The 57,671-nt window shown below is 46.9% G+C and carries 59 protein-coding genes, 2 pseudogenes and 1 riboswitch (1 of these 62 running past the window's edge); of the genes and pseudogenes, 14 read left to right on the forward strand and 47 right to left on the reverse strand.

Annotated features, from left to right (window positions below; all coding sequences use genetic code 11):
• The coding region (locus G9U52_RS41490) for a transposase (RefSeq protein ID WP_311764964.1) at positions 1-372 on the forward strand (372 nt) is incomplete at its 5' end.
• Between the two features lie 410 nt (positions 373-782).
• On the opposite strand, the gene G9U52_RS32590 is transcribed toward G9U52_RS41490, so the two are convergent.
• The 3 genes from G9U52_RS32590 to G9U52_RS32600 form a co-directional block, all read right to left on the reverse strand.
• The gene (locus G9U52_RS32590) at positions 783-1,256 is read right to left on the reverse strand and encodes a cupin domain-containing protein (RefSeq protein WP_166155583.1); all 474 of its coding nucleotides are present in this window, start codon (positions 1,254-1,256) and stop codon (positions 783-785) included.
• 210 nt (positions 1,257-1,466) lie between these two features.
• Complete coding sequence (locus G9U52_RS32595) at positions 1,467-2,474, reverse strand: oxidoreductase (RefSeq protein ID WP_166155586.1); 1,008 nt, start codon at positions 2,472-2,474, stop codon at positions 1,467-1,469.
• A gap of 67 nt (positions 2,475-2,541) precedes the next feature.
• Positions 2,542-3,525 (reverse strand): SDR family NAD(P)-dependent oxidoreductase, encoded by a 984-nt coding sequence (locus G9U52_RS32600; protein ID WP_166155588.1) that lies wholly within the window; start codon positions 3,523-3,525, stop codon positions 2,542-2,544.
• A gap of 86 nt (positions 3,526-3,611) precedes the next feature.
• Between G9U52_RS32600 and G9U52_RS32605 the strand changes: the two genes are divergently transcribed.
• Positions 3,612-3,968: a TetR/AcrR family transcriptional regulator gene (locus G9U52_RS32605; RefSeq protein WP_166155590.1), complete on the forward strand. Its 357-nt coding sequence runs from the start codon at positions 3,612-3,614 to the stop codon at positions 3,966-3,968.
• A 371-nt stretch (positions 3,969-4,339) separates the two neighbouring features.
• On the opposite strand, the gene G9U52_RS32610 is transcribed toward G9U52_RS32605, so the two are convergent.
• Together G9U52_RS32610 and G9U52_RS32615 are read right to left on the reverse strand one after the other, a co-directional pair.
• Positions 4,340-4,765, reverse strand: coding sequence for an ester cyclase (locus tag G9U52_RS32610; protein ID WP_166155592.1), 426 nt, complete (start codon positions 4,763-4,765; stop codon positions 4,340-4,342).
• Between the two features lie 399 nt (positions 4,766-5,164).
• Entirely contained in the window at positions 5,165-5,842 is a 678-nt protein-coding gene (locus G9U52_RS32615; RefSeq protein WP_243767692.1) for a TetR/AcrR family transcriptional regulator, read from the reverse strand.
• Between the two features lie 97 nt (positions 5,843-5,939).
• Between G9U52_RS32615 and G9U52_RS32620 the strand changes: the two genes are divergently transcribed.
• The 3 genes and pseudogenes from G9U52_RS32620 to G9U52_RS32630 all read left to right on the forward strand — a co-directional run bounded on the left by G9U52_RS32620 (position 5,940) and on the right by G9U52_RS32630 (position 8,732).
• Positions 5,940-6,821 carry a ketopantoate reductase family protein gene (locus G9U52_RS32620; protein WP_166155594.1) on the forward strand — a complete coding sequence of 294 codons (882 nt, stop codon included), beginning with the start codon at positions 5,940-5,942 and terminating at the stop codon, positions 6,819-6,821.
• A 118-nt stretch (positions 6,822-6,939) separates the two neighbouring features.
• Positions 6,940-7,518 (forward strand): annotated as a pseudogene (locus G9U52_RS32625) (NADP-dependent oxidoreductase); the annotation flags it as partial.
• A 284-nt stretch (positions 7,519-7,802) separates the two neighbouring features.
• Positions 7,803-8,732, forward strand: a complete 930-nt coding sequence (locus G9U52_RS32630) for an SDR family NAD(P)-dependent oxidoreductase (protein ID WP_166155596.1) — start codon at positions 7,803-7,805, stop codon at positions 8,730-8,732.
• 756 nt (positions 8,733-9,488) lie between these two features.
• Here the strand turns inward: G9U52_RS32630 and G9U52_RS32635 are convergent.
• On the reverse strand, positions 9,489-10,811 hold the full coding sequence (locus G9U52_RS32635; protein ID WP_166155598.1) for an IS4 family transposase: 1,323 nt from the start codon (positions 10,809-10,811) through the stop codon (positions 9,489-9,491).
• A gap of 246 nt (positions 10,812-11,057) precedes the next feature.
• Positions 11,058-11,900, reverse strand: coding sequence for an NAD-dependent epimerase/dehydratase family protein (locus G9U52_RS32640; RefSeq protein ID WP_166155600.1), 843 nt, complete (start codon positions 11,898-11,900; stop codon positions 11,058-11,060).
• A gap of 118 nt (positions 11,901-12,018) precedes the next feature.
• Here G9U52_RS32640 and G9U52_RS32645 point away from each other — a divergent pair, with 118 nt between their 5' ends.
• Positions 12,019-12,855: a helix-turn-helix transcriptional regulator gene (locus G9U52_RS32645; RefSeq protein WP_166155602.1), complete on the forward strand. Its 837-nt coding sequence runs from the start codon at positions 12,019-12,021 to the stop codon at positions 12,853-12,855.
• A gap of 220 nt (positions 12,856-13,075) precedes the next feature.
• Here the strand turns inward: G9U52_RS32645 and G9U52_RS32650 are convergent, their stop codons facing one another.
• A complete protein-coding gene (locus G9U52_RS32650) occupies positions 13,076-13,834 on the reverse strand; it encodes an SDR family oxidoreductase (RefSeq protein WP_166155605.1) in 759 nt (252 codons plus the stop codon).
• Between the two features lie 173 nt (positions 13,835-14,007).
• On the opposite strand from G9U52_RS32650, the gene G9U52_RS32655 reads away from it, so the two are divergent.
• Positions 14,008-14,931 carry an AraC family transcriptional regulator gene (locus tag G9U52_RS32655; RefSeq protein WP_166155608.1) on the forward strand — a complete coding sequence of 308 codons (924 nt, stop codon included), beginning with the start codon at positions 14,008-14,010 and terminating at the stop codon, positions 14,929-14,931.
• A gap of 212 nt (positions 14,932-15,143) precedes the next feature.
• Here the strand turns inward: G9U52_RS32655 and G9U52_RS32660 are convergent, their stop codons facing one another.
• The 15 genes and pseudogenes from G9U52_RS32660 to G9U52_RS32735 form a co-directional block, all read right to left on the reverse strand.
• Positions 15,144-15,695, reverse strand: coding sequence for an HIT family protein (locus G9U52_RS32660; RefSeq protein WP_243767694.1), 552 nt, complete (start codon positions 15,693-15,695; stop codon positions 15,144-15,146).
• A 42-nt stretch (positions 15,696-15,737) separates the two neighbouring features.
• Positions 15,738-16,169, reverse strand: a complete 432-nt coding sequence (locus G9U52_RS32665) for a GNAT family N-acetyltransferase (RefSeq protein ID WP_311764965.1) — start codon at positions 16,167-16,169, stop codon at positions 15,738-15,740.
• 65 nt (positions 16,170-16,234) lie between these two features.
• Positions 16,235-16,645, reverse strand: a complete 411-nt coding sequence (locus G9U52_RS32670; RefSeq protein ID WP_166155614.1) for a GNAT family N-acetyltransferase — start codon at positions 16,643-16,645, stop codon at positions 16,235-16,237.
• Between the two features lie 94 nt (positions 16,646-16,739).
• Complete coding sequence (locus tag G9U52_RS32675; RefSeq protein WP_166155617.1) at positions 16,740-17,129, reverse strand: hypothetical protein; 390 nt, start codon at positions 17,127-17,129, stop codon at positions 16,740-16,742.
• Positions 17,130-17,545: 416 nt separating this feature from the next.
• The gene (locus tag G9U52_RS32680; protein WP_166155620.1) at positions 17,546-18,118 is read right to left on the reverse strand and encodes a DJ-1/PfpI family protein; all 573 of its coding nucleotides are present in this window, start codon (positions 18,116-18,118) and stop codon (positions 17,546-17,548) included.
• A gap of 58 nt (positions 18,119-18,176) precedes the next feature.
• A riboswitch (ZMP/ZTP riboswitch) is annotated at positions 18,177-18,255 on the reverse strand.
• Between the two features lie 120 nt (positions 18,256-18,375).
• On the reverse strand, positions 18,376-19,059 hold the full coding sequence (locus tag G9U52_RS32685; protein ID WP_243767695.1) for an HD domain-containing protein: 684 nt from the start codon (positions 19,057-19,059) through the stop codon (positions 18,376-18,378).
• A gap of 126 nt (positions 19,060-19,185) precedes the next feature.
• Positions 19,186-19,455: a DinB family protein gene (locus G9U52_RS32690; RefSeq protein ID WP_375790305.1), complete on the reverse strand. Its 270-nt coding sequence runs from the start codon at positions 19,453-19,455 to the stop codon at positions 19,186-19,188.
• Positions 19,456-19,822: 367 nt separating this feature from the next.
• The gene (locus tag G9U52_RS32695) at positions 19,823-20,218 is read right to left on the reverse strand and encodes a GNAT family N-acetyltransferase (RefSeq protein WP_166155623.1); all 396 of its coding nucleotides are present in this window, start codon (positions 20,216-20,218) and stop codon (positions 19,823-19,825) included.
• Between the two features lie 72 nt (positions 20,219-20,290).
• Positions 20,291-20,551, reverse strand: a pseudogene (locus tag G9U52_RS32700) (serine/threonine protein kinase); the annotation flags it as partial.
• A gap of 290 nt (positions 20,552-20,841) precedes the next feature.
• Positions 20,842-21,609, reverse strand: coding sequence for an ABC transporter permease (locus G9U52_RS32705; protein ID WP_166155626.1), 768 nt, complete (start codon positions 21,607-21,609; stop codon positions 20,842-20,844).
• Complete coding sequence (locus tag G9U52_RS32710) at positions 21,610-22,371, reverse strand: ABC transporter ATP-binding protein (RefSeq protein ID WP_166155629.1); 762 nt, start codon at positions 22,369-22,371, stop codon at positions 21,610-21,612. It abuts the gene before it with no gap.
• A gap of 13 nt (positions 22,372-22,384) precedes the next feature.
• Positions 22,385-23,251 (reverse strand): pentapeptide repeat-containing protein, encoded by an 867-nt coding sequence (locus tag G9U52_RS32715; RefSeq protein WP_166155632.1) that lies wholly within the window; start codon positions 23,249-23,251, stop codon positions 22,385-22,387.
• Positions 23,252-23,266: 15 nt separating this feature from the next.
• Complete coding sequence (locus tag G9U52_RS32720; RefSeq protein WP_166155635.1) at positions 23,267-23,596, reverse strand: PadR family transcriptional regulator; 330 nt, start codon at positions 23,594-23,596, stop codon at positions 23,267-23,269.
• Positions 23,597-24,132: 536 nt separating this feature from the next.
• On the reverse strand, positions 24,133-25,050 hold the full coding sequence (locus G9U52_RS40415; protein WP_243767696.1) for a TrmH family RNA methyltransferase: 918 nt from the start codon (positions 25,048-25,050) through the stop codon (positions 24,133-24,135).
• Between the two features lie 140 nt (positions 25,051-25,190).
• The gene (locus G9U52_RS32735) at positions 25,191-25,850 is read right to left on the reverse strand and encodes a potassium channel family protein (protein ID WP_166155638.1); all 660 of its coding nucleotides are present in this window, start codon (positions 25,848-25,850) and stop codon (positions 25,191-25,193) included.
• A gap of 337 nt (positions 25,851-26,187) precedes the next feature.
• Between G9U52_RS32735 and sspI the strand changes: the two genes are divergently transcribed.
• Complete coding sequence (sspI, locus tag G9U52_RS32740) at positions 26,188-26,391, forward strand: small acid-soluble spore protein SspI (protein WP_166155641.1); 204 nt, start codon at positions 26,188-26,190, stop codon at positions 26,389-26,391.
• Between the two features lie 95 nt (positions 26,392-26,486).
• Here sspI and G9U52_RS32745 read toward each other — a convergent pair whose 3' ends face one another.
• The 4 genes from G9U52_RS32745 to G9U52_RS32760 form a co-directional block, all read right to left on the reverse strand.
• Positions 26,487-27,590, reverse strand: coding sequence for a Gfo/Idh/MocA family protein (locus G9U52_RS32745; RefSeq protein WP_166155644.1), 1,104 nt, complete (start codon positions 27,588-27,590; stop codon positions 26,487-26,489).
• A 61-nt stretch (positions 27,591-27,651) separates the two neighbouring features.
• Positions 27,652-28,371, reverse strand: a complete 720-nt coding sequence (locus tag G9U52_RS32750) for a ThuA domain-containing protein (RefSeq protein ID WP_166155647.1) — start codon at positions 28,369-28,371, stop codon at positions 27,652-27,654.
• A 68-nt stretch (positions 28,372-28,439) separates the two neighbouring features.
• The gene (locus G9U52_RS32755; RefSeq protein WP_166155650.1) at positions 28,440-29,600 is read right to left on the reverse strand and encodes a Gfo/Idh/MocA family protein; all 1,161 of its coding nucleotides are present in this window, start codon (positions 29,598-29,600) and stop codon (positions 28,440-28,442) included.
• 227 nt (positions 29,601-29,827) lie between these two features.
• The gene (locus G9U52_RS32760; protein ID WP_166155857.1) at positions 29,828-30,859 is read right to left on the reverse strand and encodes a LacI family DNA-binding transcriptional regulator; all 1,032 of its coding nucleotides are present in this window, start codon (positions 30,857-30,859) and stop codon (positions 29,828-29,830) included.
• Positions 30,860-31,207: 348 nt separating this feature from the next.
• On the opposite strand from G9U52_RS32760, the gene G9U52_RS32765 reads away from it, so the two are divergent.
• From G9U52_RS32765 to G9U52_RS32775, 3 genes are read left to right on the forward strand one after another with little or no spacing between them, the layout of a single operon-like run.
• Positions 31,208-32,143 carry a FecCD family ABC transporter permease gene (locus G9U52_RS32765; RefSeq protein WP_243767703.1) on the forward strand — a complete coding sequence of 312 codons (936 nt, stop codon included), beginning with the start codon at positions 31,208-31,210 and terminating at the stop codon, positions 32,141-32,143.
• 47 nt (positions 32,144-32,190) lie between these two features.
• A complete protein-coding gene (locus G9U52_RS32770) occupies positions 32,191-33,162 on the forward strand; it encodes a FecCD family ABC transporter permease (RefSeq protein ID WP_243767704.1) in 972 nt (323 codons plus the stop codon).
• Between the two features lie 17 nt (positions 33,163-33,179).
• Positions 33,180-34,172, forward strand: coding sequence for an iron-hydroxamate ABC transporter substrate-binding protein (locus G9U52_RS32775; RefSeq protein WP_166155659.1), 993 nt, complete (start codon positions 33,180-33,182; stop codon positions 34,170-34,172).
• A 16-nt stretch (positions 34,173-34,188) separates the two neighbouring features.
• On the opposite strand, the gene G9U52_RS39490 is transcribed toward G9U52_RS32775, so the two are convergent.
• Positions 34,189-34,374, reverse strand: a complete 186-nt coding sequence (locus tag G9U52_RS39490) for a hypothetical protein (protein WP_207953353.1) — start codon at positions 34,372-34,374, stop codon at positions 34,189-34,191.
• A gap of 387 nt (positions 34,375-34,761) precedes the next feature.
• On the opposite strand from G9U52_RS39490, the gene G9U52_RS32780 reads away from it, so the two are divergent.
• Positions 34,762-35,499, forward strand: coding sequence for a YceI family protein (locus tag G9U52_RS32780; protein ID WP_166155662.1), 738 nt, complete (start codon positions 34,762-34,764; stop codon positions 35,497-35,499).
• 139 nt (positions 35,500-35,638) lie between these two features.
• On the opposite strand, the gene G9U52_RS32785 is transcribed toward G9U52_RS32780, so the two are convergent.
• A complete protein-coding gene (locus G9U52_RS32785) occupies positions 35,639-36,496 on the reverse strand; it encodes a YheC/YheD family protein (protein ID WP_166155665.1) in 858 nt (285 codons plus the stop codon).
• A 218-nt stretch (positions 36,497-36,714) separates the two neighbouring features.
• On the opposite strand from G9U52_RS32785, the gene G9U52_RS32790 reads away from it, so the two are divergent.
• The gene (locus G9U52_RS32790; RefSeq protein ID WP_243767697.1) at positions 36,715-37,149 is read left to right on the forward strand and encodes an HIT family protein; all 435 of its coding nucleotides are present in this window, start codon (positions 36,715-36,717) and stop codon (positions 37,147-37,149) included.
• 126 nt (positions 37,150-37,275) lie between these two features.
• On the opposite strand, the gene G9U52_RS32795 is transcribed toward G9U52_RS32790, so the two are convergent.
• From G9U52_RS32795 to G9U52_RS32820, 6 genes are all read right to left on the reverse strand, one after another.
• Positions 37,276-38,178: a manganese catalase family protein gene (locus tag G9U52_RS32795; protein WP_166155668.1), complete on the reverse strand. Its 903-nt coding sequence runs from the start codon at positions 38,176-38,178 to the stop codon at positions 37,276-37,278.
• A gap of 182 nt (positions 38,179-38,360) precedes the next feature.
• Positions 38,361-38,894, reverse strand: coding sequence for a CcdC protein domain-containing protein (locus G9U52_RS32800; protein WP_166155671.1), 534 nt, complete (start codon positions 38,892-38,894; stop codon positions 38,361-38,363).
• A 30-nt stretch (positions 38,895-38,924) separates the two neighbouring features.
• Positions 38,925-40,508, reverse strand: coding sequence for a peptide chain release factor 3 (locus G9U52_RS32805; RefSeq protein WP_166155674.1), 1,584 nt, complete (start codon positions 40,506-40,508; stop codon positions 38,925-38,927).
• Between the two features lie 37 nt (positions 40,509-40,545).
• Positions 40,546-41,607, reverse strand: coding sequence for a metallophosphoesterase family protein (locus G9U52_RS32810; RefSeq protein ID WP_166155677.1), 1,062 nt, complete (start codon positions 41,605-41,607; stop codon positions 40,546-40,548).
• 200 nt (positions 41,608-41,807) lie between these two features.
• Positions 41,808-43,328, reverse strand: coding sequence for a glucose-6-phosphate dehydrogenase (gene zwf / locus G9U52_RS32815; RefSeq protein ID WP_166155680.1), 1,521 nt, complete (start codon positions 43,326-43,328; stop codon positions 41,808-41,810).
• A 156-nt stretch (positions 43,329-43,484) separates the two neighbouring features.
• Positions 43,485-43,922: a GNAT family N-acetyltransferase gene (locus G9U52_RS32820; RefSeq protein ID WP_166155683.1), complete on the reverse strand. Its 438-nt coding sequence runs from the start codon at positions 43,920-43,922 to the stop codon at positions 43,485-43,487.
• A gap of 334 nt (positions 43,923-44,256) precedes the next feature.
• On the opposite strand from G9U52_RS32820, the gene fliD reads away from it, so the two are divergent.
• The gene (fliD, locus tag G9U52_RS32825; RefSeq protein ID WP_166155686.1) at positions 44,257-45,540 is read left to right on the forward strand and encodes a flagellar filament capping protein FliD; all 1,284 of its coding nucleotides are present in this window, start codon (positions 44,257-44,259) and stop codon (positions 45,538-45,540) included.
• Between the two features lie 62 nt (positions 45,541-45,602).
• Here the strand turns inward: fliD and G9U52_RS32830 are convergent, their stop codons facing one another.
• The 12 genes from G9U52_RS32830 to G9U52_RS32885 form a co-directional block, all read right to left on the reverse strand.
• Positions 45,603-45,938: a hypothetical protein gene (locus G9U52_RS32830; RefSeq protein ID WP_166155689.1), complete on the reverse strand. Its 336-nt coding sequence runs from the start codon at positions 45,936-45,938 to the stop codon at positions 45,603-45,605.
• A 130-nt stretch (positions 45,939-46,068) separates the two neighbouring features.
• Positions 46,069-48,699, reverse strand: coding sequence for a WG repeat-containing protein (locus G9U52_RS32835; RefSeq protein ID WP_166155692.1), 2,631 nt, complete (start codon positions 48,697-48,699; stop codon positions 46,069-46,071).
• A 451-nt stretch (positions 48,700-49,150) separates the two neighbouring features.
• The gene (locus G9U52_RS32840; RefSeq protein ID WP_512699216.1) at positions 49,151-49,795 is read right to left on the reverse strand and encodes a response regulator; all 645 of its coding nucleotides are present in this window, start codon (positions 49,793-49,795) and stop codon (positions 49,151-49,153) included.
• Between the two features lie 4 nt (positions 49,796-49,799).
• Positions 49,800-50,867, reverse strand: coding sequence for a sensor histidine kinase (locus tag G9U52_RS32845; protein ID WP_166155698.1), 1,068 nt, complete (start codon positions 50,865-50,867; stop codon positions 49,800-49,802).
• A gap of 54 nt (positions 50,868-50,921) precedes the next feature.
• Positions 50,922-51,626, reverse strand: coding sequence for a cell wall-active antibiotics response protein LiaF (gene liaF, locus G9U52_RS32850; protein WP_243767698.1), 705 nt, complete (start codon positions 51,624-51,626; stop codon positions 50,922-50,924).
• Positions 51,627-51,814: 188 nt separating this feature from the next.
• A complete protein-coding gene (locus tag G9U52_RS32855; RefSeq protein WP_166155701.1) occupies positions 51,815-52,516 on the reverse strand; it encodes a PspA/IM30 family protein in 702 nt (233 codons plus the stop codon).
• A 3-nt stretch (positions 52,517-52,519) separates the two neighbouring features.
• The gene (locus tag G9U52_RS32860) at positions 52,520-53,074 is read right to left on the reverse strand and encodes a PspC domain-containing protein (RefSeq protein ID WP_166155704.1); all 555 of its coding nucleotides are present in this window, start codon (positions 53,072-53,074) and stop codon (positions 52,520-52,522) included.
• Complete coding sequence (locus tag G9U52_RS32865) at positions 53,071-53,760, reverse strand: PspA/IM30 family protein (protein WP_166155707.1); 690 nt, start codon at positions 53,758-53,760, stop codon at positions 53,071-53,073. Before G9U52_RS32865 ends, G9U52_RS32860 begins: the two co-directional genes overlap by 4 nt.
• Before the next feature lie 50 nt (positions 53,761-53,810).
• Complete coding sequence (locus G9U52_RS32870; RefSeq protein ID WP_166155710.1) at positions 53,811-54,110, reverse strand: LiaF transmembrane domain-containing protein; 300 nt, start codon at positions 54,108-54,110, stop codon at positions 53,811-53,813.
• A gap of 391 nt (positions 54,111-54,501) precedes the next feature.
• A complete protein-coding gene (locus tag G9U52_RS32875; protein ID WP_166155713.1) occupies positions 54,502-55,800 on the reverse strand; it encodes a GNAT family N-acetyltransferase in 1,299 nt (432 codons plus the stop codon).
• Positions 55,801-56,016: 216 nt separating this feature from the next.
• Positions 56,017-57,228, reverse strand: coding sequence for an anti-sigma factor (locus G9U52_RS32880; protein WP_166155716.1), 1,212 nt, complete (start codon positions 57,226-57,228; stop codon positions 56,017-56,019).
• A protein-coding gene (locus tag G9U52_RS32885) for an RNA polymerase sigma factor (RefSeq protein WP_166155719.1) crosses the window boundary here: on the reverse strand, positions 57,221-57,671 show its 3' portion. 131 nt of this gene lie beyond the right edge of the window; only the last 451 of its 582 coding nucleotides appear in the window; the start codon falls outside the window, past its right edge; the stop codon is at positions 57,221-57,223. The genes G9U52_RS32880 and G9U52_RS32885 overlap by 8 nt, the downstream gene beginning before the upstream one ends.

The following is a 57,671-nucleotide window of genomic DNA, read 5'->3' on the forward strand; positions in this document are numbered from 1 at the left end:
TTCAACGATAGCCACGGCAATGAAATCCGTGTCGTAACGAATCTCATGCATCTTTCAGCCGAACAAATTGCTGGCATGTACAAGTCACGTTGGGGCATTGAAGTTTTCTTTCGATGGATCAAGCAAAATCTGAATGTGCCTGTCTTGTTTGGTACCACGAAGAATGCCGTATTTAACCAGCTGTTTGCTGCACTGATGACCTATGTGGTCTTGAGATGGTTATATAATTCTTCAAAAACTTTCGTTATTTCTTGCAAAATCATACCCATCATCCGTTTCACTGAACAAGTTCAGCAAAACCAGTTACAGCTTGAATGGCTCAGAGCCTCTATTCAAGTATTGGAGAAGCACTCTTATTTGTGGAATCGCTAAAATCCAGTATCTGGTTGATCAACAGGCGTGTACCACGGGTTATAATATTCTCACCCATCTGCCCGGGCTCGACGTGAAAACCTGCACTTCGTAGTTCATCGAACAACTCCGAATGAATGAAATGAACCTGTCGAAGGTTGGGTTGAATCGGGTTTTGAGCAACTCGTGAACGATGCTTTACAGTCTTTCCCATGTGTGCGTCGTCTTCCACCCCCAGACCAGCAAGAAGCCTAATGACCTCCACAGTCTCTTTGCTAAAAGTATGCGTTGCACTACGGCTGACTGACACAACTTCTCCAACTTGAGTTTCAAGGTTACCAAATAACGGGACAATGCAGATTTAGTCCTGGACTGTCCCGTTTCTTTTTGTTTGATTAATTATATGAAGTCCAATAGACAGGTTCCAAATGTTAACGGGATTGCTGAAGCATTGGAGGTCCAATAATCAGAGTGTCATTCTGCTCGGCCAGTCGCCCAATCTCCTCGAGTGAATGTCGGCTGATTTCAGGGAAGAAATCGTCAATACCGCCAGGTGCGAAGGTGAAGAGGATACGTCCCATTTCGGATCGGACGTTAGCCCACGCATGAGGTACGCCACGAGGAACCACGACGCTCGTTCCGGGAGTAGCTTCAAATTCCTCCTCTCCACATTGGAAACGGAAAGTTCCTTCAAGAATCTCGAATATCTCTTCCCGTTCCTTATGAATATGCTTCGGAGGACCAATCAAAGCCGGTACACGCGCTTCAACGACAGTTATCGCTCCTCCAACTTGATTGCTGTGGATGCGAATGGCCATTTGTTCGCCCGGCATCGTATCGAACCATTCGAGATCCTTCGCGAAAGTAACGGCTGCTCCGGTTACGGCTTTATTTGTCTGTTCCATCTTTCATTCTCCTTTACTCTATCCGTTTTTTTCTACAAGCATGAGATATAAATGCTAGGTAATGCTTTCCCGTTTATCCGTTTAAGATCTAAGCTAAATTAGTCAAATGGACACGAACAATCGGCAAAAAGTGACTCTGGATCGCTTCGTCTCTAAGACCGTTTGAATGCCTTCAGCCAGTACGGGCGTTCTGCTGCCTTAGCATTTCTTCTATATTGCAAACCTTAAACCTATCAGTTGTTCACTAAGGCTCCAGAGTCGATCGGCCGCCTCGGGGTCGACCGCATATGGCATCACGCCGGAGTCCGTTAATGTCGAATTGTTGTCCAAATGAAATTCGGACTCAGCGTCTTGTCCCAGAGGGGCGATATCGCAGTTCTCGCAATAGACGCCGCCCATATTTTCAAGCTGTGGGTTCGTCGCACACCATACGCTGGTAGCAGCCCCTTGCCCTACCGTCTTAAGATTTTTCGCCGGGTCGAGGACCGGCTGCCCGTTCTCATCGATGACACCCGCCGTATGCAGTTCCTCCTTCGAAAGATGTTTTTCGAGACCGGTGCCAACGATGCTGCCCGGATGAAGGGAAAAGGCGCGTACGCCATCGGCCTGGCCACGTTTGTCGAGCGCGACCGAGAAGAGAATGTTGGCCGTCTTCGACTGACCATAGCCCGCCCAGCGGTCATAGTTGCGTCGTTCGAAATTGGGATCATTGAACACGACAGGGGAAAAGTGATGCCCCCAAGACGAAACTAAGACTACCCGTGCGCCGTGCGCCTTGCGCAGCGCGGGCCAAAGCCGCGCTACAAGCTGGAAATGGCCCAGATGGTTCGTAGCAAATTGCGATTCATATCCTCGCGAATCGCGTGTCAGGGGAGATGCCATAATGCCTGCGCTGTTAACTAGCATGTGCAGCGGCTGGCCGGAGGCAAGAAACTTCTCTGCAAAGGCATCGATCGAGGTAGGGTCTAGCAAGTCCATCACTTCAATTTCGATGCCGTCGATGTCCGCAAGCGCGGTCTCGGCTTTGTTTCGATCACGCGTCGGGACTATGACCTTGGCGCCAGCAGAACGTAACACACGCGCGGTCTCAAGACCAAGTCCGGAATAGCCACCGGTGACGATGGCAATTTTGCCGGATAGGTCGATACCCTTGATAATGTCTTCGGCTGTCGAGGAAGCTCCAAAGCCGGAACCGATAGGTGTTTGGTTAGTAGTCATAAAAAAGATCTCCTTTAAATGTTTTTATGAAAAATATAACTTAATTTTTATAGAGCTGATTAAATGTTTATTTGGAGAGTCCCGGAATTGATCCAATGTGCAAGAGATCCTCGCTAACGGTCCAAAGCATTTCGGCCGCTGTTTGATCGATGGCCCATTCACGTACGCCAGTCATAAGCTTGCTATCCGCAGGAACAATAGCCGCGATGTCGCAGTTCTCACAGTAAACTCCGCCTTTTCCCTCTAACAACGGACTCACTGCGCACCAAATGGATGTGGCAGCGCCTTGCTCGGCAGATTTGAAGCCTTCGGGAGATATGAATTCGCTGTTTTCTCCTCGGCGAACACCCCAGGCAGCTAATTCCTCATCGGTCAGGTGACGAGTCAAACCGGTGAGAATAGCGCCGGGATTGACGGCAAACGCGCGAATACCGTGCTCTTTGCCCCGTTTATCAAGTTCGACCGCGAAGAGTGAGCATGCGGTCTTCGATTCTCCATAGGAGATGTCCTTGTCATATGGCCTCTTGGTGAAATTCAAATCGCTTAAATCGATCGGCCCTAACATGTGGCTGATCGAAGAAAGTGTGATTACTCGGGAATTTCCGGATTTTATTAACGCTTCCCATAGCCTAGCCGTCAGTTGAAAATGCCCTAAATGATTCGTCGCGAAGTGGGTATCGAATCCACGAGCGTCTTTAATCACCGGGGGGTTTGCAACGCCTGCATTATTTATAAGAATATCAAGCGCCCGGTTGGACTTCAGAATATCGGCGGCGAACTGATCAATGGATTTAGGATCGGCGAGGTCGAGGTGAATGACCTCGACGTTTTTCATTGTCGAGAGCTTGTCTTGTGCCTTATTAATGTCGCGTGCACCTACGATGACGGTGGCTCCTGCATTGGACAGAACTCGCGTCGTTTCTAATCCAATACCTCCATGACCGCCTGTTACTATCGCAACTTTTCCTCGGAGGTCGCGGCCGGCAAGTGCTTCTTGGGCGGTTGTTTGCGGCCCGAATGCCGAATGTAAAGGTTTTTGGGCTGATGTCATCCTAACAGGTCTCCTTATTTACAATTTAGACAAAAAACTTATTTTGTCTATTCGTATATATTATACGACTAGACAAAGTTTGTAAAGTGTATAATAATAAATTCATAGACGATAAAAAGAAGCTTCATATTCTATCCGTTGCGTTGGACATGTTCTTCAAGTATGGCTATAAGCGAGTGTCAATGAATGAAATAGCAGAGGCTGCCGGTATTTCGCGTGCGGGTCTCTATTTGCACTTTAAGAGCAAGGAGGAGGTTTTTAATGCAACGATTCTACATTATGGCGACTCTCTTCTTGAAGAAATAGTGGCAGGGCTTTCTTCCAAGAAAATGCCCGAAGACAAGATTTTATATGCGTTCGAAGTGTGGTCTATAAACAATTTCGATCAATCGTTGAACTCGCCGGAAGTAAAAGAAATGCAGAGAAATTGGCGCATCTTTTAACAAGCGCATCGCGCGGGTTCAAAATTGTCGCCAGAAACTCGTTGGAGCTTCGCCAAATGGTTGAATTTGCTCAGGATTATTTAGGTGCCTACGCTAATTGAAGTTTGCGCCGCCGGAGATGCACTAAACTGAAGTCACCAATTAAAATGAAACTAAGGCTGCCGGCTACTGGCAGCCTTAGTTTCATTTTTGACTGTGGTGTTTTCGCCGAGACTGAAGATCAAAATGCGGGGATGGTACTACAATTGTTACTCAATGAGCTTCTATGACATTCGCTGCGGAACCGTTGTACCCATTCCTCCGCAATGCCAACGGCTAATTGATCAAATACGAATGGGCCAACCTACATTATGGCCGCATCCGCTGCCTTGCTACTTTACGGGCTTCGCGAGCTGCTGAGAGAGCTCATATGCGCTTCGCTCGACCCAGTTGTGGGCGAGCTTGCCATCGCGAACTTCCCATACCGCGATGCCGGAGAGCTGAATCGGGCGATTGTCGGGTAGGGAACCGAGTACACCTTGGTTGTACCCCGTGACTACCCAGCGCGACACGACGCGCGTGCCGTCGGCGCCGCTGAACATGTCGAGGCTTTTCAGCTTTATGTCGCGGATCTTAGAGGTGAAGGCGCGTGCCCAATCCTTGAAGGCAGCGCGACCCATGACGTCACCACCTGGGTTCGAGAGAATGAAGTCATCAGTGCAGAGACGATCGATCGCGTCGAGGTCCTGCGGAAGGTTGTAGACTTTGGCCCAGAACTCCGTGAGAAGGTCTTCGCCGAGACTGCCGAATAAAGCCATCTGTCATAATCACCTCAGGGATATATTGGTTTAGCTCTTACAGGACTGAAGCAAGAATCGCAAAGGCCGACGCAAGCGACATGCCCCAGTACCCCGAACAGTATTATCATCTCCACCAGAATGAAAATATATGTTCTCCATTCAACTCCTATCTAAGAGAATCTTTACTTATAAAAAGTGGTGTTAAACTCTCGTTACTTTAATAGAAAATGTCAAATTTTTCTTAGACTGACCATATATCGTTTTATTAACTTTTGATGGTTTTGATAAAGTTTTATTAGCTTTAATTAATTGATTAATTGCTTTACATACGTGCCTTAAAAGAAATGGATGACCTCCATAATCATGTGTTAGAGCTGCACATACAATAATTTCAACTCTAGTCCGACTGGGTGAGCATTAACCTAAAGGTGCTGTCGGAGAGTCGTTTAAATATTCATCGCAATTGCGATACAGCCCCAGACCGTTCATTACATAGGGACGAACAATGTCTACAAGTAAATCGGTTCGATCCTTTTCCCCAACAATTAACCAATAATGTGCAGCGCCATAGATCGCTGAGCCTGTCATGGCCGAAATGATCTTTGTATGATGGCGGTCTGCTATATGGAGGCTATCCCCTTTCAAAAATATGCTTTCTATTATTTGCTGCAACATCTTCTTTACTTTTTCATCCACAGCAGTAGATTGGGAATCCAATCTGCATATCTGATAAAATTTTACGATGTAGTGGTGTGTCAGCAAGATCAGCTGTCTACATATTTCACCTGTAAACTCCCGCGCATTCAACACTTGTTCGGGAATCATCTCGTGAAAAGCCTGTTCCGTTATTTCTTCCAGCAAAGCATATTTATCTTCATAATGGGCATATAAGGTGGCGCGGTTAATGGTAGCTCTCTGTGCGATATCTTTTATGGTTATTGCATCAAATCCTTTATTCCGCAACAAATCTCTAAATGCTTCCCTAATTAACTGTCGTGTGCGCAAAACTCTTGGATCTTTCTGATTTACCATATCTATATCCCCTTCTAAAACATCAAATATCATATTCTGTTGCTTAAGCAGCTTTTCACTCAATCTGCTGATTGAAATCATAATAATGCCGTACTATTATAGTATCAGACAGGTGTTGCTTAAACAATCTGTGACTAGTTACCTGAAAGGAAGGATAATATTGAACATCAAACAAAATAGACTTTTGATATTTGGCGCCGGTGTGATTGGCAGTGTATATGCACTCAGATTTGCACAGTCGGGACTGGACGTCACATTGCTGGCCCGAGGAAAGAGGCTGGATGTACTTAAAAGGAACGGACTGCGATACAACGATAATGGAACGATAAAGCAAATATCTATCAAGACGATAGAAAAGCTTGCAAACGATGACATCTATGATTTCATCTTTGTTCCTGTACGATATGATCAGGCAGAATCTGCCCTGTCTGCGATCAAGAATAATCAGAGCAAAACAATAATCACCTTGACCAACACCATTGGTTATGACCCCTGGCTTGAAATCGTGGGTGATCGGTTACTTCCAGGATTCCCGGGTGCAGGTGGAGACATCAAAGAAGGTGTACTATACGCCCAATTCGGTTCCAAAACTTTTTTTGGTGAAATAAATGGACAAACGACCGAAAGAGTGAAAGGGCTTGCCAAAATATTTGAAACAGCGGATCTGCATTATGAAATACAGAATGACATTCAAGCATTCCATGTTTCGCATGCTGCGCTCGCTGCAGTCAACAAACATTTCTATACGAATCACGGAATGGTGGATATAGAGACAGCAAGAAGTGAAAGCATTCTAAGCAAGGTCGCCGCAGATATTAAAAAAAATATTCGTCTGGTAGAGCAAGCCGGCATCACGGTAATCCCGCCCGAAACGAAGTCAATGGGAGAATTGCCTGAAAAAGATATTATTTCCCGGTACCGCCAGATGCTGAGTAATGACTTTATCATTGATGTTAAGCTTGGAAACCGTGCTGTCAGCAAAAAAGCAGAAATACTGTTATTAGATGAAGTGTTTCATAAAAAGCTATCTGTTCGACGATGACATCACCATCGGCTCCACAAAGGACGGCAAAACGGTTGATATTCCCCCCCAGTGGGAAAGCAATTAACGGATAATGCCAAATATTTGGCACAGTTAACACAATAGAAACAGCGGCAGTAAATTTCCGGCTCATTTTCAATTGCCGCTTGTGCTTGGTAATGAAGTAGCCGGCATCGTAAAAGAGGTTGGCGAAAAAGTTCGTCATTTCAAGCCGGGGGATCGTGTCATGGGCATGGTTCAGATGGGTTCCTGCATGGACTATGTTGCGGTGGAGGAAGATCTTCTTACCGTTATCCCTGAGAGTCTTTCCTTCGAAGAGGCAGGCGCCGCGCCTACGGTTGCCCTGACAGCTTGGCAAGCGCTGTTTGAGCATGACCGTCTTCAACCGGGCCAACTTATCCTTGTTCAAGCCGGCGCCGGCGGCGTGGGACATGCGGCGGTCCAGATGGCCAAGCAACATGGAGCATATGTTATCGCAACCGCGAGGGACTATAATCATGATTTCGTCAAAGGACTCGGCGAGGTGTTCAACTACACGAAAGTCGACTTTGCCACCCAAATAACAGATCCTGTTGATATCGTATTGGATTCCGCTATGGACCAATCCACGTTCGGTACCGGGGTACCGGGAGAAATCGGAAAGAAGAACTACTCGGTCATCAAGGATGGCGGAACCTATATTTCAGTGGTGGCATTCGGGAAAGTTTGGATGAAGTAATCCAAATGAGTTGGGATGCTATAAAGTTTAATCATTTTTTGGCATTAAATGAACGAACATTCAATTATTAAACGTAACGTTTAATAAAATAAAGGAATGATTTGTATGTGACCATTGAAGCCTGCCTGCCGACGCCGGTTCTCCAAAACGCTCAATATTCACATTTTATAACGATCTTGTCGTCAGCGATGCCCAGTCATTTCTATTCTATAAGCTAAATGTATGGGCGCCGAATAAATCTAACGTAAGGGAAGGAAATCACAATGTCTGAAACTTCACTTATCACCACGCCATTTGATGCCTCGTCCACTGCCAGCGATGTTGTTGCGGGTATCGATCTCACCAACCGAAGAGCCATCGTTACCGGCGGAGCGTCCGGAATAGGCATTGAGACGGCCCGCGCACTAGCTGAGGCGGGCGCCCATGTAACGCTGGCTGTTCGCGACCTCGAAGCTGGCAAGCGCGTCGCCGAAGATATTGCTGCAACTACCGGCAATCAGCTCGTTGAGGTGGCTCTGTTAAACCTAATTGATCGGTCGTCGGTGGCCTCGTTCGTGGCGTCGTGGGATGGACCGCTTCACATATTGATCAACAACGCCGGCGTAATGGCAACGCCAGAGACGCGAACGCCTGAAGGCTGGGAACTTCAGTTCGCCACCAATCATCTGGGACATTTCGCGCTGGCTAATGGCCTTCATGACGCATTGATGGCGGCCGGTAGTGCCCGCGTCGTATCGGTTAGCTCCGCAGGCCACCTCCGTTCACCGGTCGTGTTCGACGATATTAACTTCCTACTTCGTCCCTACGATCCATTTCTTGCTTATGGGCAATCCAAAACTGCTAACATACTATTCGCCGTTGAAGCTTCGAAACGCTGGGCCGACGATGGCATCACAGTTAACGCGTTGATGCCAGGTGCCATTCATACTCCAGGGGTTGCCGGCTTACAAATCACTGCCGAGCAGAGGGCGAGCGGCCAGGACTTCGTATGGAAGACACCCCAACAGGGAGCAGCTACCTCTGTACTGTTGGCAACCTCGCCTCTGCTCGACGGTATCGGTGGCCGATATTTCGTGGACTGTAACGAGGCCGGACCCCATGTGCCCGGAACTCGAACCGGCGTCGCTTCTTACGCCCTTGATCCCGAAGCGGCCGCGCATTTGTGGCAGGTGTCAATTGACGCGCTGTCCTAGCCATTGTTCGACCCACTGCTTAGTTCTAAGCTAAGTGGGCAAAAACCAGCGTAGTTGAGACGAAGTGCAGATTGATGGAAATTATTGATAAATGTAAATTAAAGCGCCTCATGTAGGGGCGCTTCTTCTGGGAAAATTATGACGTACGCGTGATGGGTTTCGTCTTTAAACTCCCATGGAAGAACGCTATTACTTCCATAATCTGTGAAGAGTCTGGTTTTTTGATGTTATGGTAATTTCTTAGCGTACGATTTTTTCCGTTTCGTGAAGCGACCCCTTGTTGGTGAAACTTAACTATGCAACTGGATAGGTGTATCACCATGAGACACAGCAGCTCTAACTCGTGGCTTGCGAATTATTCAGTACTTGGGAACTGTGGCGAGCAGCTTGCGTAGAGGAAGTGATTTGAGTAATTCGCTGATTTTGATTAGAATGCATAGTGTAGTCTCCTTGGAATGTATTTGGATCTGTCGCTGGCCAGCAACTGGGACCCATTAACATCATACCAAGGAGTCTTTTTATTCTTCAAAACTCATATTTCTCCATAATAGGAATGCTGCCCGTTAGCTGAGCGAAGGGCTACCACGCGGCCAATGTCATTAAGTTAAACTCAAGATAAAACCGGGAATAGAAATGAAATCCGAAACGGCATGGGAAAAAGACCTGTGCCGTTTGTTTTTTGTGCCAGCAAGAAAAAAAGTGTACAGCAAACAAACGGATGGAATATCCGCTAAAAAAATGGTCATGTGAAACGAATTATGCTACTCTGTAGACGAAGCTAACAGCTGATTTATAGCGGATTTTGCGCGTATTCTGCTGCCCTTTGCGAACGGGTCGAATCGGCAAAATGTTTTTGCGAATCAGTGCTTCAACATTAGGCAGGGGTTCATCACCTCTTGAGCGCAGGAAATGTCTACAAACGTGAACGGCGACCGTGAAGTTAACTTGGTATTGGTGCCGTTTTTCCATTTGGGAAATGACGACGTGCGAGGTCATCATTTCAGCGAAATTGTACATAATCATTCTTGCAAAAATCTCTTGGATGATGGACTCTCGTCTCTTCGCGTGAAAACTCGTCAGACCGACAGTGTATTTTAATGCTCTAAAAGAGGTTTCAATGCCCCAGCGCATGTTATAAATGGCTTTGAGTTCCTCGGGTGGGAAATAAACGGCAGAAAGATTCGTAATGACGGTTTCATAAGTTCCACTCGGCAGGACGAAACGAACAACCCGAAAGGAAATCGGGTGAAAAAAGTTCTCATGCAAATCTAAAAAATCAAAGGTAGACGAGGAAGGGACGTACTTGTAAATCTCGGGATGAGCCTTGACCGCTTTTGTTTGTTTTTTGGTGAGTATCAGATGAATGTTTCGATCAAATTCTCCGCCAGAGGGCAAACACAAGCCCGAAAGAATACCACTCGAATCCAAATCTTTTACCCGTATGACATAGTTCCATCCTTTGCGTTCAATATGCGCGAAATTGTTGTAACTTTCATAACCTCGATCGGCAATAACAATGGTTTTGCCCTTGATGGGGGAACGGTCGACCATAGCAGCCAGCGCCCTTCCCTCGTTACGCAACCTTCGCGGCTGAACATTGGCATCTACGTACAGTCTGTTGCAGAGGTCATAGGCTGCGTTCAAATGCAGAAGGTTATAGCCTTTCGTGTTAGGTTGGCTTTGAAAGTAGGTGTCTGTGTCCGCAGGGTCCGTTGCGATATGCAAATCCGAACCGTCAATGGCAATTAATCGATACCCTCGGTAGTCCTTGATATCCGTATGCGACTGCGTAAATTTGTGAAACAAGCTTTCCACAGCAGACGGCAGGATTTTATTTCTCTGCTGGACAAAAGCAGAAGTGGTTGCGGTATTTACGTCATAGCCTTGTGATTCCAAGATCTCCTTGTATAAGCTGTTGCCACCCATGGAGATCAGGAGCTGCATGACCGTTTCAAAGGGAAGCTTTTTCTTTCGGGTAAAATCTTTTTCAGGGTTTTTGACATAAGGTGCTGGTGCGGCTGACATTTCTCGTATGAAGGATGTCAGCGTTTCTTTTAGCGAATTTGCGTACTCATTCATTGGCGATACCTCCTCGTTTTTCAAGGGGCTTCGCCACACATTTATACCTACTTGTCAAGTCTTATTTCTCTTTTTCGTGCAAAAAAATGAGCGGGCTATCTTTTTCGATAACCTGCTCTTTTTATTGATTTTTGTGCTGGGCCTTAACTTAATGACATTGACCACGCGGCAGCCCTTCTGACATTGAATTATCGTAACCCTTTAGTTCAACAGATCAAAATGACTACTCGGGTACCTTCAATTTTATTAAAGTGCACCTGCATCTCTTGCCGAATAGAAAGACGGGAAAATCGGTCGATAATGTAATTCGTCTCTTATACGCGTTGTATCGACAATCATGTCCCATGGATCAAAATCCTGTTGCAGCGCTTCTGACGAAATTTCGCTATTATGAAGCTGAGCCAACTCCGCAACGGAGATCGGCGCATCGTCGGCAACATTGTAGATTCGGCCATCAATACCTGATGTGGAAGCTGCGAGCATCAGGGCTTGACTTACATCCGCATGGTGTATCATATGCATTCGTTTGGCTGGATTCCAATTGCGCATAAACGGAAGAAATTCTATGATATGAGGGTCTCGCTCGCCATAGACAAAAGGAAGCCGTACTATACGCAGTCCCAATCCCTGTTCACGGTGAAGCTGGAGCAGAGCCGCTTCGGCCGCGACTTTGGTCTGAGGATAAGGAAATGCAGGCCTAAGCTCGTCATCTTCACGGTTTGGTCTTGAATGATTCCCGGAGCCGTATACATTATTGGTGCTGGAAAAAACAAATTTTGGCACATCCGCTTGTAGCGCAGCGCGTGCTAGAGCTATACTGCCATCGATGTTTGAGATTCTGGTGGTGTTCTCGTCGACCCCACGGAACTGTGCTGCCAAGTGAATCACAGCATCAGTACCCCGGAGAGCGTCAATATAATCGTCCGGCTGCAAAAGATTGCCTTCAATAAGTTCAGCTCCCTGCTGATGAAGCCAATCCGCCTTTGCAGCGTCCCTAACCAACACTTTAACATGATGACCCCGCTGTAACATACGCGGAACAAAACGACTTCCTACTTTACCTGTGGCTCCTGTTACAAAGATGTTCATTTTTCAAATCCTCCTAGGTTTTGTTTGACGATATACTGCATTATAATAGAACGTGCAAGTAGCTACCTTCCTGCGTTTATCGTATGATTGGAAGTATCAGGATAAGGAGGAGTTACAAATGGAAGAGATTTCTTCCAGAGTGTCGTTAGGTGAATTTTTGCGTTCGCGTCGAGAACGTCTTACTCCAGAAGATGTAGGGTTAATATACTATGGACGACGACGGACCCCGGGGCTTCGAAGGGAAGAAGTGGCCCAGCTTGCCCATATCGGAACATCATGGTATACCTCTTTGGAACAAGGCAGAAGTGTCAATCCATCAGAGGATGTACTAAATAACATAGCAAAAGCGCTGCGATTGACTGAGGATGAGCGCCGCCATCTCCATCTTCTTGCAAGACCGCTACAATTGGAAAAGGTAGAAGATCAGCAATTAAATGCAGGATTGGAGCTGATGATCAAGGCTCTTGAACCGAATCCGGCGCTCGTGCTAGGTAGATGTTGGGATTTGCTGCTATGGAACAAAGCAGCTGAGTTCGTTTTCCAATTGCCGTCATTTTCGAGTCATATGCAGCACAGACCCAATTGGATGAGACGTTTTTTGACGGACGCCAAGCTGAGATCGGACATAAAGGATTGGGAAGCCAAAACACAAATCATGATTGCACGCTTTCGTGCGGATTACGCACACTTCCCTAATGATACGAGGTTTAAGGAGCTTATTGAGGAATTTATGCAGATCAGCCAGCCGTTTCGCGAGATATGGCCGCTACATGACGTTCAGGTCGCGACAGATCACCACAAACGAACGTACGATCCTCGTATCGGAGAGATGGAGTTTGAACATGTGACCTTGCAACCGCCGACCAATCCGGATCTGAAGATCATGATTTATACAGCTTCAACAGATACGGCCGCGCGTTTGCAAAGTTTAATGAGCACACGGGAGCATGGATAAGTCACTTGTGACTTGCGTTAGGGACTTCACTCAAGAACCGTGATTGCACGCCCGTTCGTAATGTGAACTGCGGCAACCCTTCTGGTATTCAGTCTCGTTCTCCGTTAGCTGAATGCCGGGCAAGTACAATAGCAAAAACCTCCCAATTCATTTAATAGTCCTATCTTTACTTGAATTGGGAGGTTTTAATCTATTTAATTAATTGGCTGACCTAGAGGAGTTAACCCTGCGCAGTGGGACGGACAATAATCTCGCTCACATCAACATCGGCCGGCTGCTCGATCGCGAACGCAATAGCGCGAGCAATCGCATTAGGCGATAACGCGAACTTTTCCACGGACGCTTCGAGTTGGACTCTCATCTCCGGATTTGTCACACCTTCGACAAAGTTTGTCCTAACGAAGCCAGGCGAGATGATCGTCACGCGCAGCTTATCGCCTGCCTCCTGGCGCAAACCCTCGGAGATGGCGCGCACGGCGAACTTCGTGCCGGAATAGACCGACTGGTTCGGTACAGTCTTATGTCCAGCAGTAGAAGCGGTGTTGACGAAATGTCCGAAGCCCTGCTTGCGAAAAACAGGTAGCGCTGCGGCGATGCCGTACAAAACACCTTTAATGTTTACATCGATCATATCCTCCCAATCCTCAACGCGTAGGTCATCGAGGGGGGATATTGGCATAACGCCTGCATTATTGACCAGAACATCAAGCTTGCCGAACCGTTCGCATGCCAGCTTGACGAGGTCGGTTAGGTCGTCGCGCTGTTTTACGTCTGTCCGTGCATAAACGACTTCACCACCCATTTTCGCGATGCGAGCCGCCACAGTTTCAAGGCGATCCAATCCGCGTGCCCCAAGCACAACCTTCGCGCCTCGCTCAGCTAGTAGAAGCGCAGTCGCCTCGCCAATTCCGCTACTTGCGCCGGTAATTGCGATGACCTTGTCTTTGATTCCCGTCAAGAAGCTCTCTTCAAAACTCATATCCTAATCCTTCTTTCTTTTACTTATTGTCGAATGCTCTCCTTTGGCTTACCTAGTAAATTATAGATAGTTCCCATTCGAAACAGGTAGACTATTCATGTCCGTTCCTTGCCTAATCCTATCCGAATTGCTAAACTATGCTCATCAGACTGCATGTGAAAGGAATGGTGAACATGAACCAACTCATTGCTCCACCTGCTATTGCGACCTATCAACAAGAACTGGCTATGCTGATTCAGCGTCATTCCCCAGCGGACGGCACGTACGCTTCAGCTCTGCCTGAGCTTCGTTTCAGGCGCTCATCCCATGTATCGGAGCCGGTACATTCCATTAACATGCCGTCTCTCTGCGTTATCGCACAAGGCTCCAAGACCGCCACATTGGCCGGAGAAAGCTACCAGTATGATGCGGCCACTTATTTAGTCAGCTCCGTTCATCTTCCGATTATCGGAAAGATTACTGAGGCCACTCCACAAGTCCCCTACCTGAGTCTTCAGTTAGACTTTAACGCAGATATCATTCTGGATATCGTCAAGGAGACCAATCAGAAATGGAATGGGAAGACGGAACGTGCCATCTTAGTAAATAAATTCACCCCCCCGCTGCTAGATGCTGTACTCCGGCTTGTCAGACTTTTAGATACGCCTGGGGATATTCCGATCCTTGCGCCGCTCATCATCCGTGAGATTCTTTATAGGTTGCTGCAAGGCGAGCAGGGAGAGTTAATTAAGCAATTCGCCTATATCGGCAGCCAGGCCTATCGCATCTCAAAAGCGATTCATCTGATTAACAGTGATTATGCCAAGCCTCTCCTGATTGAAGAATTGGCGAAGGAAGTAAACATGAGCCCCTCATCCTTGCACAAACACTTCAAAAAGGTAACCACTTTGAGCCCCCTGCAGTATCAGAAGATCCTCCGACTACAAGCAGCACGCCGTTTGTTGCTTACAGAATCTTTGGACGCCGCTGATGCCGGCTTTCGCGTCGGTTACGAAAGCCCTTCCCAGTTCAGCCGGGAATACGCCCGAATGTTTGGACTTCCGCCGAGTAGCGATGTCAAGCATTTACGTAATCTATTAAATGTACCGGTTATTTAAAGTCAGTACCACGTTGAAATCAAAACCAAAAATGAATAATGGCAAATAGGGGAGGACCAATTTTGTCCTCCCCCTATCCAAATCTCCTGCCCGTTACTTCAACCAACTAAAGAGAGGCTGCTCACGACAAGCTCCTTTATTATCGGATCCCTTTAGCTTAATAAGCCATACACAATAATACCTTCAACGGCATATCCCTACTACATATCATACTAAACATTTTTCCGAATCCAAGAACGTAACTTTTCTGCATATAAATGGCGTTCATCTGGATCAGTCTGATAACCCTTCGTCAGGTAAAGTTGATCATTCTCATATCTTGGATAAACATGGAGATGGTAATGCCACACGTCTTGATTGCCAGCAGGCTCATTATGTTGTCTCGTGGAAATCCCATCACATCCATATGTGCTTTTCATCGCAAGCGCTGTTAGTTGGGCCGCGCGATGAATTTCAGTAGCATACTCCGCAGGAAGTTCGTATATGTTCTCGAAGTGTCGATTCGGGACAACAAGAACATGCCCTTTATTGTTTACCCACCACTTGCTCGCGATAAAGGCAGTTACGTAATCATTCTGGTAAATGATATCTCTCTGTTTCGTTCCCTGATTAGGTCGTTCGATACCAGAAACAACACGACAAAATGGACATTCGTATCCTTCGGGCTTATGCGAGTATGCATTCATTTTTTCAATCGACTCCCTCCTATTTTTTTCAATGGAATATAACAGTCCAATGTATCCTCGGTTCCCTGTCTTCTTCATACATGATCCCTACGAATACTCCACTAATCCGTTATCCCAGCTCTAATACTTTTTCTTCAACAAAAGCTCGTCATCTTTAACATAGTTGCAATGTTCATATGTATTAATTGCAGCCTCGTTACCTCTACCTGTTAATACTTTTATACTTTTCACTCCACGTGCTATAAGGTTTTCTTCCAGACAAGAAATTAATGAAGCAGCAATTCCCTTTCTTCGAGCGGCTTCTTTAACATACATTTCGGTAATTTCTCCTTGAAGTTCTTTATAACAGAATGATTGAAAACTTTGAGCACAGCCAAACCCAACGACATTATCACTTATTACGGCTACCGCAATCAATTCATTACTTTTATTCAAGCTTTCTATTATTTCTGCTGAAGGTCTTTTGTCGCCTCCGTTAAACTCTTGATTGAGTCTTGAAAGTGCCTCTGCATCCTTTGAGGTTGCCAATCTTACCCTTGAAACCATATTCATTCTATTCACCTTTTCCCAAGACTCAAATAACACTACTGTTACTTATTACCGTAGAAACCAGGGGATTAGATAAACCTTTTAGTCAGCAGGATTTCCAATGGCTCATTTTCAAGTAATAAACACCCTGCATCCCGATAACCCAATTTTCTGTAAAAGTGCTGGGCCTCTTCGTTAGCTAAGGTAGATGTCATCACTAGTTTAAAACCCTTTTGCTTCATTTCATCTTCCCAAAAAAGAACCGCTTGCTTCCCTAAACCCTTACCTCGAAATTGTTCATCGACCCAAATCATATTCATAAAGGGTATGTTATCCCAAAAATATCCGTGCCTCATCCATCCAATGTTACTTTCATCTTCGTTTCTTAGTATATATATTTCATTCCCCTTTATTTTCGGCAATATTAAGCTCTCTAGAATATGATGATCACGATCACGAATATATCCATAGTCTGAATCAATTGCTCCAACAATTCTCATATGCATTCCCTCTTTTAGTCACATTAACAATATCCAATTAATAAGGTCAGATTCCAATCATTGTAATCTGATCCTTTATCAACCTTCCAAGTTCTCATTTTATTAAATTACTTGTTCTTAACAGACTTATTATGTTGCTTGCAATTTCGATTGACTCATAATCTTTATTAAATTCATTTTTAAATGAATCGACGAATACTTGTTTAATGGTTTTACTAAGCGAAATATTGTCAATATCTTCAAGATGCTTGGTAATATAAATGGTAACTGTTCGGGTTTCACCATCATACTCATCTATTGGACAATCCATTGCTAATAATTGAATGGGATCCCATTTGTCAATATGGTGCTTCACTACATCTATGATTGGCTTAGGATCATAGCCAAGCGTACTTAAATATACATTTTCTCTTTTTATTTCTTTCTTAACACTCCAAAGTAGATAATTTAATTCCGTCACTTTTGACACTGCTCGAAACTTCATTAATCAACACTCCTAAAATGATAAAGCATATTTTTAAATGTTATGGAATATCGCGTGGCTGCCTGATGCTCCTATTAAGCTAAATGTAATATTAGCCATCCAGCACAAAACCAACACTGCACACAGAGGATGAAAACGAATTTTCATGGTAGCCATATCTGGATTTAGTAATAACCCCTTCAACTAGTTATATTTGCATCAAGCGTTTTTTGAACCCCCTCTGATCTGTCGAATAACCCATTGATTCGTAAAATTTATGTGATGATTCACATTTGCATGAAAATTAGACTCTGTACCAATAAAATCAATGAACAATTCGGATAGTCCACCAACATCATTTATATCTGCCTTTCTAATCGTAAGCTGTATCATTCACCGAGTTATTCTCCTTGTTTTGAAATGTTCAAAAAACCTTGTCATTTTCTCGCCATATAATAGGGATAATCCATCTTTTCTTGAACTTGTCGAACTACCTCATCATTGGTAAGTGACTCTACGAAATACAAACCTAAATCGATGGAAGCAGATACGCCGCCGCCTGTAAAAATGTTGCCATCCCTTGCATAACGTCTCTTAACAACTTCGGAGCAATAAGGTGCTAATAAGTCATATGCTGAAGGATTTGTTGTCGCTGTTTTCCCATTCAAAAAACCCGCAGCACCCAAAATCAAAGCCCCCGTACATACAGACACTTTATACTCTACATCTTGTGCGGTCTGAATCCATGAGATAAAATCAGAATCATATCTAAGTTGCCTCGTAGATAACCCTCCTGGGATAAATATTAAATCATACCCCGACAGGTCAGGGGAAATATGATTAATTTTTATAGTCAATCCTCGATCATCCTTGACTTGTTCCTTGTTTGAACAAAAATCCCACGACACGTTTTCTTTTGCTTTTAAAATCCCCATCCATGTTACCGCTTCATAAAAACCAACAAAATCTAACATAGTCATCTTGTCAAACAAAATAAAAGCCATCTTCATCTTTAAGCACCCGACCTTTCATCATATATAACAAAAAAAGCATCTGATCTATGATCAAATACTTTGCCCAGGCGTACGGCGTTATGTATATGTGCTCCCTCGTGGTTAACCACGTTCCGCCAGTTGCACATACCAAATATTTACTTTATTGTATGCTGATCATTCAAATAATACAAGGTTTTTCTTGCGTTTGCCGTTAGTAGAGTATAGTCTCCGTGGATGCCACTTCATATTATCGCTCACTATGATCACTCACCTCAGCCCAAAGAATCATCAGATCCTGCACAATGTGCGTGTTTTCCATTTATCGATTTCTTCTGCTTCATCTCTTCGTACGCTTCCTTCAGCCAAGGATGTACGACTTTGAGTGTGTCTTTACGTTCCCATAAGTAATTTATATATGAGAATGCACCGTGGGTTAATGATAGTTTTAAGCTTCTATTAAGTTCTTGAATATAGGGTGGCTCACCTAGTTGATCCCAGGATATCTTGTCTGCTACGAATAATACTCGATCAAGTAACGTCGAATGAGCTCTCAACGTAGTATGGCAACCCACCGCATCTAATATCTCTACATTTGTAATCTTGAAGATATCTCTTGCCATTACTTTAGAGATTTTTTGATGAATAATCATTGGAAATACTTCTTCTTCGGGTAAAATCTCAATTTGTAGATCCCTTGATACCGCAATTCGCTCATTGCTCGGGAAGACAGCACTAATATCATGTAACCAACCAGCAATTTCTGCTGCATCGGGATTAACTTCAAATAATAAGGCGACCCTTCTTGCTTCTGTACCAACGTCCATGCAATGATCTGCGGTCATAGTGCAGTTATTAGCAGTTAGAAATAAGTGAATATCGTACTTTAAATGACCAGTAAACGCTATATCTTTGGTAAGTTCTTTAAAAATTGAATGCACCGCAGCATCACCTTTCAATATAATAAATTCACGTTATGCAGAACAGGGTTGTCTGTGAATATGTCTTCAAAATCTGTGGGACATGTTATTGTCAAATACCCAAGGCGTCAATGAAAATACACTCATAAGTTTATTCAGGGTTTCTCAAGAATGTTCTTCCTTCCTATTGAGGTTCCTTCCAATTACATTCGCGGATACGGGCTGAATCCCGAACTCCCGTACCCAGACGGATATTTGACCCATATGATGAATTTCATGAGCAATCACATGATGTAAGATTTCGCCCTTGCTGTAACGCCCCTCAGTCCATGAAACGGTCACAAGTTCTTTCTCAAAATCGTTTGTCCATGTTTGAAGGAACAACTGTGTTTCAATCCTCCAAGAAGCTGAAAGCTCCTTGGAATTTGCGTGCACAATTCAAACCATTCATCTCTTACCAGCCAGTTATACCGAAACAAATTTATCAACTCAAGCCACTCCTAAATCATTCATTTATTGACTGACTCAATGAATTCGTTTCTAACAATTTATTTTACTCATTGTTGTATGTTTCTTGATTTTTTACTGAGTTTATTTGTTTTTTATCCATTCCAATTGTCGTATACCTATTTATGATATTTAGTATTTCGTGATTGTTTGGCACTCGTGTCGCTGGAAGATCGTCGAGGGATGCTTGATCATATCTCCATTTTTTGGTGAGTTGGTGGAAAACTAATTCAGGAATCTACTGCCCAATGCAGTATCGATAATAATTAATTTCTTTATTCGCATTAATCGTCTGTCATTTCTGTCTTTTTATTACAAAGGCCTTATCCGTGCTATCAAAACCCATACGGGGATAATATTCAACTGCCCCAGGCGCCGAGAGTAACACCAATGAACATTCTTCTCCGATTTCTGTTTGTACCATTTTTATTAATTCTTTACCGATTCCATGTTTCTGATATTCTCTATCAACCGCCAAATCGGACAGATAACAACAATATGAAAAATCAGTTATTGCTCTTGCCACTCCGACCATCTTGTCGTCTTTCCAAGCTGTTACCAGGATATCAGAGTTATCAATCATCCTCTTAATCCTCTCAATATCTTCATAGGGTCTTTTGATTCCAGAGTTCTTAAACACATCAGCAACATACTTTGCTTCTTGAAGTTTATCGACAGAATAAGTAATCATCGTCTTTTCCCCTTTGTCATAAACCTGGATTTATTTGCGAACCCAAGAGCCTTAAATTCTTATTACATAATTTTATCTGGCGCCTTGCCAAGCAAAATAAAATTCTTCAACAGACGAATATCTCTTGGATTTATTTCCTTCTATAGCACGACAGGCTACATCATAAAGTTCCTCACCGGCTTCCCACTTAGTAAATGACCGATCAAGTTCCCCACCAAGCAGTCCAAAAGAAATTGCCCCCATATTAAACACATTTGTGCTCTCGTTAATCTCTGCTCCAAGTTCAAATTCTTCAGGTGACATAAATCTTGAAGAACCCCAAAGCCTACCCATCAGCTGTGCCAAGATTTAATTTGAGAATCATCGCAATAAATTTTTCGCGATTTATTAGTCGGATCCCGTTGGATTTGCGCCTCAAATCCATGTTATCTGACATTTTTCAACATTAGTGACCACAGCTCGATAACTCGGATAAATACCCTCTAGATGTAAGCCCAGTATACATGTTTATAACGACATTCGTATTTTTATACTGCTCATCAATGTGCCCTTATATATAGGTATAGAATTTATTCTACAGGACTGTCTTCTCTGTTGTTCAATACAGAAAAAGCTGTCTTTTTTTACACCCGCTTTTTATACACCCTCATTGCAAAGAAATAGGCTACGAACAAAATCCCGACGCACCACGCAAGAGCGACCCATATATCATTGCCCACCGGCTGACCTGACAGCAGCGCACGGATGGCTTCCACTATCGAGGTCACCGGCTGGTTTTCGGCAAAGGCGCGAATGACCGACGGCATCGACTCGGTCGGCACAAACGCCGAACTGATAAACGGCAGGAAGATAATCGGATAGGAAAAGGCGCTTGCGCCATCCACCGATTTTGCGGACAGTCCGGCAATCGCCGCGACCCAAGTTAATGCCAGCGTAAACAGCACGAGGATGCCGGCTACTGCAAGCCATGACAGTATCCCCGCCGACGAACGAAAGCCCATAATCAATGCTACGAGAATGATGACGACAACCGATATGGCGTTGGATACTAGCGAGGTCAGCACATGCCCCCACAGTAAGGTGGAACGTGAAATCGGCATGGAGTGGAACCGCTCGAATATGCCCCGTTGCACATCGATAAACAGGCGGTAAGCCGTATAAGAAATACCGCTTGCAATAGCAATCAGCAGGATGCCGGGCAACAAATAGTTCACATAGTTATCCGTACCGGTTTGGATTGCGCCGCCAAACACATAGACGAACAGCAGCATCATCGCAATCGGAGTGATACAGACCGTGATAATGGTGTCCATGCTTCGCAAAATATGGCGCATGGAACGTCCAAGCATAACACCCAGATCGCTGAAAAAGTGTTTCTTTACCGCCTCCATTTACTTCCCCTCCTTTTTACCGACGATTGCGAGGAATATCTCCTCTAATGTCGGCTGTTTTTCAACATACTCCACCTTTGCGGATGGGAACAGCTTTTTTAGCTCCGCAAGCGTGCCGTTGGCGATAATCCTACCCTCATGCAGAATGGCAATTCGGTCTGCAAGCTGCTCAGCCTCCTCCAAATACTGTGTGGTTAGGAGTACCGTCGTGCCGCCGGCGGCAAGCTCCTTGACAATCTTCCAAACCTCGATGCGTGCCTCGGGGTCAAGCCCAGTGGTCGGCTCGTCGAGGAAAATGATCTGCGGTTTTCCCACAAGGCTCATGGCGATGTCGAGCCTGCGGCGCATACCACCCGAATAAGTAGACACCCTGCGCTCGGCGGCATCTGTCAGGCCGAAACGTTTAAGCAAGTCGTCCGCAACCTGACGCGGGTTTTTGAGATATCGTAGCTTGGCAATTAAGATAAGATTTTCCCGTCCGGTCAAAATTTCGTCCACGGCGGCAAATTGCCCGGTCAGACTGATCGACTGCCGCACATTCTCCGGTTTTGACGCAACATCAAATCCGTTTACGGTGGCGGTTCCGCTGTCTTGTTTGAGCAGCGTGGTGAGGATTTTGACAACCGTTGTCTTGCCCGCCCCGTTGGAGCCGAGCAGGGCAAAAATACTGCCCTCTTCCACCTCGAAATCTACACCCTTTAGGACTTGTAGCTGCTTGTAGGACTTTTGTAGCCCAATGACTTGAATCGAATTATTTTGCATAACTTCCCCCTCCTTATCGAACAGTAACCTTGGACAAATCGGCCCCCATGCCTTTAAGCGCAGCATAGGTCAGCTTATCCATGACTGCGCCGTCAAAGCAGATGGTTTTGATGGCACGGTAATACTTATTGGTCAACGAAAAAAACGCCTGAAAAGACACATTCTTGAGTGTAGCGCCCCTAAACGAAACTTCGTTTAATGCCGACTTGTCAAACTTAACGCCGATAAAGGTTTGCCCGTCAAGACGCAACCCGCTCAGGTCGGAATATTTGAAGACCACGCCGTCAAAGATACAACCTTCAAAGATTGTTTTTCTAAGGTCGATCTTGGTTAGCGTGACGTCGGTCAGTTTTACGCCTGTGAATTTTGCTCCGTCCAGCCCCGAAATGCTGAAGTTGGTGCGTACAAGGATCGATTCATTGAAGCTCGCATCCGAAAGGTCTAGGGCGGATAAGCTACAGTCAGTCAGATTCGTGCCGTCAAAATTGGCTTCACGTACGTCGCTGCTCTTAAACGAGCTGCAGGTCAAGTCTGCGCCCGCAAAGTCGGAGCCGCGTAACGCGCTAGCATTAAATTGTCCTTTATGCGCAATAACGCCCGCAAAGTCGCTCTTTGGCAGGTTGCTTGCGCTAAAGTTTGTCAGCACTTGCCGCTCCAGAGAGCGGGAGATGTTGGCAACTTCCAGTATCGTTTCCTCGATGTCGCCAATGCTCTCAATGGTCATATTAAACGCTGTTTCATCGTCTTTTCCCTCAGCTTTGAGTTCACGGTATCGCTCCTGCAAATCGGAGAGCAGGTCGGCCTTTAATTCGGTTACGCTCTTTACCCCATCGTATGGCGTAAACACACCGTTCAAATAGTTCGTCAATTTCTGATTCATCACATCAAATCTCCCTTATAATAAATTTTCTAGCACGCGTTTTGAATACTCCCAATTGCTTTTGTTGCGGGAGTAAGTATCTTTGCCCTTATCGGTAATCCTAAAATACTTGCGCCGTCCACCCTGAGATTCATCGCCCCAATACCACTCGATATCGCCGTCTATCTCAAGCCGCCGGACGCTGGAGTACATCGTGGCTTCCTTTAATTCATACTCGCCACCCGAGCGCTCGGCAATCAGCTTGACAATCTCGTAACCGTAGCGGTCAGCTTCGGATAAGAGCCGTAAAATCATCGTATCGGTATGTCCGCGCAGCAGGTCGGATGTAATTTTGTTCTCGCTCATATAATCACCTCCGTATTTGTATAATACGACATACTACTATGTCTGTCAAGGTACTATTTTAAATTGAATACTTTGTTTGAAAAGTACGATGAATATTCATAACGATATCTTACGGATTCATTCTCTTTTTTCGTGTTGGCTGACAGAAAAAGAGGGAGCAGAAAGACAGGAGCGGCGAGTAATTTCTTGCCGGCTGGTAATTATAAGCGTCGAGAAATCGGTGTCCTGTGTTTTTATTCTGCTTCGGAGATGATGATCGCCCGCTCAGCATTTCCCTTTCCGATCAAGCATTATTTGTCGTTGAAGGAGTAAGTCATGGAGAAGTTTCTGCCTACATGAAACCAGACAATGTAAAGAACATAAAAATACCGATGCCCACTCCGACTTATACATCGGTGTAGGCATCGGTATGAATGTAGTAATCTGCGCAATTTAACTTTCAACTTCCGAGCAGTCCTTAAACCTGAATACCAGCTTGCTGTCCGACATCGCTGTGACTGTATCAACCGCCACCGCCTACAGACGAAAACACATTATTATTGTTTGTTTACAAAAACCCGCTGCCGCATGGCCTCAAACAGCACGACCGTTGCTGCCATAGCTGCGTTCAGCGACTCGGCTTTTCCTTGCATCGGGATAAGTATCTGCTCTGTTGAAAGGGCAGATACTTCTGCTGAGACACCTTGTCCTTCATTGCCGATCACGAACCAAACCGGGCGGCGGAAGTCGAAATCGTAGCAGCTTGAGGTTGCTTGCAGGCTGGTCGTTACAATCGCAACGCCTTGTTCAGCCGCGGCGGGCAGCAATGCGTGCAAATCTCCCGAAGCAATGGGTAAATGAAATAGTGAGCCCATCGTGGAGCGAACGGTCTTGGGATTGTATAGGTCTACGGTACCCTTGCCCAACAGCACGCCAGTTGCGCCAACGGCATCCGCGCTGCGAATAATGGTGCCGAGATTACCAGGGTCCTGCACGCCGTCTATCACCACGACCAATCCCAGGGGCTTGAATAAAGCTGCATCTCCTGCTGTACCCCCTGTTCCATTTCCAGTTCCAACTCCCGGTTCTGCTTCAGTCCCCGCCATATCAACGGCTTCGCTTTCCTTCCGTCCGCCAGCTTTCAGGTCAAGTAAATCCTGTGGCTCCCAGCTCAGCTTCGGCAGCACAGCAAAAACCGCCTGCGGCGTTAGCGTATCCGTGCATTTGCTTAGCACCGCATCGCTTACCGCAACGCATTCCACGCCTGCGCTCGTTGCCTCGAGCAGCAAGCCCGGAGGCAGCTCCCACTGCCGCTCCTCCGCAAATACCAGCGTGTCCACCTTGGCTCCCGATGCCAAAGCCTCCTGCACAAGGTGCACGCCTTCAATCATAAATTGCTGCTGCTTATCCCGTCCTTTGCGATCCAGCAGCTGCGTCCACGCTTTGACTCGCGGATTTTGTACAGATGTAATCAACGCTACACGACTCCCCTTCATTTCCTCTTTATTTATTGAGCTCCTAGTTTAACAACTCGCTCACAGAATTCACACGCGTTGGGAAGTGTCTTTTAAGTTCAAGTATTCCCTTTAGTCCATGAAGCGCGCTCCAGCTTTGGCTACTCTACGAACATTTTTTCGAAATCCTGCAAATCCTCATTGCTCCCAACCACGATCAACAAATCATCTTCGGTGATCAAATCCTCGGCATTGGGGGCGATGTTCATACTTGAGCCCGTTTTGATCGCAATGACATTACAGCCATACTTCGCCCGAATATCCAGCTGCCTTAGGTTTTTGCCAATCATTTTACGCGAAGCTTTAAGCTCGACAATGCTATGCTTCTCAGAAAGCTCTATATAATCGATGATATTGGTAGAAATCAAATTATGTGCTACACGTTGGCCCATATCACGCTCTGGATAAATTACTTTATCAGCACCAACTTTTCTCAGCACCTTGCCGTGCAGCTCATTTTGCGCTTTTACAATAACGGTCGGAATGCCCATTTCCTTGACGATAATTGTTGTCAGTATGCTGGCCTGGATATCCTCACCAATCGCTACAACCACTACATCAAAATTGCGCAGCCCTAGAGCGTTCAGTGCTTCCTCATCTGTCGAATCTGCCTGCACAACGTGAGTAACGATCGAAGATATTTCCTGCATTCTTTGCTCGCTGTTATCGATAGCCAGCACTTCAAACCCTAAGCCCGACAAGGTTTTGGCGACACTGGTGCCGAAACGGCCCATGCCGATGATTGCAAATTGTTTTTTCATGGACGTTCACCCGCACCCTTCTTTTCAACAAATCTTATTATACGATCACTGTATATACAGACTATTTACATTGTTATTTATTATACCATAAAGCTTCAAAGCATTTTTCAGTAATGCCAAAGTAATTGTTGCCTGAGCTCCCATTTTCCCGCTATGCAGCCAGCATCTTTTTTCAGAAAGATCCTCTTCAAATTTTCATCAAAAACACTTCGCCTGTACGATTCCGGTGGAATCGCATGATCTAAGACAGTTTGGTACATATTAAACAAAGTCGATGAGCACAATCAATGAAGCTAAGCCACATTAAATTTAGTCACGAAAAGCGAGGGAACCTTCCATGAATTTAAACCTTAGACAAGCTATTGTTCAACGCGTCACAGACAAAAATAATGAGGAATTATTCGGTATCATCGAGGATTCCATTGGCGGCGAAGAGCAGGTGCTTCCCGGGCTGGGTGTGTTGTTCGAGATTATTTGGCAGCATAGCGAAGAAAACGTGCAAGCCCAAATGGTCACTGCTTTAAAGGAGCATTTAGCTTAAGTCAAAAAGAAAGCCACTATGAGCAACCAGAGTCCTAAAGCTCTAGTTTCTTCATAGTGGCTACTTTTATAAGTGCTGCTTATTTTTATGATATATTAATCCAGTATGCCTCTGACCAACCCACTTGGCATTGGCTTAGGCTTCTCGCATGTGCTGTGCATGGTGTAATGCTTGCCTTGCTCCGAAGCATCGTGGAAGCCATGCATCGCTTCAAGGATATGGTAGGCTAGCTCACCACTTGCGCGGTTTGGCCTGCCATTACGAATCGCGAATGCCATATCAAGGACACCAAGACCACGACTGTTATCCGAGTAGCCATGGACCAAAGGAACTTCACTGAACTCCTTCGCATCATGGCGGCGCACTAATACAGGACCACCAAATGTGTTCGGATCGGGTACGCTTAATGTACCCTCACTACCATAAATCTCCATCCGTGGTACTTGTGACCCACCAAAGGAATCGAAGCTTGTAATGATCGTGCCAATCGCGCCACTATGGAAATCAAGTACACCCGCAACATGGGTTGGGGTTTCGACCTTGATCGTTTGCCCGAATTTCGGTGCGCTCGTAATTGTCCGTTCTGGATATGAAATTTTGGCTGAGCCGGTTACCCTGGAAATCGGTCCGAGCAAGGCAACCAATGCGGTCAAATAATAAGGACCCATATCGAACATAGGACCGCCACCAAGCGCGTAATAAAACTCCGGATCCGGATGCCAATGCTCGTGGCCGCGCCCGATCATAAATGCGCTGGCAGCAACCGGTGTCCCGATCCAGCCATCGTTAATCAGCTTGATGCAAGTCTGGATACCGCCACCGAGGAAGGTGTCCGGCGCACTGCCCACGTATAAACCTTTTTCCTTAGCTACCGCTAAAATCCGTTGGCCTTCTTCACGCGTTACAGCAAGTGGTTTTTCTACATACACATGCTTGCCTGCTTCAAGCGCTTGGATGCACACGTCCGCATGGGCGGCTGGAATTGTCAAATTGATCACCAGTTCAATTTCCGGATCCGCCAACAGCTCAGCCACGGAATAAGCCTTGGCGATACCAAACTCCTCTGCACTTGCTTTAGCTCTCTCCACGTTCAAATCTGCACAAGCGGTAACCTCCAACGCTGAAAATGTTTGGCAGTTTTTAAAATAAATCGCACTGATTTTACCGCATCCGATAATCCCTATACGTACCTTTTTCATTCTTGATGCTCCTTCTCTTTTGGCTAATTTTAAACGGGTTGATTGTTGTCCTGTACCGATTTTATACTTGGCTGTCGCCCATGCCTGAATATTGAGCTGCTGCAGCTGTTGTGCTGGCCAAAGCTTTGCCTGCTGCCGACCACAGGAAGCCACGACGCATTAATAGCTTCACCTCTGGCATATCGACAATATTAGCAACATGTCCTAGCGAACAGTAATATACACGCCCTACTCCCCATCTTTTCGTCCAAACTACCGGCATATCAACCGCTTTATTCAACGAATGCGGGCCCTCCACTACTGGAAAACGTGTCGTTGCCAGCACCTCCACAGCAGGATCTACATGCAAGTAATATTGCTCGCTTACTACAGTAAAGTCCTCGATCCCTTCAACTAAGGGGCTGGAGCTGCCTTTAATATTCACTACATATTCCACGCCATCATTGCCGGGATGAGCAACCCAATTGCCGCCCGTCATAAACTGCCAATCCACATTATTGCGGAACGAATCACACATACCGCCATGGCAGCCTGCGATACCTACGCCGCTTTGGACGGCTTCGGATACATTCTTGGCAAGCTGCTTATCGATCTCGCCCATTGTCCATACCGGTACGATTAGGTCGAGCCCTAAGAGCTTTTCAGCATCTGCGAATGCCTCCAGTGTATCGGATACTTCCACCTCAAAGCCTTCTTCCTCTAATACGGTGCGGAAGATTTCAGCTACCTGCTTCGGTTCATGGCCCTGCCAGCCACCTTGGACGATCAATGCTTTTTTCATGATGAGTGCTCCTTTTGTTCTTAATTTGTTGAACGTTTTCGGTTCAGCTTTTCTTTCCCGCTCCCAGCCTATACTTCGTCGATTCGCACCCAACGGCGCTCGGCGATCGAGCGGTCTACGGCCTCAAGCACTTCCTGGCATTTCACGCCATCCACGAAATTAGGAACGGGCTGGCGGTCTTCCTCTATTGCCTGCATCAGCTCCACGACCTCGTGGATAAATGTATGCTCATAACCGATGGTATGGCCAGCAGGCCACCAAGCATCCATGTAGGCATGCGACGGATCGGTCGCTAATACGCGGCGGAAGCCTTGGACATCCTCGGCGTCGTCTGAGAAATACACCTGCAGCTCATTCATCCGTTCGAAGTCGAACTTCACGCTGCCCTTGCTGCCGTTAATCTCGAATGAATTTGTGCAGCGATGTCCTGGCGCAAAGCGGGTTGCCTCAAAGCTGCCCAGCGCGCCGTTTTCGAACCGGCTCATGAATAACGTCGCATCGTCGACGGTAACAGGCGCCTTCGGCGCGTCTTTGCTTCCCTTGGCGCTTAAGCCTGTCATCGTTGTTGGTAGCGGGCGTTCCTTCACGAACGTTTCGCTCATCCCGATGACCTCTGTCATTCCACCGACCAAATAATGTGCCAAGTCGATCAAATGCGCACCAAGATCACCGTGAGAGCCCGAGCCTGCTATCTCCTTCTGTAACCGCCATACTAACGGAAAATCCGGATCAACGATCCAATCCTGTAGAAACCAAGCGCGAAAATGATAAATTTCGCCTAAACGACCTTCATCGACCAGCTTTTTGGCCAATTGCACAGCCGGCGCAAAACGGTAGTTAAACCCGACCATATGCTTCACGCCTGCATCCTCGGCAGCTTTCAGCATTTCCCTTGAATCGGGCAACGTTAGTGCCAATGGCTTCTCGCAGAAAATATGCTTGCCCGCTTTCGCGGCAGCCAGCGCGATTTCCATATGTGCGTTACTTGGCGCATTAATGTCGATAACATCGATATCATCGCGCTCCAGCAGCTCACGCCAATCCGTCACATAACCGTCCCAACCGAATTGCTCGGCCGCCTCGGCAACGCCCTGCTCATCACGGCCACAAATCAACTTCATCATCGGCTTTGCCAGCTTCGGGAAAAACATATGTAAATCACGATAAGCATGGCTATGCGCCTTACCCATAAATTTGTAACCAACCATCCCGATGTTTACTTGTTTCATTTTCCATTGGCCTCCTTCAAAATTGGACTTATCGCAAGCAAGCTGCGTATCTCTCGCTCAGGCACTTCAGCGACTCCTCGCTAAAAGCTCTCCCGCTGTACACACCTCTCACTCCGTCACGCTCTTGCCCAGCGACTCCTCGCTAAAAGCTCTCCCGCTGTGCACACCTCTCACTCCGTCACGCTCTTGCCCAGCGACTCCTCGCCAAGCTCTCCCGCCACCGCTCCTCACTCCATCGCGCTCCTGCTGCTGGACTGCCTCACCACAAGCTCGGTGTCCAGCTTCACCTGAAAGCCGCCCGGCTCGCCGGCGACCTGTGCCAGCAGCCGCTCTGCGGCAAGGCTGCCCATCTCATAAAACGGGACCGCCACGCTGGTAAGTGGCGGATCGGTCACGCGGGCTACGTCGGAGTCGTCATAGCCGACAACCGCAACGTCCCTGCCCGCTTCCCAGCCGAGCTCGCGTAAGCCCTGCATCAGCCCGATCGCCATCCGGTCGTTAGCGGCGAAGATCGCATCGATCTCATGCCTGCGTGCATACAGCGACGCAGCCATCCGGTAGCCGCTTGTACGGCTGTAGTTGCCTTCATAGTAAAGCTTATGCAGCTCCTCTGAGTCTTTGCCTACTTCCCGCATCGCTCTCGTATAGCCTTCATAGCGGTCTGCGCTGTTGGAAAACTGCGCCGATCCATTAACGAAGGCAATCTGCCTGTAGCCTTTTTCCATCAGATGCTTGACCGCTTGGTAGCTGCCGCCGATATGGTCGGCATCGATTTCATTGAAGCTTTCGCCAGCAAAATGCTGGTTAACTAGGCAAAATGAATGCCCCTCTGCCTCCAGCCTTTTCAATTGGGCTCTTTCACTAGGTGTATCACTGGCGCCTAGAATGATGCAGGCGTCCACCTTTTGTGAACGGAACCGCTCAATGTAATCGCTCTCTTCGTCCAGGGAACGAAAGGAAAGCAGAAGGTCATAGCCCTTCTCCTTCACCTTGGCACCGATCCCACTTAATACCTCGGAAAAATAGTACGTCGAAAACAAATGAACCTTAGGCACATAAGGAAGCACAACGCCCAAATTACCGCTTTTACGGCGGGCAAAGCTTTGGGCTATCGCGTTGGGGTGGTAGTTTAGTGCTTGGGCAGCCTCTTGCACACGTTGCTTCGTCTGTGCCTTCATCGGCCCTACGCCGTTGAATACACGGGAAACGGTAGCTTCGGAGACGCCCGCCAGCTCAGCAACTTCCTTCCTGGTTACTATAAGACCATCCCCCTCTTCAGCTTAATCACGCATTATGTACACGCGTTCATTTTATCATGGGATGCCTTGCTTGTCAATATGAGATCTTGCTATTCCTTCTTCGAGCGCTAATACCGATCCTAAAACTTCTGCGGGTTAAAGCTACCCTAACGTAATTTCATCTGACTATTCTCGCAAAAGTTTCTTGCTATTCCAACCAAATAAACGTATAATTTCGACTGATAATAATAATCATTTTCATATGTTTACTATGTAAGGGGAATGACAAAAATCAAAGCTTCTTCGAGTTTAAATCCCATTACCTTTAGCTTGGTTATTGCAGCTGCAATATTCGTTTTACTGGTATCCATGTTTATTGCCATTTCGTATGGTGCAAAGGAAATGACACTAAGTACTGTTTGGTCAGCTGTTATCCAGTATAATCCAGCATTAACAGCACACCAGATTATCCATGAGCTCCGACTTCCGCGTGTGCTTGGAGCAGCAGCCATGGGAGCGGCTTTTGCTGTTGCGGGCGCCTTAATGCAAGGCGTAACGCGGAATCCATTGGCTGACGCGGGCATATTAGGAATTAATGCGGGTGCGACTTTTGTGGTGGCGCTTAGCTTTGCGTTTTTTCCGAATTTACCTTATTCGGCTTTAATTGCCCTTTCGTTTTCAGGGGCTGTGATGAGTACTGTATTTATTTTTCTGTTGGGACGTTCCTCCGCAGGCGGGTTAACTCCGTTACGTTTAACGATCGCTGGTGCCGTTGTAGCCGCATTATTGCATTCACTCAGCTCAGGCATTGCGATCTATTACAATTTAGCTCAGGATTTGGCCTTCTGGTATGCCGGCGGTGTAGCGGGGGTCAAGTGGTCGCATTTGCAGCTGCTGGTACCGGTTATCAGCATTACTCTTATTGGGGCTTTTGCCTTGGGGCGGCAAATTTCGCTCGTTTCCTTAGGTGAAGATATTGCGGTCAATCTGGGCGTCAAGACCAAACGGATTCGGGTGCTTGGTATGGCAGGAGCTGTGCTCTTGGCTGGCGTTTCCGTTTCGGCTGTCGGGTCAATCGGGTTTGTTGGCCTGGTCATCCCGCACATAGCACGCAAAATAGTTGGCGTCGATTATCGCTTCATTATTCCGTTATCCGCCTTATTAGGTGCGGTGCTGCTGGTTGTCGCTGATCTTGGTGCACGTATGGTTAATCCTCCAAGAGAGCTCGCGCTTGGCATTATGGTCGCACTAGTTGGTGTTCCTTTCTTTCTTTATTTAGCTCGTAAAGAAAGGAGAAGCCTATAATGAGCCTGCAAGCCCACAACAGAGAAAAGCGAACTATCAAGGTTAGTATGATCTTGATAGCGATTTGCACGATTGCGGTATTAATCAGCTTGAACACAGGCACGATCCGGCTGCCGCCGATGAATGTCATCCAAACCTTTCTTGGCTATGGCACGCCAGATGACAAGCTCGTTTTGTTCGATTATCGGCTGCCGCGTATTTTGATCACGATGCTGGCAGGAATCGGCTTAGGTGTATCCGGCGCCATTTTGCAAGGCATATCCCGGAATGGGCTGGCAGACCCCGGAATTTTGGGGCTCCATGCCGGCTCTGCGCTCGGGCTGATCGCTTTTGTCAGCTTTTTTCATTCGATGAAGGAATCGTCCGCCATTCTTATTCCTTTATTCACCTTCGCAGGCGGCGTGCTCACAGCCGTTCTAATTGTGATCCTGGCTTATGACCGCCATAAAGGGCTGCTGCCTATCCGGCTTATCCTTATCGGCATTGCCGTGGCTGCGGGCTTTAGTGCCATTACGCTATATTTCTCGCTTCTTCTGGACGAAACTACCTATGCCTTCACGGCCAGGTGGCTGGTCGGCAATGTTTGGGGGCGAGACTGGATTCATGTGATGGCGCTGCTTCCTTGGATTGTTATTTTTGCTCCTTATGCCTGGTTTCAATCCAAAACCTTAAATGCCTTCTCACTTGGCGATGAGGTTGCAGTTGGGATCGGGGCTGCTGTACACCGCAAGCGTTTGTTACTATTGATGACCGCTGTTGCCTTATCTAGTGCCAGTGTAGCGGTGGCTGGCGGTATTGGATTTATTGGTCTTGTTGCCCCCCATCTGGCACGCCGGCTCGTGGGGCCGATGCACCAGCATTTCCTGCCGATTGCCGGCCTTATTGGCCTGGTCATCCTGGTCGTCGCGGATACGGTTGGCCGTTCCTTGTTCCAGCCTAACGCCATTCCCGCAGGGATTGTCGTCGCTGCGATTGGCGCACCTTACTTTCTTTATTTGCTTGCCAAAACCAAATCTTAAACAACTTAGGAGGCTATATGAAAAAGACTTTAATTCTTACAAGCATTGTATCCCTGTTGATCGTATCCGCTTGCGGACAAACCGCTGCCCCGACTGCCGCACCGGCAGCAACTCCGGCAGCTCCGGCAGCTCCGGCAGCTTCTGCTCCGGCTGCATCTGCAACAGCTCCGGCCACAACCCCTGCAGGAGCTGCCGTAAAGCCAGTTGCCAAAGAGCCTAAGATTGCCTCCGTTTCCATCCATTTAACGAATGACCTGCTGGCACTCGGCATTACCCCAGTTGGCTCTGTGATTGGCGGCGATCTTAAGGCTTTCCTGCCCCACGTAGCTGACCGCTTGAAAAACACCAAACCATTGGGCGTAGTTACCGAGCCCGATATGGAAGCTATTTTATCGCTGAAGCCTGAAATCATTTACCTGGATAAAATGTATGCCGGAACCGATATTGCCAAATACGAAAAGATCGCGCCAACCGTCGTATTTGATCTTGATGAAGGCACATGGCGTGACCATCTCAAAAAAATCGGCAAGCTAACAGACCGCGAGCAGCAAGCAGAAACATTTATTAAGGATTATGAAGCCCAAAAAGACCGTGTCAAAGCACTAATCAATGCTAAGATTGGCAAGGATGCTACGGTTATGGCCGTCCGTGTTACAGCCAAGGAGCTTCGCGTATTTGGAACAAGACGCCCTATGGGGCCTCTGCTTTTTGAAGACTTGGCTTTAAAGCCGGCCAAAGGCGTGGAAAAGGTAAGCAAGGATAAAGCCTTTGACGTGATCTCCCAAGAAGTATTGCCGGATTATGATGCAAATGCGATCTTCGTTATCGTGAACAGAGATGAAGCCTCCGACAAGCTGTTCAAGCAAATTGAAAGCAATCCGATTTGGCAGGGACTTAAAGCCGTTAAAAATAAAAATGTTTACATGATTCCTGACCAACCATGGCTGGATTATTCCGCACTGGGCAGCAAAATGTCTTTGGATGACGCTGAGAAACAATTCGCGAAATAAGCATTAATGAAAACGGTCAGGGATCATCCTGACGGTTTTTTATTGTGTACCAACCAGGCTGGAGCGAGGGCGAGGACAGTTTGATTTCTTCGATCCTGCTTCTGGACACATTCCAGCGGCAGCGTGGAAAAAATCCTTGCAACTGCACCCCTCCATAACATTCATCAATCCCTTGAGCTGCAATCCGATCCTCTTTGCCCATAGAAGTAACCAACGCTGCCGTTCAAGCTTTCAAGAGCATACGAGAAGCCGGAGCTGCGGCGATTGTATATGCCCGTATAGGTTCGATGGAACTACCGGGAAACGATAGTTAAAAATAAAAGGCACCAGCAACAGCAGGATCGGTATTATAATAGCTACCTGCTGTTTGGCTATGTTCTTTAAGGATTTGTTCAGATAACACTCATTTGGCATTCAGCTTCCAGCTTTATGATATAGGAATAGGCGGGCAAACTGGCAAACTTGACATCTTTCGCACCTTACACTACAGTTAATAGTGTATAATTGTTTAACAAGCGGCTATATGTACAGCTTGTCTCGATATAACACTACAATTTGTAGTGTAACTATTCCACTAGGAGGATGAATTATGAATGCTAGAAAAACGTTACTGTCGATCGGGGTCTTAGCTGTTTTGGTAGGTGGCGGTTATGCTGCTTACGATTATTACGCAGGCAACCATATTGCCATTCAGCAAGTTATTCCTACCAACCCAGCCGCCCAAACCCCTGCTTCATCATCTGCCGCATCGGTCCCAGCCACTGCTAATGCTACTGCAGCTACTGCAGCTACTGCAACTAGTGATGCGGCGAAGCTGGACGGCCTGTGGAATATCCAGCCTGCATCGAAAGTATATCTTTCCGTAACAACCTCCAAGGAAACTGTGAATATCGAAGGTGCTTCTGTCAAAGGAACTTGGACGATTAATTCTGCAGACCCTAGCCAAATGAAAGCTGAGGGTATCGTGGATACAACCAAATTCCAATCGGGCAATGCACAAAGAGATAACCATGTAAAAGCAGCTGATAGTTTAAATGTTGCCGCATTCCCTGAAGCTAAATTCACCGTTAAATCGTTCCAGGACTTCCCGAAGGAATGGAAAGAAGGAAGCAAGGCCTCCTTCAAAATGTTAGGAACGCTTACGATAAAAGGAATTTCAAAGGATGTAACCTTTACAAGTGATGCCCTGCTCAGCCAAGGCGCGCTTAGCATTGAGGGCAGCACGGTAGTTACCTTTGATGATTTTGGCATGAAAAACCCACATACTGTTTTACTGGATACCCAAAACAATGTAACCGTCCAATTGAGGCTTGTGCTTGGGAAGTAAGGCTTCGCCAATAAAATCCGCCAGCCAGCTTAGTCCTCTAGTCCTTCATTCCTTTTGTCCTTTCGTCACTCAAGTCCTCTAGCGACTTCCCCCAGCTGCTATATATGTCATGTAACGTAGGCTGGGCTGGATAGGCTCATTATAGCCTTCTGTACGCTTTGGCATAGTGGCGTATTTTACCAAAGATCCTTTTATCCTTCAAACGTTTGAATATATAGGGATCTGGAGATGTATTAATCTCAAGCACCCACGGGTGCAGCTCCTTATCCAAGGCTACATCCAATCCGATTTCTTTGATCCCGCGGAAATTAGAGTGAAGCTGGTTCGCCATAACAAGTCCCAGCTTCCGTAATCGATGAATATATTTGGGTTTTGCAGGACCCGATACATAGGCACCAAGAAGCTTTTCTATTGGCTCCAATGTCCCACCATTATGGAAGTTCGTAACGATTTTCTTTGGATGCGCCACCCGCCCGATCACACCTGTTGCTTCCCATTTACGGCGCGGTGATTGCTGGACCATAACACGAATATCAAAACGCCGATTGCGGTACTTGGTCAGGTGGATGCCCTTCTGAACCAGATAAAGCCGTCTTCTTGTTAGCTTGAGAATCGAGTTATACATAGGGTCAAAACTTGTAAACGTTTTTTTCACCACCCCAGCTTGGTACCTGAACGGTTTCCCCTCGGATTCGGATACCTTCTCCACTTTCATGACTCCAATTCCAAAGGTACCACTATCCGGTTTAATATAAACCATGCTGTAACGATTTAACATCTCCTGCAGCGAAGCCCGGGTCATTTTTTTCGTATCAGGTACATAGCGGCGTAGCGCGGAATTCCTTAGGATGGCTTTTGTTTTCCTCCATTTGCTGATGATATGTCTCTTACGGTTGACTTTTGTTTTCCTCCATTTGCTGAGGATATGCCTCTTACGGTTGGCTTTTGTTTTCCTCCATTTGCTGAGGATATGCCTCTTACGGTTGGCTTTACTCATGTGCTCCACCTTTCTAATCTCATCTGGACACCATATTGTATGCGCCTTAAAAAGCTCTGGTTAGGGCTTTTGGGATTTTCCTCTGCCCAGATCATTTAATGACTTTTTCTTCCTTTTCCACTAAAATAAAATGATGGCAACGATATATAAAGTAAAGTTCAGGATGCAATGAGTGAACGGTAAGCGTTATTAGCCTGCCAATGGAAAAGAGGTAGAAGATGGGCAAGATCAATAAAATGGAATGCCTCGGCTGCCGTATCGCTAACGGAGTTGAGCCCAACTTACATATCATTTGGGAAACGGAGCTGGTCACCTGCGTTCTGGATATCGCCCCCTTTCATGAAGGTCATACGCTTATTCTGCCAAAGAAACACTACTGGGATGCCGAAGAAATGGATGATGAAACCGCACATGCGGTTATGGACACCTCAATCAGGTTATCCAAAGTATTAAAGCAGTTATTCCACCCAGATGGCATCACCATGTGCCAGAATGGGGGAGTTTTTAATGACTTGACGCATTATCATATGCACATCATCCCCAGATTTAAAGGCGATGGCTTCTCTTGGAGCGAGCCTCTTTTCCCTCATGGCGCGGAAAAGCATTTAAGCGAGACCAGGGATCAAATCGCAAAAGTACTAGCTACAGGATGAGCCATGGGCAGCATGATGGGGAGTACACGATCAATCGTTAAATCTCGTCAAAAAAAATGGCTCCTAGACTATCCTAGGAGCCATCTCTTAACATTTACTCCCCGATTAATGTGGGGGAGTTTTTTACTATTCAGAAATATTACCCGCCATTTTAAGCCGCTTTGCGATGGCTTTAAATTCCTCTGCGGAAATGCCAGGTGCATATTCCTCCTCAAGAGGAGGAGCCTCTGCGATAGGAACGCCTTTAGGCGCACCTTGGATAACTTCAAGTGGAAGACCATCCTCAGGATGTGTGCCCTTCCATATCTGGTCGATGGCATTGAAGTCTTTATCACTCCAAGTGTAAAGCTTCGTATGCACCCCTTTTTCCTCATATTTTCTCGCTTCGTTAAATGCCTTATTGCTTAAGGAAGGGATGGGCACTAATTTGGTCACATTAACCCCAGTTGCGATCTCCAATGCCTTGGCATAGGCTACAACATGAACGCCGCCACGAACAAGAAGGAAGCCTATAACTTCGCGCGCCGCCGGATGGTCGGCCATTTCGTACACCTTCATTTTATGGGTTCTGGCGCCACATTCAAGGAAGAAGTTGTGCAGCAAATCCTCGACCAGATTGCCGCTGTTAAACACATTGGCTCCCGTCCACGGATTGCCCATGGAGTCGAAAGGCATAGCACCTTGTGCACCTGCCAAGAAGTGGTAAGATAAGCGAGCATCTTTAACGGAGCCCAGCGGAGTACCGTCCGGCTCTTTATAGCTGGTCGAGCCTCTCAAGCATTTATTGATTGCATGCGAAACCAGCTCAACGTGCCCAAGCTCTTCCGCAGTTATACTCATCACCAAATCATAGAAAGGCTTTAATTTTTCCTTGGAGCGGAAATTAAAGGATTGGTACAGATAATTGTTTAGCGTCGACATTTCTCCGAACTTCCCGCCTAATAACTCTTGTACAGCAGCTGCTGCATTAGGATCTGGCTTCTCGACCTCAGGGATTTCAATGGCTATTTCATCCATACGCTTGAACATAATTTCTTCGCCTCCTAGTGTTTACATGTTATCCCTATATAGTTAAACTAATTCTACAAGGAATAAACACTAGGACTACTGAAAGAGAAAAAGATAGAAGGGATTTGCCAGTGTCGCAAAACTGCTCCCGTTTTCTATGCAAGCCAAAAAAAGCTACTTCAGCAGAAGCAGCTTTTTTCGCTTTAGCTTATATCCAGCTTGGAAGCCGGTTCAAGCTCTTTAGACTTGCCGAGCAAATACGTGAAGTAACGGATGTAAAATGAAATCAACACAAAGAAAATGCCAACGGTGACCGGGTCCTTCGTATAGCTGTCCAGCGAAGGCGCTGCACCTGACTGGAAAAGCACAGGGTTATTCAAATAAATCGAAAGAAGCTTGTAAATAATCCTACCCAGCAGCAATACGATCAATGTAATCTCCACCCACAGGGCGGTTCGATAGTACCAGGCATCTACCCGTTTCTCGAAGCGGATATGCTTGATCGCATAAAAAGCCAATACGAGACCGGCTGCCAGCCCAATGCCATCTGCAACCAAATTAAGTGGGTGCAGAAAGCCAACATATAGAAATATACAGCCAAGCAACCCGAACATAACAGTCCGAAATATAAGCCGGGTGCGGGACAGCTTCTGATAACCCACGGTCCGTTTCACTCTGCGATAAATCGCGAAGGCCACAATTGCCATGATAAGGATCGTTGATCCCAAGTGCTCCATTAAGGCTTGCTCCTTCCATCAAAGCGTTACTTAAGGCGCATTCTCCAAAAACTGGGCATTTGGACTTTTATCCATCGCCGAACGCATCGCATATTCACTCTCGAACAGAACAACGAAATTATTGTTTTTATCCTTCACCAGCTGCGAGTTAATACGGAACTTGGCTGAATCGACATCCTTATCGATAATCCATCTGGCAAATTGGAAATTCATCCGTTGCAGCTGCACCTCGACACCATATTCAGCTTTCATCCGGTATTCGAATACTTCGAATTGCAGCTGTCCGACAACGCCAAGAATCATATCATCGAAACCGATGGTACGAAACACTTGAATAGTGCCTTCCTCTGTCAATTGGTCGACACCTTTTTGGAATTGCTTGTGCTTTAAGGCATTTTTGACCGATACCTTGGAGAACAATTCTGGAGAAAAGGTGGGCAACTCGTCGAACTCATAATTGCCCCCTTGGCATAACGTATCCCCGATCCGAAAAATTCCTGGGTCAAACAGCCCGATAATATCTCCAGGATAAGCCTCCTCCACAATATCGCGATCCTGCGCCAGAAACTGCTGAGGCTGCGCAAGCTTAATGTCTTTGCCAGGGCGAACATGCTTGACCGACATACCGCGCTCAAACTTGCCTGAGCAAATGCGCAGAAAGGCGATACGGTCACGGTGAGCCGGGTTCATATTCGCCTGAATTTTAAACACATAACCGGAAAATTGCTCATTCAGCGGATCAATGGCTCCTTGTGTGCTTCGGCGCGGCGTGGGCACTGGCGCAAGCTGCAAGAAATTCTCAAGAAACGTTTGTACGCCGAAATTGTTGATGGCACTGCCGAAGAACACAGGCGTTAGCTCGCCGGTGCGTACTTTCTCATAATCGAACGGGTCGCCTGCGACATCGAGCAGCTCCAGATCCTGCGCAAGCTGATCGTAAAGAAATTCGCCTGCCAGCTCTTTAACCATATCATCCCCGTAGCCGCTCACCTTGCGTACATGGATCTCTTTATGGTCTTCGCCTTGAAATAGCTCTACCTGCGTTTGATGGCGGTCGTATACGCCGCGGAACTGCTTGCCTGAGCCAATCGGCCAGTTCATCGGATAAGAACGGATGCCTAATACCTCTTCCAGCTCTTCTAGAAGATCGAATGGGTCTCGGCCTTCACGGTCCATTTTATTGATAAAGGTAAAGATGGGAATTCCCCGTTTTCGGCAAACCTGGAACAGCTTCTTGGTTTGCATTTCCACCCCTTTGGCAGAGTCGATCAGCATCACGGCACTATCTGCCGCGGTTAAGGTACGATACGTATCCTCGGAAAAGTCTTGGTGGCCAGGTGTATCCAAAATATTAACTCGATGCCCGTCATAATCGAATTGCATAACACTTGAGGTAACCGAAATCCCTCTTTGCTTTTCGATTTCCATCCAGTCGGAGGTAGCATGCTTGCTGGCTTTGCGTCCTTTAACTGTGCCTGCCAGGCGGATTGCGCCTCCGAATAATAGAAGCTTCTCGGTCAATGTTGTTTTACCGGCATCGGGATGGGAAATAATCGCAAACGTGCGGCGTTTCTGGACTTCCTCTTGCATCTTCTGTAGGGTATCTATGCTCATGTGATTGTTTATTCCTTCCTTATCTATATCTTTTATATTAGATCTTTATATGCCAATCCGCTTCTTTAAGCCAGGTGCGGTTGCTAAATTCACGGCCGCGCAGAGTGACATGGTCTTTATATACTTGCACGTAAAGGCCTTGGGACTTGTTCTTGAATTCATTCTGGAAGCTGCGGTTCAAGACACGGCCAACCGACGAATTGTGAAAATAATGGAATGTTTCTTTCAGATAGTGCTCCGAACCGTTTTGGAAATCCTGGTGGCGATGGCCGCAGAACACAAAGACGTTGGGGTAGGGCTTTAGTATTTCACGGAATTGCTTGGCTCGTATCAACGAATGGTTGCCGCCGTCAGATCCAATAGCAGGCAAAGGCTGGTGCGTCATCACAAATATCGGCTTGCTATCCTTATGCTTAGCCAGCTCGTCCTTGAGCCAATTCATTTGGTCGTCGGAGTACCAAGCACCCTCGCCAACCTCCGGCTTCTCTTGGACGTAAGCTTCCTGCGAAAGCAACAGCAGGGTTAAGCCATTCATTTCAACAGTGTAATAAGGCTTCTCCAGGTTGAAAAACTTCTGGAACCGCTCGCGTGATTGCCAATCTGTCTTGCCGTTGGGCATCGTATCTTTATTAAACGCACCTTTTTTGTCGATCCAAATATCATAATAATCGTGGTTGCCCATATTGGCGTAAAGTGGGGGCAGCTTATAGCCACTTAATATTTGGTTTAGCTCCTTGTAGCTTTCCTCATCACCATAGTCTGTTATATCCCCCGTCATTACGACCGTATCCACTGGGGCATCAAACTGCTTGATATCATTCAACGCTTCCTTCAAATGCTGCACGGTAAGAGGATCATAAAGCGATATATGCAGATCGCTTAATATCATAAACGATAATAAGGGATCGTTCGTAGAAGCCGTTGCTTCCTTGGCTGCGGGTTGCTCCTGCATCTCTCCAGCCAAAGGGTTTGTTACAGCTGTCTTCGAGCCTGCCTGCCGGTTCACCGAGCGCTGCAGCAAATGGACCAGACCGGTAGAAGCTGCTCCAATCATGACCACAAGCCCCAGCATCCAGCGTATAAAAGCTCGACGCGACATATTCGTTAACCTCCTGAATGTCTCCAATAATATGTCATCCTATTATATCTTGTTATGCAGGGTTCTGTACACTTTTTACAGGCAGGCATACAAAAAAAGGCCCGTACCGGGTAAAGTACGAGCCTCCTTGATCAAGTATAGGTTTGTCACAAATATTGGGCAGGATTAGGCGATTTTGAATTATATCCAACTATTTCGGGTTACTTCTGGTTCATCTCCCAAGCAACTTCCCCTTCATCTTGCCCATTCACCGGCCACCACTTGAAGCCATCCTCAGACAAGAGCTGTTGCGCCTGATCCGGTCCCCAAGTACCTGCAGGATACAGCATCAGGTTGTCCGTACGCTCAGCCCAAGCCGAGGCGATTTTATCGACATACTTCCAAGCCAACGCCACTTCATCCCAACGTGTGAAATAAGTGGAATCTCCCCGCGCCGCATCATACAGAAGTCGTTCGTAGGCTTCTGGTGTATTTAAGCCAATTTGGCAGCTTTGGCAGAAATCCATCGAGATCGGCAGGATGGTACCTTCTGACCCCGGCTGTTTGGCATTCATTTTGAAATAGATGCCCTCCATCGGATTTACGCGGAACACAAGCAAGTTCGGCTCCAGCTTATGCTTTTTCGATAGGTATACATTATTAGGCACATTTTTGAATTCAACGACGACCTCAGTCGTTTTGAGTGGCAGCCTTTTGCCTGTACGAATATAGAACGGTACTCCCGCCCAGCGGAAGTTATCGACAAATACTCTTGCCGCAAAAAACGTCTCCGTCGTCGACTCGGGATTGACTGAGGATTCCTGGCGATATCCGGGAACCTGATTGCCCTTCATCGTACCTGACGAATACTGGCCGCGAACCGTGTTGGAGCGAACCTCCGAGGCAGTTTGAAAGCCTCGCAGCGAACGGAATACTTTCACCTTCTCATCGCGTATATCCTCAGGAGACAAGCGGCTAGGCGGCTCCATAGCGATCATCGCGAGTGTTTGCAGCATATGGTTTTGCCCCATGTCACGAAGCGCTCCAGAATGGTCATAATAGCTGCCGCGGTCTTCGACCCCTACCGTTTCGCTTAACGTAATTTGAATATTGGCAATATATTTATTGTTCCAGAGCGGCTCGAAGAATGCATTGGCAAAACGCACCACATTAATATTTTGCACCATTTCTTTGCCGAGGTAGTGGTCGATCCGGTAAACGTCCTTTTCTTCAAATACCTTGCGGATTTGGGCATTCAGCTTTTCGGCTGAAGGCAGATCATAGCCAAATGGCTTCTCTATAACAAGACGCGCCCAGCCTGAGGTTTCCAGCAAGCCGCCTTCCTTGAGATTGTTGGACACATTGCCGAATAGCTCCGGGGAAAGCGCCAAATAAAATAAACGGTTGCCGCCAACTTCAAACTTGGTATCGAGCCGATTCGTCATCGTCCCCAATTCCTTGAACGCGTCAATGTTATTCGTATCCAATGACATGTATTCGAAATGCTCGGCAAAGGATTCCCATTGCTCGTCCTTAGTCACATTATAACGGGCGAACTCTTTGATCGAATCATGAACATCCTCGCGGAATTGCTCATTCGTACGTGGTCTTCTAGCCAGACCAATGACTGCAAAACGGTCGCCGAGCTTGCGCTCGCGGTACAAGCTGTATATGGCAGGGTAAAGCTTGCGGCGTGCTAAATCTCCTGTTGCTCCAAAAAGCAAAATTACGGCATCCGTCATTTTATCATCATTCTCTCTTATGTATTTTGTCCGTTATAAGCGATTTCATTTAAAGCTTCTTACAGCATAACTAAATATGCCGTAGGATTCAACATCCCAGTTATAACATTTTTTTATAGAAGCTATTTTTCGCGAATTTCCATAACGATTCCGACCTTATAAATGCTTTTTAAGCATATAACAGCGAATTTCTTTATCATAGTGGACAGGCTCATACCGTTTGGACGCGTAAAAACGCTGGGCGTGTGTATTGGTGTCATCCACCCACAAATAGATTTCATTTCTGCCGTACAACTGAGCAGTACGCTCGGCATGCTTAAGCAGCCTGCTGCCAAGTCCTTTGCCCTGGTATTTCGAATGTATAGCAAGCATATCGATATACATGGTATTTTTCATATGCCTAATAGCAATGAATCCGCCTACCTCCCGCCCACTATTTAGATGGACGAATACCTCACAACTACGAAGTCGCTTACGGATGGCTTTTAGATCCACTTTTAAATTAGGCTGGGTTACTCTCGCATAAGGAAGCAGCAGCTTCTGCACCAATTCCAGGATAGCTTTATCGTGCTCAAGTAACCTTTTGCGGATCAAAGCGCATCACCCCCATAGATAAATATGTTTTATCATATGAAAGAAGGTTCGCATTTGTTATTATTTATTATTTCAAATATTTTTTGCCAACAAAGGCCATCAATAGCACACTAATCACAATAACTACGATAATGACCGCGATTTGAAAACTATCCATAGCTGCAACCCCTTATTAAAATTTACAATTACCTGTTTCAATATTCATTTTTAAAGTTAATGTTAATCATATAGAATAGTTGATAGTGGAATGTACTGTCAACAGCCATTTTACGAAACTCTGTCCATTCATGTATAATTAACATATAAATATTCTAGATTGCGAGGTGTACGGGCTATGATTGCAAAAGTTTCCGAGGTAACCCGAGTCTATCGTACCAATGAAATATGGCGTGAAGATGACCAACATTGGCAGCAAGGGGGTTGGCAGGAGCGTCCCCTAGTATCCTCTAAGGAATCTGCTGAGCTTGTTTTTCAACGTTATGCATTTGGGCATCATGCCCGTATCGCTGCAACCGCATTAGCCGAGGTGTTAACCGTTGCCGGCCAACTGAAGCAAGCAGGAGAAGCTTTGTTAAGCCCTAGCTCTTCTTTGGACCAACGGACTGTTGAGAGCAGCAATCCAAATGCGATTATAGGTACCGCCAACCAACATTCATCCATTAATAGCTACTACATACAGGCTGACCAACTGGCCAAACCACAAATCAATAAAGGGAATAGCCTTGCTTCTAATCAAGCTACCCCCATTGCGTCAGGCTCCAACCAGATGAAATTGACGATGAATGGGCGTACCACCTCATTCTCAGTGTACATACTTCCCGTAGAAAATAACTACCAGGTACTGCAAAAAATACGAGGAGCCATTAGTCAAACTAAAGCAGCTCTAAATGTTGAGTTGCTTGGAGACAGCTCTAATGAATCCAGCTACCTTCAAATAAGCAGCCGCCATACAGGAGCAGAGCAAGCCTTCTCCATCCAAGATATATATGGAAATGCAGCCGCAACAACCGGGATTAACAACGTCGTCTTGCAGGCTCAGGATGCAAGGTACCATATCGACGGAAGCTCATCCATTCAATCTGCAGCCAATGACATATATTTGGATAACGAAAGTGTAGTCCTAACCTTACTGGATATAGCAGAAAAGCCTGTAGCCGTGGACATTCGTCCCAATATGGCCGGAATTAAAAGTCAAGTTCAGGCATTGGTCAACCGTTATAATTCTCTTCACTTGATGCTTACCCAATCAGTGGGGCTTCTCTCTAGCGAAGCCAGCCAAGTGGTTATGGGCAAGCTTAGCTCACTTCCATTGGAGCAAATTGGGATTCAATTGAATTCCGATGGTTCTCTGAGGATGGATACATTTGTCCTAGAAGAGCAAGCCCAGTTCAACTTTGCGGCGCTGGAGCTAAGCTTACGGGGATTCGGTGGACTTGCAGCGGCTTTAAATGTGGCAGCCAACAAGCTTCTTGACCCGCCATCCTACGAATTACTTGACCAGGGTCAAACCTTATTCCAATCGTTCAACAATTATCAATTTAGCGAATGGGATGACCAACCTGTTAATACCTATCTACCTGTTCCGCTTTCAGGAATACTGATGAATGACTATATTTAAAAAGATGGCTATCATCGGCTTCACAAACAAAGGCGCTGGATCCTAACCGATCAGCGCCTTTATTATTTGTTTATAGGTTGGTGGGAGCCACCGCTGGCTAATGCCCTTTTCTGGCTCTCCTTTTTCTGGCTCTCCTTTTTCTTGCTTTCCAATGAATACAGGAGAGCCGCTTGCTTCACCTCTGCCTGGCGAGCGGCATCCTCCATACAGAACCATGCCTCATTCTCATATAATTGAAGCAAAATTTGTTGGGCGGCTACCATGGCCTGTTCTTCATTCCTTAGCATAAACCAAGTGATTTGGTAGCAGGAGCTTTCGTATTCCCGAAGGAGCTTGGTTTTATCATGGATCGTCAAGCTCTTAGGGGTATCCGCCACCCCTCCTACAACCATAGCCATCACACAATCCCCTGCTTCCCCAAATAGTAAAAATCATGCCACCCTATATAGACGATGCAAAGTGCTATTTGCACTCACATTTCAAAAAAAAATCCCCCACTTGGATCAGTAGGGTTAGCGGGTCACCTTGTTATCCAATTGGCTGAAAGGCTCTCCAAAATTCGCCGTTGACAGCAATTATATTCATAATGCTTGAGAAGGGAATCGTGAATGTGGGAAAGCCTGCGACATAAGGGGCAATTTCGTAGGGTTCAAAATATAGGTGCAAGGCATCGCCTGTTACGTAAAAAGGCTGATCTGCTTTGATCCCTTTGTAGGTGTCTGGAAATACATAATCATATTGCGGGTCTTCTTTAATCTGCTCAGCTACAATTGCGCTCAATACCTGTACATAATTACTGCCAGACTTAAATAAATCGCTTAATCCATAGCTATGGCCATTGACCAAATTAGTCGTCGTGTACAACCTAGTCGGCATCCCATGGGCAGCACCAAAAGGAAAATGATAGCCCTCCAGCTTAAGCTCCAATAGATTTTTCTGGAAAAAGGCAACCTCATAATCGCCCGTGTAGCTGTAATCAAGCTGAACGTCGTTGGGCACGTTTTTCACTTGGGATAGCACCATCAGCCTCTCATTCACCTGCTGCTCGGCTGCCGGGTCATTCATGCCCTCCACCTGCGGATAATAGACCAAATAATCTTTATTTGGTTTATATTTATGCTCCTTAACACGGAAAGGAGGCCTTAGGGGTATAACTGTATTAGTCCGCCAGACGACATGGCCCGAGCGATCCAGATAAGATAACCGCTGGTCGACATTCGCTTGAATGAGCTCATTCATAATAGCTAAAGTGCCGCTGCCCTCCAAACGAGGATAACCCGTTGCAGCCTTTCCCGTAAGGTCGATGAAGAAGGTTTGGCTGCCGTTAGTTACGGATGCCAGCCCTTGCTTATAATCAGAGACATCCTGATATTGGAAATCTGTCAGCAGCTTGCCATTGATATCAGCAATTGCATAGTTCGAACCGATAAAAGGCTGCTTGGGATCAATCGCCTTGCCTAAGGCCACTCTCTGCTCCCCTAAAGGGCGAACTACATCGTAAATAGGCTTGATCAGGAAATTCGCATCCCGGTCGACCAGCCCATACAATGAGCCATAATCCTCAGCCATATTCACGACCGCCGCTCCGTCCTCAAAGGCAAACGCCATTGTATACTGCGGTGAAATAATGATCTTGCCCCGCTCATTGATATAGCCGTATTTGCCAGATGCCTCCTTTTGAAATGGTAAAAGCCCGTTTCCAAGAGCACCCACGAACGCATAGGGATACATCGTTATCCGTTTTCCATCCGGTCTGATCAAGGCAAATTCCTTTGCCTTCAGCTGGACAACTGCCTTACCGTCTCGAAAGTCACCTGCCTGTAAATATTTGGCCGGAATAGCCTCCTTGCCGCTGAGGTCCAGATAGCCGTAAAGCTCGCTTCCCGTTTGGCTTCCACCTGCCGCTTGTGCTTTTGTGAAAGCAGCCCTTCCATTGCTGTAAGGCGCAATATAGCTATAAGGCTTGCCCGTAAGGACACGCCCTTTCTGGTCAATCACCTTAAAGCCTTGCTTATCAATGACAACCGCACGCCCTTCACTGAAGGGGCTGATCGAATCATAGATAGGCGGCACTACATATTTACCCGTGGCATCAATAATGCCATTTAGCCCATTGGCTTGCACAACCGCGAAGCCGCTCTCTTGGAAATCATTCGCGTATTCAAATTGCGGCCCAATCAGCCAATCGCCTTTACTGTCGATAAATCCCCATTTGGTACCTGTTATCGTTTTGAGGTGCGCGGGGAATAGCCCCCCTGCACGCAGTTCAGGCATCCTCCTCTGCGCCAGCTGAAGCTGGATTAGCTGCTGCAAATGTTGCAAAGCATCCTTGGACGGATAAGGCTGCTGCAAGCTAAGAGCCACCTCCAGCGAAGCTGCAGCGGCTTGTGGAAGGCCAGCCTTGTATTGTGCATCCGCCAAATAATACCAATAAAAGGCGTAATCGGGATGCTGGCGTGTTAAAGTCTCATAATAATGGGCTACCTTGCGAAAATAATAGGGGTACACATCCAGGGCCGGGACGAACTCCGATATGCCTTTCGCTCGTTCCCACCTAAGTACCTCCACTTGGTAGGCTTCTCCCGTATCATGGATCCACAGCGCAATTTCAGCAATTCCATCTTGGCCTGTGTGATCTGTGCTTGGCATGTCTTCGATTTCCCTATAGCCGTAATTCATATCAGCTGGAGCGATATCCTTCATCCCTTGCGGCGTCCATTCATAAACGGATAGCTTCGACCAGATCGCCCCAGCCTGCCAGCCTACAATAAGGTTGCTGCGACCACGCGCTGTAATTGGCGCGGCTGACAGCAAGCTGATCCCGTAGCCTGGGCCCTTGAGATGGGCAATCGGCTGCCAGCTATTTCCATAATAACCCAGTACCAGCACATGGCTCTCGCCATTGATGCGGTACGCGGCTGCTATTTCGGGCTGACCATCACCGGTGAGGTCAGCTTGGAGGATCGCTGCTTGCGGCGATGCAGCGATTGGCCACTGCGCGGCGGTGGAGGCGCTGGCCCAGGGCGCAGCGGCGGGGGCGCCGGCCAGGCCGCCAGTCGGCTCAGCGGCAGGCGCGCTAAGCATCAGCAGTTCCGCGCTTGGGGGCAAGTTTGCACGAACGAGTTGGATAAGAACAAGCTCTGTTTCATTTTTTATCATCTCAGCACCTCATAGGGTTAGTCGCCTATAGCATATGGGGTAAATGCTGGATAGGTGCCTATTTTGTCTGAGCTTTCAGAGCCTTAACAAGCAGTGCCTTAGACAGTGAGGGATGATAGTCTTAAACTGGAAATCCTCAAGCTAATGATTCGATAAATCATGGGGTTATATTTCCAGCTCATTCCTTGTTGCTCCTTTTTATACGGGGCATACGGGCATGTGGAAATAGAGAGTATACGTGTTATATGGGGTATGTGGAGTAACAAGGTACATGTGGGGACATGGACTGACATGGACATAGGGCATATATAATCTGGCAAAGCGATACACCGACTTCCACGGACAAATACAGCAAACAGATGCTTCTAGACCGATTGCCGTAGCTATCCAGTTGATCGTCAATCAATGTTCGTGGCGTAATGGAGTCGGTGGCGTATCTTTTAAAAAAACCTCATTCAGCAAGCCCGTTCTTAAAGGCATAAATCGCCGCCTGTGTCCGATCCTCGACACCGAGCTTCGCCAATATATTCGTGACGTGGAATTTAACCGTTTTGATCCCGATGAATAGCTCGTCGGCCACGTCCTGATTGGAGTGCCCCGAAGCAATTAGGCGCAGTACTTCCATTTCGCGCTCGGTCAATTCATCATGCGCCGGAGCCACGGGCTTCGGCTGGCGGAAACGGTTCATGATCTTTGAGGCCACCTGGGACTCAAGAACCGACTGCCCTTTTACGGCTGAACGAATTGCTTGGGCCACCTCTGATGCACGTGAGGTTTTTAGTAAATAGCTGAACGCACCCGCTTCGATTACCGGATACATCTTCTCATCGTCGAGGAAGCTTGTTAAGACGACGACCTTGCAATCGGGATACAGCTTAAGCAGCTGCTTCGTTGTTTCAATTCCGTCCATTCCCTCCATCACGAGATCCATCAGCACAACATCAGGTTTGTACTCCTGCGCAAGGCGAATGCCTTCTGCACCGTTGCTTGCTTCGCCAACTACCTCAATGCCATCCTCCGTGCTAAGGACAGCGGCAAGACCAATCCGCACCATCTCATGATCATCCACCAACAGCACCTTAATCGCTATTTCCAACTCATCATTCTCCACTATCATCCACTCCTTCCGCTATAATCGGTACCCGGATATCAATCCGTGTCCCCTTACCTGGAGCCGTGATCAAATTCAAGGAGCCACCGATTTCATTAACGCGCTCCTTCATCGTCATAATGCCGTAGGAAGCATGCTTCTTCACATCGAGGTCAAAGCCGATTCCGTTATCACGAATAAGCAGCCGAATGCTTTCCGCCGAGGTTTGCGTAAGGCGAACCTCCAGCCTTGTCGCTTTGGAATGTCGCAGCGCGTTCGACATGGCTTCCTGGACGATCCGGAACAGGTGATTCTCAATGCCCTGCGGCAGCTGGATGTCGTCTGTGAGCTCTCCAACAATTTCCATCGGCACCTTGTCTGCCAGCTCCTGCAGCAGCTCGACCAAGCCCTCTGCAAGCCGCTTGCCCTCCAGATGGACGGGACGCAGATGCAGCAGCAGCGCCCGCATTTCCGATTGGGCGACGGAGGCCATCTCTTCGATCAGGTAGATCTGCCGCTGCGCCTTATCGAAGTCTTTATCCAGTGTACGCCCAACCGCGGTTGCCGTCATCGAGATGGCGAACAGCTGCTGGCTGACCGCGTCGTGAAGCTCTCTTGCCAAACGCTGCCGCTCCTCCACAATCGCCGAATATTTGGCTTTTTGCGCAAGCTGGGCGTTATCGTTGGAAAGCCGTTGAAGCGAGCTTACCTGCTCTTCCCATTTTTTCGTAATCTCATTCAGCTGTTCACCCAGCCGCCCAATCTCGTCCTCACCAAGCGGTGGAACCGTGCGGGTCAGGTTTCCCTTTTCCAAGGCCAGCATGACCTCGCCCAATTGCTCCAAACGCGATTTGATCCTGCTGCTATACCAAATGCCGAATACGCCTCCAATAGCGGCAACGATAAGGATTAGCATTAAGCTGAACTGGATCCCTTCACTCCATGACGAAAATCCTTTTATGTATCCATAGTGGCTTAGAAAATACACAATAACCCCAAACAAAACAAGGCTAAGCCCAATCGACTCGCCCATGCTTCGCCACATCATATTGGTAAGCCGTTTATTGTGCCTTTCCATAAACCTTGCCTCCCTGCCTTCATGCCAATGCCAATGCTACCTGCCGGTGTTCATCTAAACAATTTTAATATCGATATCGGCAATAATATAGGAAATCAGCAGCTTAACCTGCGTATCAGCCGTTTCAAAATTAGGTGTTTGCCACTCTGTTTTATTTAAAATGCCCGATTCCTTATTCGGTCCAATCGTCGCCTCCCCGAATATTACCGACGAGGTCACAGACAGCCCCATATCCTCAGGCACGATAATATCCAAATCCGCGATTACGCCTTGCAGTACAAGTGTCACTTGTTTTTCCTCAGGAATGGCATAGGTCAAATCAATTTTCAATTCCCCAACTACATTCCAAATCGAGCTGTTCCGCAGCACCCAAGGCTCCTTACCCCAACGCACGCTTTCGATCAAGCTTTTCTTCACGTAGCTTTCCGCCCGATGCAATTGCTTGGAACGTATATAGAAAAACCCTAATGAAATTAGAACTATCGCTAGCATCAGCGAGAAATTGCCCCCTAATAAAATAACGAGCCCTATCCCCATTAAAATATAGCCTTTGCGAGGAGAAGACTTTCTAACCTTATGAATACCTATAAAAATCAGCACGATAGCAAGCACAGTGAAAAAGCCCCAATGGTTGTTGGATAACAGGAATATTCCGACGCCGATCAATACTAGCGCTACATTGCGGTCATTACGGTTCCCTTTGCGATCCTTGCCTGCTCCATCCTCGTTTCCCATCCAACTGCGGTTAAACTTCCCCATTATGCTGCCTCCTTTCTTATGCCGATTCTTAGAAGCTACTCTGCTAATGATACAACGAACTTTCAGAAGCGTAAAAGCCATAGCGGCCACGAAACGGCCCTATGGCTTTATGCCTTACTTAGCATATCATAATTTACGAACAACCGAATACTAATTTTTAGACAGTATTCGGTTGGTTAGAGAAGCAATTATTGGGATTTCTCCGAACCCAGCTTTTCTTTTAATAGCTGAAGCTGGTCATCAACCTTCTTTTGCTTCGCTGCATCAACGCTGCTTGAAGGCGTGTAGCTGCCATTTGTGGAATAAGCACCGCTGACATAAGGCTTACGAGCGATTTCTGCCTCTACCTCCAGCGTAACGATCTTGTCTTCCATCCGGCGGAAGCCTTTAGCTGCCTGGCCACCTTCGATTACGTTATGCGCCGAAACTTGAGCCATTTGATGCTGTGCTCTTGCCAATTGTGCACGAGACACCAGCTCGCTGCGCTTGTTGCGCATTTGGTAAAAGGCATCCTTCATCTCATGCAGCTGTTGAACCAGCTCTGCCGCTTGGGCTTTGGATTGCTCATGGAGGTCTGCATATTCGGTAATTTTGCCTTCATAATAAAGCTTTTGCTCCAAGGCTTGGCGTGCCGCCAATTCCTGGCCGTTTTTCAAAGCATCCTTGGCCTGCTCTTCACGTTGAGAGGTTAAGCGAACCGCTTCCTCGTAGCGCTCTTTGAGCTTGCGTTCATTGGCGATTTGGCGGGCAACCGTTACCTCGGCTTGAGCGATTTCCTCTTCCATATCCCGCAAATATTGATTCAACATAATGATCGGATCTTCCACTTTGTCCAACAGCTCATGCAGCGATGCTTTCGTCATATCTTTAATTCTAGTAAATACTCCCATGGTTTACACGTCCCCTTTAGTTTGTTGGTTTTTTTCGTATTGCGCTACTTTGGCACGAAGCTCTTCGATTTCTTTCCACATAGCCTTCTTCTCAATGTCTTTCATCATTTCATCCAGGTTATCGCCTGCATTGCTTTGGCTATTGCCTTGGGAATGACCTTGCGTATTTTGATATTCAGCTTCATGTTGACGACGGTCATTGCGGTTATGCTTGCGGAAGCCACAGCCATGTTTTTTGCCATTCCATCCATTGCCCCATTGCTGCTGTTGTCCCCACTGTGGTCCAGTTGCTTGGCCATTCCAGTTCGTTGCGCCAGCAGCGGCGCCATCAAATCCATATCCCGGACCATAAGGTCCGTACGGGCCATGGTTACGAGGCTCTTTGGGAATAACTAGTACGGCCAGGAAGTACAACGGTATAATCACTCCACCGGAAAAGAAAGCTGTTATGACCAGTAATAAACGAATCCAAGTCGAATCTATTCCGAATGTATCTGACAAACCGCCGCACAGGCCAGTTATATAACGGTCCGAGCGTGAACGATAAAGTTTAGTCATGATCGCATCCAGCCTTCCTCTTGTAGTTTAACTTTCAGCTTAGCGAGCTCTTGGTCAAGCGCCTGCGATGCAGCGGTGCCTACAGCCTGCAATACTTCGCGTCCATGTGACCTAACTTCACGAAGTGCTCGTGCTGTCGACTCCATGTCGGAGATCCGCTCATCCAGCCGCTCGAACATCCGCGGCTGTTCGGAGCCAATACCTCCACCCATGCCCCGCAGCCGCTCATTCATTCGCTGCTGCAATCTAATGCTTTCTAGCCTTGCCATGTAATAGCTGCGTTTGGAAGCCACTTCATCAAAGTCCGCTTTCAGCTGCTGCATTTGACTCTCAAGCTCTACGATACCGAGCTTGCTTTGGTCGTACAGCGCCTTGTATTGAATGCTGCGTTCCTCTTGCTGCAGCTTCTCTTGAAGCGCGATGCGGGCGACTTCGTCCTCGCCTGCCTTTAAAGCAATGAGCGCCTGCTGTTCACGGCGTTCCATCAGCTGTGCAGCTGTCATATACTGCTGCCTCAGCCCCGCAGCGTGGGATAAACATTGCTGCAGCAAGCGTTCGGATTCACGAATCTGCTCTGCCTGCGAGTTTAAATACTTATCGATCAGGCGAACCGGATCTTCTGAGTTTTCTAGCATTTCATTGAATTTAGCGACTGTAATATCTCTGAAGCGTTTGCCTAGACTCATGCTCTTTACCACCTTCTTGTTTAGAATTGTTGAGAACGACGATTAATGAATTAATAGGCACGTGATTTTCTTCGTAAGCTGGATATGCCGCAAACGATCAACCCGATGGCGACTAGAATAGCAATCAAACCCGACAGCTTCACTATGAGCACCAGAGACCCAATGGCAATCAATATCAAGCCGATAATCGTACGGTCGTTTTTAATGCCTAACCAACCTAGGCCAATCATCGCTACCGGGAACAAGTAACCTATCAGATGTCCGGTATGCATACCCATTTTGTTCAAAAGTATTAACGATCCTACTGCAATCAGCAGCAAAGCCAAACCGCTATTTCGATTCAATCTCATTTATGTATTCACCGCCTTTCGTTATGATGTCTCTTGCTTATGTACTTATTCTAGACGATTGAAGACCTTTTCAAAACGGACCTGCGGCGGTTACCCTTACTAGACCAAAGTCGGGGGAGGTGTTAGACCTCAGGCGGCCAGGTTGGAATTAGTGTTTATTCAAGCACGATAAAACCGGATGCATGTGTAGCAGCTGCGGCTATCGTGAAAAGTGCTGTATTCCAACAGAACTGAATAGTTAATAAACCAAAAAGTCATACGTTAATTATTTTCATGCAAACCAACTAAAATAAGGAACCTCCATCTATATGGGGGTTCCTTTTTCACAAGATTTAAGGTTGCATCTATCGCCAAAGAGTTTTCAGGCAATCCAAACTTTCGCCACACACACTCAAAAATAGTCAGCCAAGTAAGTCTGCTGCTGCGGCAGCAACGCTTCCAAGCTTTGTACAGCCTCGTCCGATCCCTGCAGACGGTTAATCCGCTGCAAAAAGCTCGGCTGCTGGTAGCCCATAAATATCGCAGCCAGCGTCGAGATATCGCAGGACAATCCCGTTGCACCTGCCGATCCGATAGAGCCCCCACCTTCAGCCTCTGCACCTGACACAATTGAGCTTCCTTCTGGCAGCTTCTCAACACTTGCCGCGCCGGTTGCATCAATCTTCACGACAAAGCTGCCATTATTCCATTCGGCATGGGCATCCTTGATCTTCAGCACTAGTTCGCGAGTTCCAGCAGCAGTCTCATTAACCGCTCCAGCTCTTGCGCCCCCACCAGCCCCCGCCTGTACGACCCTACCTGCATTCGCGGCAAACGGAAACTGCTCCAGGAAGCCTGCGACATCAACAATACGTGCCATAAAATAAGGCACGAGCTCCTGCTTGATTCGCGGATTATCCAGCAGAAACGGCAAACGGTCATCCGCAGGAGCCTGCAGCGTAACTTTCTCGATCATCGAATCATGATCGGCTATAAAGCGCCATAACGCTTTCTCCGCTTCATAATGTAAGGCGACAAGCTCATGAATCTTGCAGACCCGATCCTTGACCTCATATTGTACATAGCCGCTTGCCACTCCGTTATCATCGTAATAAGCAACGATATCCCCTTTGCGGTTCTCAAATATGCGCCGTTGCCACCATTGCTCGTTGCGGTCCAACGTTCCATTGTATCGTGTAGCATAGCTGCGATATATGGGGTTCAGTAATTCCATATCGTGATTAACTCGTACCATCCGGCCCGGTGGTGCAGGAAGCTTCGGCAACAGTGCAGTTGGAATTTCATATTTGATATAATCACAATACGTTTCCCAGCCAAATTTGCGGTAAAAGCCAAATTGAAAAGGATGCAGGAAGGACAACGTCTGCCCTTGGTCCTTCATCACCTGTAAGCTATGATGCAATAAACCGGCAACCAAGCCGCCGCGGCGGTATTCTGGCCATGTAGCAACCCCGGCTATTCCACCCATATTGAAGCGTTTACCATGCAGCCATATATGTAAGTCCAGCAGCGTCAAACGGGCCGCCAGCTTGCCATCCACATAAGCACCCCAGCCTTCCTGTTCACTCATTCGGGCTAACCGTTCCTCACGCTGCTGTGGAGTCAGCTCCATCTGAAAAGCGAAGGCAGATAAAGCGACACTATCTAAAAAATGCTCCTTGCGGATATGGCGAATATCCAATGAACTCATTCAAATTTCCCTCCAAATTAACGAATAAACGAACGGGTTATACGCTATCAACGAATTATACGCTTTCCCTTTGTGGGCTTACAAAAGCACCAGGCCGGCTCTCCAGCAGGTACGTATGCATCCACTCCATGTACAAGCAGTGAATGCATGCGTGTCTGCCTTAAGCCTTAACCCGGCGTCTTTCTGTAGCCTGTCTTCTTATTATACTTGCTTCGCTCAGCTCTTTAAACCACCAGCCAAAACAATCGTTCCGCGTGGCTGCACTCCGTTAGCATCCGGCTCCAATGTTATGGCTACCGTATCATAATCCTTCGGTTCAAAGGTAAAATAGATCGCACCTTTACCATTCTGGGAAGCGAAGGTTCCAGCACTAACAGGCTGATTATCTTTAATTAACCAGACTTGAAAGGCTTCCTGCTGCTTAACTTGCGGCAAATCCTCTGCCTGTACGATCAAGTGTGTCCCTTTATTATCGATCATGACGGAAGCCAGACCTTTGGAAATAAAGGTTTCCGCTGCGGGACTCAATGTGACAATTTTATTGACCTGCGCACCCTCAGCTGGTTTAATAGCAACAGCCAGCTTTTCCTTGGTCGCCCCAAGCTCGGTTTGCAGTCCATTTAATGCACCATTAGCAGCAACCAACTCTGTCTGGATGCCATGCATCGCATCTTTAAGCATGTATGTATAAAGCCCAAGTGCAATTACAGCCGCTGACAATCCCAAGCTGATCAGCTTCCAATACCGGGCTTTACGGTCTATCTTCTCCGGTTTGGACATCCGCCGCCCAAGAGCAGGCATCGCTTCAGTTTCTACATGTACCCTCTGTTCCGGCTTGATTCTAGCTGAGCGCCATCCACTTCCACCTTCCACACCAGCCGTCTGGTCTGGCTGCAGCACATTGCCATCCGTAGCAGTCGTTTGTTCTCTGTCCGTATACACGGTTTCAGCTGGTTTCACTGCTGGTCTCGCCATTTCTGCTGCCTTCCATGGTTCCGGCGGCCTTGTTATCTCTAACGCCTTTGGCATGTCTGTTGTACTCAACGCATCGATGTTTTTCATGTTTTCTACTTCCTGCCGTGTCGGAATCTCCGTTATCTCTGGCGCTTCCGCTTCTTTCGTTAGCTCAATCCCAGGTGCTGTGTCCACGACCTTCAGTTTCCCCGCCGCTCCTAAAGATTTTACATTATCAACCGCTTTGCCTAATACGCGCCCAAGCACCCGTTCGCGCATACCTTGAGGCACTTCTACTGGCTCCGACGCCTCCGGCAACAAATCCACAATGACTTGCAGCTCAATTAATTGTTCACGGCAAGTGGCGCAAGTTGTCAAATGCTCCCGAAACTCGGCAGCTTCCTCTTTAGACAAACCGTTCAAAGCATAAAGCTCTACAAGCTCGCACATCATATCTGTATGTTGGTTAATCATTGCTGAACTCCCTCCTTTCCCCGTCAGATAGACGCCGCTGAAGCTGCTTCATCGCCAACCGAACACGGATTTTTACCGTTCCCAAAGGGATAGCATGCATGTCCGATACTTCCTGGTGCGTATATCCTTGATAATATATCCATTCCACTACTTTCTTCTGGTCATCGCTTAAATCATCGAGAGCCGCCTTAACCTGCTCCCCAACCCATTTCTTTTCAACAGCCACCTCTGTATTCATCCGTTCATCCGCAACAAATTGCAGTTGATCGAGCTCTGCCATAGACTGCGGTGTCCGGCTTCTTTTCTTTCTCAATAAATCAATAGTAATATTGCGGGTTAACGTAAACATCCAGCTCGTCAGCTTGCCTTGTGCACCATCGAAGCGCTCGGCTGTATTCCAAATTCTCAGGAATAGTTCCTGAATAATTTCCTCAGACATCATA

The sequence above is a fragment of the Paenibacillus agricola genome, assembly GCF_011440305.1.
Lineage (GTDB): Bacteria > Bacillota > Bacilli > Paenibacillales > NBRC-103111 > Paenibacillus_S > Paenibacillus_S agricola.

Bases quoted from the DNA above. Each gene is read 5' to 3' on its own strand.
- G9U52_RS32745 (WP_166155644.1), bottom strand. From the start codon at position 27,590: ATGAAAAAGGTACGTATAGGGATTATCGGATGCGGTAAAATCAGTGCG.
- G9U52_RS32870 (WP_166155710.1), bottom strand. From the start codon at position 54,110: ATGAGATTGAATCGAAATAGCGGTTTGGCTTTGCTGCTGATTGCAGTA.
- G9U52_RS32665 (WP_311764965.1), bottom strand. From the start codon at position 16,169: ATGAATATGGTTTCAAGGGTAAGATTGGCAACCTCAAAGGATGCAGAG.
- G9U52_RS32855 (WP_166155701.1), bottom strand. From the start codon at position 52,516: ATGGGAGTATTTACTAGAATTAAAGATATGACGAAAGCATCGCTGCAT.
- G9U52_RS32595 (WP_166155586.1), bottom strand. From the start codon at position 2,474: ATGACTACTAACCAAACACCTATCGGTTCCGGCTTTGGAGCTTCCTCG.
- G9U52_RS32830 (WP_166155689.1), bottom strand. From the start codon at position 45,938: ATGGCTATGGTTGTAGGAGGGGTGGCGGATACCCCTAAGAGCTTGACG.
- G9U52_RS32800 (WP_166155671.1), bottom strand. From the start codon at position 38,894: ATGGAGCACTTGGGATCAACGATCCTTATCATGGCAATTGTGGCCTTC.
- G9U52_RS32785 (WP_166155665.1), bottom strand. From the start codon at position 36,496: ATGAGTAAAGCCAACCGTAAGAGGCATATCCTCAGCAAATGGAGGAAA.
- G9U52_RS32790 (WP_243767697.1), top strand. From the start codon at position 36,715: ATGGGCAAGATCAATAAAATGGAATGCCTCGGCTGCCGTATCGCTAAC.
- G9U52_RS32845 (WP_166155698.1), bottom strand. From the start codon at position 50,867: ATGGAAAGGCACAATAAACGGCTTACCAATATGATGTGGCGAAGCATG.
- G9U52_RS32735 (WP_166155638.1), bottom strand. From the start codon at position 25,850: ATGAAAAAACAATTTGCAATCATCGGCATGGGCCGTTTCGGCACCAGT.
- G9U52_RS32600 (WP_166155588.1), bottom strand. From the start codon at position 3,525: ATGACATCAGCCCAAAAACCTTTACATTCGGCATTCGGGCCGCAAACA.
- G9U52_RS32675 (WP_166155617.1), bottom strand. From the start codon at position 17,129: ATGAAGTTTCGAGCAGTGTCAAAAGTGACGGAATTAAATTATCTACTT.
- G9U52_RS32645 (WP_166155602.1), top strand. From the start codon at position 12,019: ATGGAAGAGATTTCTTCCAGAGTGTCGTTAGGTGAATTTTTGCGTTCG.
- G9U52_RS32775 (WP_166155659.1), top strand. From the start codon at position 33,180: ATGAAAAAGACTTTAATTCTTACAAGCATTGTATCCCTGTTGATCGTA.
- G9U52_RS32655 (WP_166155608.1), top strand. From the start codon at position 14,008: ATGAACCAACTCATTGCTCCACCTGCTATTGCGACCTATCAACAAGAA.
- G9U52_RS32720 (WP_166155635.1), bottom strand. From the start codon at position 23,596: ATGAGCGAGAACAAAATTACATCCGACCTGCTGCGCGGACATACCGAT.
- G9U52_RS32835 (WP_166155692.1), bottom strand. From the start codon at position 48,699: ATGATAAAAAATGAAACAGAGCTTGTTCTTATCCAACTCGTTCGTGCA.
- G9U52_RS32705 (WP_166155626.1), bottom strand. From the start codon at position 21,609: ATGGAGGCGGTAAAGAAACACTTTTTCAGCGATCTGGGTGTTATGCTT.
- G9U52_RS32865 (WP_166155707.1), bottom strand. From the start codon at position 53,760: ATGAGTCTAGGCAAACGCTTCAGAGATATTACAGTCGCTAAATTCAAT.
- G9U52_RS32860 (WP_166155704.1), bottom strand. From the start codon at position 53,074: ATGACTAAACTTTATCGTTCACGCTCGGACCGTTATATAACTGGCCTG.
- G9U52_RS32810 (WP_166155677.1), bottom strand. From the start codon at position 41,607: ATGTCGCGTCGAGCTTTTATACGCTGGATGCTGGGGCTTGTGGTCATG.
- G9U52_RS32795 (WP_166155668.1), bottom strand. From the start codon at position 38,178: ATGTTCAAGCGTATGGATGAAATAGCCATTGAAATCCCTGAGGTCGAG.
- G9U52_RS32650 (WP_166155605.1), bottom strand. From the start codon at position 13,834: ATGAGTTTTGAAGAGAGCTTCTTGACGGGAATCAAAGACAAGGTCATC.
- G9U52_RS32635 (WP_166155598.1), bottom strand. From the start codon at position 10,811: ATGAATGAGTACGCAAATTCGCTAAAAGAAACGCTGACATCCTTCATA.
- G9U52_RS32750 (WP_166155647.1), bottom strand. From the start codon at position 28,371: ATGAAAAAAGCATTGATCGTCCAAGGTGGCTGGCAGGGCCATGAACCG.
- G9U52_RS32660 (WP_243767694.1), bottom strand. From the start codon at position 15,695: ATGAAGAAGACAGGGAACCGAGGATACATTGGACTGTTATATTCCATT.
- G9U52_RS32670 (WP_166155614.1), bottom strand. From the start codon at position 16,645: ATGAGAATTGTTGGAGCAATTGATTCAGACTATGGATATATTCGTGAT.
- G9U52_RS32680 (WP_166155620.1), bottom strand. From the start codon at position 18,118: ATGAAGATGGCTTTTATTTTGTTTGACAAGATGACTATGTTAGATTTT.
- G9U52_RS32610 (WP_166155592.1), bottom strand. From the start codon at position 4,765: ATGGCTTTATTCGGCAGTCTCGGCGAAGACCTTCTCACGGAGTTCTGG.
- liaF (WP_243767698.1), bottom strand. From the start codon at position 51,626: ATGGGGAAGTTTAACCGCAGTTGGATGGGAAACGAGGATGGAGCAGGC.
- G9U52_RS32880 (WP_166155716.1), bottom strand. From the start codon at position 57,228: ATGATTAACCAACATACAGATATGATGTGCGAGCTTGTAGAGCTTTAT.
- G9U52_RS32710 (WP_166155629.1), bottom strand. From the start codon at position 22,371: ATGCAAAATAATTCGATTCAAGTCATTGGGCTACAAAAGTCCTACAAG.
- G9U52_RS32590 (WP_166155583.1), bottom strand. From the start codon at position 1,256: ATGGAACAGACAAATAAAGCCGTAACCGGAGCAGCCGTTACTTTCGCG.
- G9U52_RS32770 (WP_243767704.1), top strand. From the start codon at position 32,191: ATGATCTTGATAGCGATTTGCACGATTGCGGTATTAATCAGCTTGAAC.
- G9U52_RS32695 (WP_166155623.1), bottom strand. From the start codon at position 20,218: ATGATTACTTATTCTGTCGATAAACTTCAAGAAGCAAAGTATGTTGCT.
- G9U52_RS32640 (WP_166155600.1), bottom strand. From the start codon at position 11,900: ATGAACATCTTTGTAACAGGAGCCACAGGTAAAGTAGGAAGTCGTTTT.
- fliD (WP_166155686.1), top strand. From the start codon at position 44,257: ATGATTGCAAAAGTTTCCGAGGTAACCCGAGTCTATCGTACCAATGAA.
- G9U52_RS32630 (WP_166155596.1), top strand. From the start codon at position 7,803: ATGTCTGAAACTTCACTTATCACCACGCCATTTGATGCCTCGTCCACT.
- G9U52_RS32715 (WP_166155632.1), bottom strand. From the start codon at position 23,251: ATGAATCAGAAATTGACGAACTATTTGAACGGTGTGTTTACGCCATAC.
- G9U52_RS32805 (WP_166155674.1), bottom strand. From the start codon at position 40,508: ATGAGCATAGATACCCTACAGAAGATGCAAGAGGAAGTCCAGAAACGC.
- G9U52_RS32875 (WP_166155713.1), bottom strand. From the start codon at position 55,800: ATGAGTTCATTGGATATTCGCCATATCCGCAAGGAGCATTTTTTAGAT.
- G9U52_RS32765 (WP_243767703.1), top strand. From the start codon at position 31,208: ATGTTTATTGCCATTTCGTATGGTGCAAAGGAAATGACACTAAGTACT.
- G9U52_RS32755 (WP_166155650.1), bottom strand. From the start codon at position 29,600: ATGAAACAAGTAAACATCGGGATGGTTGGTTACAAATTTATGGGTAAG.
- G9U52_RS32780 (WP_166155662.1), top strand. From the start codon at position 34,762: ATGAATGCTAGAAAAACGTTACTGTCGATCGGGGTCTTAGCTGTTTTG.
- G9U52_RS39490 (WP_207953353.1), bottom strand. From the start codon at position 34,374: ATGGGCAAAGAGGATCGGATTGCAGCTCAAGGGATTGATGAATGTTAT.
- sspI (WP_166155641.1), top strand. From the start codon at position 26,188: ATGAATTTAAACCTTAGACAAGCTATTGTTCAACGCGTCACAGACAAA.
- zwf (WP_166155680.1), bottom strand. From the start codon at position 43,328: ATGACGGATGCCGTAATTTTGCTTTTTGGAGCAACAGGAGATTTAGCA.